This window comes from Rubripirellula amarantea, from assembly GCF_007859865.1.
GTDB classification, from domain to species: Bacteria; Planctomycetota; Planctomycetia; order Pirellulales; family Pirellulaceae; genus Rubripirellula; species Rubripirellula amarantea.
Map to the genome: position 1 here is coordinate 2,479,872 of NZ_SJPI01000001.1, position 57,671 is coordinate 2,537,542.

Consider the following 57,671-nt stretch of genomic DNA (forward strand, 5'->3'; position numbering starts at 1 on the left):
GACTTGAATTTTGAAGAGCTCATCAAGTCCGTCGGGAGTTCACTGAAGGTGTAGTCCTCGTCGGGGTCTTCCGACCATTCGGTATCGACGGATACTTCGCAACTCGACTCCCAAAGGTCATCGGGAACGCCTCTGCCACACGCGATAGCGCGTTTTACATCAATCCAGGTGTCTAGGTTGGCACTACTGCGTACAAAGTGAAGGGATGATTCAGAGTAAATACCCGGACGGTAAACCAATTTAGCGTTTTCGTCCGGCACCTCCGTAGGAACCATGAACCTTTCTTGAATTCCACTTGGAACGACCGGACGTGTTGGGGCTGCGGGTTCACCGCTCAGCGATTCGCTTTCCAGTTTACCGCTGGTTTCCATCTTGGCTTTACGATCTGCCATCAATCGGCTGATTTGGTTTCTTGCTAGTGGTCCAGCAAGAAACGACATCGCCCATCGCGTTTGGAAAATGCTAGGGCCATCATCGTGCACATTGTTGAGTAGAAAGACTCTGCTTCCCAAGCCAGCTAGGATCTGTTCCATCGCATTGCGATCGAAGGCTTGCCCGGATTGGATCGCAGCCCCTTCCAGACCTTCTAGCACTCTCGCTTTATCTCGCTCAGTTTGCAGGCGACCCAAAAACCAAGTCCCGATGTTTGATAGACCTTTGTAATCCAGGTCGACTGGGTTTTGGGTTGCCAAAGTGATGCCCAAGCCAAACGCGCGAGCTTGCTTCAATAGCGTTAGCATTGGTGGTTTGGAGGGAGGATTGGCTACCGGCGGAAAATACCCAGCTACCTCGTCCATGTAGAACATTGCTCGCAGCGAGCTAGTTCCGCTTTGGGTGCGCACCCATGCAAGCAACTCGTTCAGCAAAATAGTGACAAAGAACATCCGTTCGTTGTCGGTCAGGTGAGCGATTGAAAGAATTGTCAGACGGGGTTTTCCTTCGGGGGTGTACAGCATCTTTTGAATGTTGACCGGTTCCCCTTCGAGCCACGTCGAGAATGCTGGCGAAGCAAGCAAATTGTTCAGAGTCATCGCTAGCTTGCTGCGATCGCTGGCAGACATAAACGAATCGAGATCGAGCACGCCGACACGTTCGATCGGTGGCGATTGGATCAATCCAATTAAGTCGCCAATCGTGACGTTCTTCCCCTCGATCCAGCAGTGATTGAAGATTGAGGCGATCAAAATGTGTTCACGCGAAAGCAGAGGATCGGCATCGATCCCCATCAGTGTCAGTAATCCCGAAGCAGCACCGGTGACCCTTTCTCGCATAGCGTCCGAATCATCCAGGATTTCGCGAGGTGGAGCATCAAAACTTTTCAATACCGTCATGGGAAGTCCGGTGTTGCTACCGGGCGTGTAGATAGCGATGTCCACCGATTCCTTGAATTTTGCGACACGCTCGGGCGTTTGCCCCCATGAGGCGAGCCCTTTCTTCCACGTTGCTGCGGTGTCGGCCGCAAGCTCGTCAAGTGTTTTTCCTTTACGGCTTGCCTCGTTCTCTTCAAGCCACGGCTTAAAATCTTCCGGCTGCATATCGGGGAAGGTGAGCAACAGGTTGCCGAGATCGCCTTTAGGATCGACGCAAATCGCGGGAATTCCATCAATCGCAGCTTCCTCAAGAAGTGATAAGCACAGCCCCGTCTTTCCACTGCCCGTCATCCCGACGCACATAGCATGCGTGCAAAGATCCTTGGCGTCATACATCAGTAAGTCATCTTTTAGTTTGCCACCTTTAAGATCGTAGTGACGACCAAGATAGAAGGAGGCAAGCTTTTCGAAGACTTCGGGTGAAGGGGCAGTCATGAGGCAACATCGAATGTTAGGAGTCAGGCAAAGAATCGCCGCGGCATTTACTGAACTAATGTTTTAACGCAAATGGACGATCGGTGGCATCAACAGAAATCTTCCCGAGGCGAAACCTGTATTGCGAGGGCATATTGGAAATGGCGAAACAACTGAGAAGCCGATCGTTTCTTTCGCCTGCTTTCGCGAGAAGGTGTGAAAAGCAACGAGAATTGCGGCCGCGATCAATGGCGTGGCAACGTCACTCGCTACTGATCATTTGCAAACTTCATCGAGCTGACCACTATTGCAACTGGCCACCTGCAAAATCACCGCGAGGGAAAATGGAGTGGCGAGAATTGTTAGTTCTCCTCGACTAAGGAGACTCCATCTAGTTGCCAACGGCCTGGCGGATGAAGCGTCGAATAGCTCAAAGATGAAAGGTTTGGCTTGCCTATTCAGCAAGTCGGCTTAATGACGAGATTGATAGACAAAACTTGCTTTCGAACGCCGGCTGAAAATAATTGGGTGAGTTGTCGCAGCCTTGTTTTGGAAGCGAACAGTCACGACACGTGTGCAGCAAATGGGTGCCAGTATTCGCGATGGTACAAACTGTAAATTTCGTCGACGCCATAGCATCTTCTCATCAACTGACGTTCATCTTTGACAAGCGAATAGGTTTGCTTTGATCGTCATATTGGCGGTGCGCTTAGCGATGAACTGTTGAAGGATCGAGTGCAAAGTGATTGCCTCACAAATGTCCTTAGCTCGACATAAGCAAAGCGGCTTAGTTTGTTGAGATCGCCAACTTCGATGTTGGAACGAGTTCGGTAGTTCGCTGATCAAAACCAGAACGCGGATGCTGCGTTCGGTTGAATGATCGTACGCGGAAGAGCACGCTGGGAAGTTGCCGAGAGGATTTGTGGTGCATCGCGCCGGAACGTGATCGCACGAACGGTGACTCAACGATGAACAGCGGTGACCCGACGATTAGATTGGTGAGTAAAGCTGGCGAGTGAGATAGAAAAGCGGATTCGGACAGAGATTCCGAGCGCGCACGAAAAAACCCACTCAGGCTGGCGACGGGCCTGAGTGGGCTTTCGTTTGATATTTAGTGATGGCATAGGTCCGAAGACCTAAATTCTGTTGAGTGTTTTGAGAGTCATTTTCACAGATCTGTTAAACGTGTCACCACGGATAACATATTCTAAGAATCCTTAGAAAGGAGGTGATCCAGCCGCAGGTTCCCCTACGGCTACCTTGTTACGACTTAGTCCCAATTGTCGAACTGACCTTCGGCGCCTGCCTCTCTTGCGAGTTAGCTTAACGACTTCGGGCCCTTCCAACTTTCGTGGCTTGACGGGCGGTGTGTACAAGGCTCAGGAACACATTCACCGTAGTATGCTGACCTACGATTACTAGCGATTCCGGCTTCATGCAGGCGAGTTGCAGCCTGCAATCCGAACTGAGGTACGGTTTCTAGGATTTGCTCCACCTCGCGGTATTGCGTCCGTTTGTCCGTACCATTGTAGGACGTGTGCAGCCCTAGACATAAAGGCCATGAGGACTTGACGTCATCCCCACCTTCCTCCGGTTTGACACCGGCAGTCTCTTTAGAGTCCCCGGCATTACCCGCTGGCAACTAAAGATAAGGGTTTCGCTCGTTAAGGGACTTAACCCGACATCTCACGACACGAGCTGACGACAGCCATGCAGCACCTGTGCAAAAGCTCCCCGAAGGGCACTCTCCACTTTCATGGAGACTCTTAAGCATGTCAAATCTAGGATAAGGTTCTTCGCGTAGCCTCGAATTAAGCCACATCCTCCACCGCTTGTGTGAGCCCCCGTCAATTCCTTTGAGTTTCAGCCTTGCGACCATACTCCCCAGGCGGAATACTTAACGCTTTCGCTACGGCCGAGAGAATGTGAAAGTTCCCTCAACCCAGTATTCATCGTTTACGGCTAGGACTACCGGGGTATCTAATCCCGTTCGCTACCCTAGCTTTCGTTCCTCAGCGTCAGAAAAGATCCAGTGATGCGCTTTCGCCACCGGTGTTCCCTATGATATCAACGCATTTCACCGCTCCACCATAAGTTCCCATCACCCCTATCTTCCTCGAGCTTGGGGGTTTGCGACGCAATTCCACGGTTGAGCCGTGGGCTTTCACATCACACCTACCAAGCCGCCTACGAACGCTTTAAGCCCAGTGATACCGAATAACGTTTGGACGGTTCGTCTTACCGCGGCTGCTGGCACGAACTTAGCCCGTCCTTCCTCTGAAGGTCGGTCAAGTTAAAGGGATAACCCTCTAACATTTCCTAGCTTCTGACAGCGGTTTACAACCCGAGGGCCTTCATCCCGCACGCGGCGTCGCTTGTTCAGGCTTTCGCCCATTGACAAAGATTCTCGACTGCAGCCACCCGTAGGTGTCTGGGCAGTGTCTCAGTCCCAGTGAGCCGGGCCATGCTCTCACACCCGGTAACCATCGCAGCCTTGGTGAGCCATTACCTCACCAACAAGCTAATAGTACGCGGTCCGATCTCAGGGCGGAATCACACCATTTGATCCAAAGATGTTATCCGGTATTACTAGCAGTTTCCCGCTACTATCCCGGTCCCCAAGGTACATAACCACGCGTTACTCTCCCTTTCGCCACTGTCCGTCTCTCATAGCAAGCTAATTGAGACTTCTCGTGCGACTTGCATGCCTAATCCACGCCGCCAACGTTCATTCTGAGCCAGGATCAAACCCTTCAATTTTGTATTGATTCACCAGTGCAACCGAAGTCACACCGGGAGAAAGCAAAGTTAAAACCGAGTGTTGATCTGCTCTGTTTGGGATGTCGGTAAACATCCCACAGCGATTCGCCATTTTTATCGACACCGTCTTGCATCAACAGCAAGCAGTGCCGAGGAATGACCTCGCAACTGAACTCAACAGAAGTTCCATCACCAAATTGTCAATGATCAATTAGTCAACGGGTCGGCTGGTTCACCTCGCTTTGCCGAAGCAAAGTTGTGGTGGCCGGTTGGCCGTTGACTGGTCCCGTAGTATCCGGGAATCAGTTTTTAAGTCAACCAGTCTGACACCTTTTATTTCGAAAAATTTCATGGTGCCAGGTGGCTCGTCAGTTGTCACTTTCGGTCGCTGACCGTGGTTCCCGCTGACGCGAGGCGGAAAGATATCGGGACTTGGTTGGCATGGCAAGAGCCATCACATCGAAATCACCAAAAAAGTTCTTAAAGCCTTCACATGAAGGTTTCGGCTGCGTTTGACGCATTGCTTGCGGCGAATCGAGTCCTGCCCCAACGTTGTCTTGATTGTCGCTGCGGTCGTAACGACTGGGTTGCAGGCTCGGTCGGCCAACGCTTTTCTACAGTTTGCCAATCGATTGTTTCACTCAGCACCACCGAAACGCACCTCGTTAGATAGAGGTTGGATCGAGATTGAATGCGATTGATTGCGATTGAGCAATTCAGGTCGCCAAGCAGAGGTGCCGTGTTTGTTTATCTCTTTGCTGAGCTTCAAAGCCAAAGACTGATACCTGCAGGCTTGTTAATGAAACGCTGCATTGGTTTTGGATCACGGTGCTGGTTTCTAGTCTTTCACCGCTCCGCGGGCCTATTACTGCTTTGGTTTCCTGGAAGACGGCCAGGTTTTCTAAGAATGCTCGGCTTCGCGGTGCTCGCCCGAGCTCAGGGCATCAGCGGAATACCCGAGCCCAGGGCATCAGCGGAATACTCGGTCGGATCGCTTGATTACCGGTGCTGGTCACGAGAAAAGTCACGCCAAGCTCGCCCCATCAATCGCCAAATCGTCGCTATTAGCGGATCACGGCGACCGATTCGATTGTTGGATAGAGTTGTTGCCAAAGAATCGTCAGTAACCCGGAATCGATGCCAAGGTGCTGGAATACTCGGTCTTTCGGGGCGGCAATCGAATTGGCGGACAAGCTTCCCCATCCTGCTCGTGAACACAGGTAGTTTGCAATCGCGACGCAGCAAACCATGTCGGCGTGCTGCGAATCGATGGCATTCAAGTTTGATCCGGCGGTTTGCAGGATCTTATGGGGTGAATGATGGTGCAGGGCTGCTAGTGAGATGCTCTCGGGCATCCCCCACTGTTCCAGGATCGCAGATCCGAGCTGACCATGGTTCCAACCTTGCTGTTCCATCTCGACGTCGTGAACTGGCGAGAGTTCATCAACTAGCGAAAGGGTTTCGGCAAACGATTCCGCATCGAGTCGTTCGCTAGCGATCATGCCTATGTCATGCAGAGCCCCAGCGATGAACGCCATGCTGGCGTCGATCTCGGTGCAGGTCCGCGCGATCAGCGATGAAACAGCGGCAACGGAAATACTGTGAGCCCACAACCGGCCACGGGTGTAGATGTCAATTTGTCGTTCGGGAGCAAATAGGCCGCGAATCCACGCTAGTACCGCGAGTTGCGACAGGTCGCGTCCATCCATCACCGTGGCCGCCGCTTTGAGCGACTGGTAGGGTTGGGAAAGGTTGTACAACGGCGCGTTGCACCATCGCAGCAGCCGATCACTCAGGATCGGGTCGCTGTTGAGCCAGACGACCAGCGATTCGTTGTCTCGGCCGTCGAAGTCGCCCGATGCAATCAATCGCCTCGCTCCATCAGGCAACGGTAGCTCCCAACGAGCCTGTTCGACGCGTAGTCCAAGTCGATTCGAAGGTTTGGAAACAGATGGCATGAACGGGTCAGCAGCAGGGAGACGACGATTGCTTTTTTAGCGAAGTAGCACTTGGACTCCAATTCATAGCTTGCAGATAGGACTGTGCGATAAAGCACGCTGGAATAGATGGGGCAATTGGGCCTATGTGAAACTGGGCAAACGCATGGTGACAATTTTGTGGCCTGTAGTGACGGTGCCGACCGATACCTCTGATAACGGTGCATCCTGAGGGTGCTTTTGTTTCTTGCCACCCTGGTTCAATCTCGGATGAGTAGCGACGTCGATAACAAGCTGGATTCCCTTATATCGCGAATTCAATCGTTAAGCTCGGGGAAAGAAGTTCCGCCGCTGGTCCCGCCAGAGCCTAAGGCTGCGCCTCAGCCTGAACCGATAGCAAAACAGCCACCCGCCGAGGTACCCGTTTCGGCGACTCCGCAGCCGTCCGAAACGCCTCGCGTCAAAGCGACGCCCAAAACTTCCGGCGACCCAACGATGGCATTCGGCTTTCAACCGTCTCGCGATGAGCCGTGGCGGCCGGCCGAGCCTGAGGACTCGTATAGCGCCGGTATCAATGAAACGCTACTCGAAGCCATCATCTACCGTTTCCTTCAAAACATCGGTGAAGCGGAAGGACGTCGAGTCGCCGAGCAGGTCAAATTGCCGTTCCGTATGATCGAGCCAATCTTGGCCCGTTTGAAGATGGAGCAGAATGTCGCCTACAAGAGTTCCACATCGACCAACGACTACATTTATGTCCTGACTGAATCGGGACGCAACATTGCCCGCAGTCATTTGGCGGACTGTAGTTACTACGGCGCTTGTCCGGTGCCACTTCGTGAGTACATCTCCAGCGTCAAAAAACAAACCATCGAGGGGCAGTACCCTAAGAAGAAGGATCTCCTTAAAGCTTTCAGCGACTTGTTGATCAATCCGGGCATGCTTCGCAAGCTGGGGCCAGCGGTGGCCAGCGGACGAGGGATGTTCTTGTTTGGCTATCCCGGCAACGGAAAGACTTCGATCGCAGAACGGGTCACCGGCGCCTTTGGGAAATACACCTGGATACCTCGTGCGGTCGACATTGATGGCGATGTGTTACGTGTTTTCGACCCCATGTGTCATGAGCTGGCGATGCCCGAAGCGTCCAGCGGTCTGCTGGATGTTGGTGGATTTGATAAACGTTGGGTGCGAATCATGCGACCAACCATCATCGCCGGTGGTGAATTGACGATGGAAATGCTCGAGGTCCAACACAATTCGCAAAACGGCATCAGCGAATCACCTCTGCAGCTCAAAAGCAATAACGGCACATTGGTGATCGATGACTTTGGTCGCCAAAAGATGAGAGTGGATGAATTGCTTAATCGTTGGATCGTGCCGCTAGAAAAGCGTTTCGATTACCTCAACATGGCATCAGGGAAGAAGATCCAAGTTCCCTTTGATCAACTTGTTGTCTTTAGCACCAACTTAGAACCCAAGGATCTGGTCGACGATGCGTTCTTGCGTCGGATTCCCTACAAGATCGAGGCCGAGAATCCTCCGGAAGAGGACTTCAAGAAGTTGTTCCAAATCATGTGTAAGGTGACCAAGGTTCCCTATCGCGAGGGATCGGTGGAATACCTTTTAGGGAAACACTACAAGCCAGTTGATCGTCCAATGCGGATGTGCCAGCCGCGTGACTTGTTGCTTCAGGTCAAGAACTACTGTCTTTACAACGATTTGCCCATCGAGCTCAAAGAAGAGTATCTCGACTTCGCATGCGAAAACTACTTCTCTGTCATGTAAGGGCATGTAAGAGGTGGAATCGTTCCATTCGCCGCTACGCTGTAAGTCGTTGCGGAGTTAACGGGGCTAGCGGCTGTTACAAAACGATACGGTCGCGAAACGCACTTTTGGTAACCAGCAGTCGAGCCAAGCTGACGTGGCACCGGAGCAAATTCGTCTTGAGGTCTGGGGCGTTCAAGGGATCTTTCTTTGCGACTTGGGCATCTCTAGTCGCAAGGCCGGGCGTGAGTGATACCGCACGACATGCCCCATCTATTGCAATCCATCTATTGCAATCGCAAGCGTCCGCTAGGTCTTGCCTGTACTGAGCGAACCTTCCTTTTCTTGGAGGGCGTGCGAACCCAATTGCCGGCCTCGAAATTGTGTTTTGTTAACAATTTTGCCCGCTTTTTACGGTGGATGGTGAACGCCGCGTGCTCCAGCAACAGCCCTGCAGGATAGCAATTCTGCACCACCTTGCTGCCCTTTAAATCTAGCTTTGGTGGGGGGGTCAAGGTCTTCCTCGTTGAGGGGGATTCGCACGTCAGGGCCTTTGCGGAGTTCCGCACCGTAGACGTTAGGGATACGCGGTTGCTTTGCCCCTTGGGTGGTGGGTTTGGACTCAAGGTTTGTGGTCAGTTATGCCACGGCATCGTGTTTCCAACGGGGCGTTGAGCTGCATAGCTGCGCGAAAGCGAAAAATTATGCGGGTTTAGAATAGCCATGTTTAAAGAAGTTCAGCTATGGAGTGCGGTGTGATTCCTTCCAATAATCGCTATCGGTGAAGTTCATTGTTCCATCGCGCCCGAGGGTTGAGAGTTGTTGACCGTTAGGCAGGCTTGCTTCCGCCGGTGAGGAGGTGTGGTGTTCATCACTCTTTCATGTCTTTTCCTTTTTCGTTGTTGAGGTTTTCGAAATGTCTTCTATTAAACGAGCTCGCAAGGGCTTTACCCTCGTGGAGCTCTTGGTGGTTATCGCCATCATCGGAGTTCTTGTGGGGCTGTTGCTTCCTGCCGTTCAAGCGGCTCGCGAAGCTGCTCGTCGCATGAGCTGTAGTAACAATTTCAAGCAGCTTGGTATCGCCATGCACAACTACCATGCTGCATTCAAGCAAATGCCGGTTCATGGTGGTGGTACCACTGACACGGTCACGCAGCACATTTGGCGTCCATCGGAAATTTCGAACAATGGTTTGCTCAGTGCAATCGTTGGCCTGACTCCATTCATGGAACAACAAGGGCTTTGGGAAACCATTGCTAATCCTCTTAACAAGGATTCAACCGGCGCCCAACCGCCAGCAGCCAGTGGTAACGGTGGTGCCCAAGGTTTACGTAACGGCGGACCATTCCCGCCAATGGGACCAAGTCCGAACGAAATTCTTTACACACCATGGGCTACCGAAATTCCAATGCTTCGTTGTCCTAGTGATCCAGGCACCGGCTTGCCTGCTCTCGGACGTACCAACTACGCCGCGTGTTTGGGTGACTCTCCCGAGCGTGCTCAACAGGGCAAATGGACTGGCAACTTCGCCGACGGTCCTATGGGAACGATCAACGAAGTTCTTTCACGAGAAATTCGAAGTGCGGGTCGTGGTATGTTCACCGTTCACGAAGAGCGTAAGTTCCGTGACTGCATCGACGGTTTGTCCAACACCATCGCCATGGGTGAAATCGCAACGGACTTGGGTGACCGTGACTCACGTACGATCGCACCATCGCGTGCTTGGTCGTTCGTTCGAAACTCGTCACCTAACGAGTGCCGTGGTGAAGGTACCGGTGGTGCAAACCTTTTAGACCCTGAACGACCAAAGTTCTGGGAGCCAAACCAAGCGGTTGTTGGTGCCGTCGACGGACGTGGTTATCGTTGGGCTGAGCAAAAGCCTAACTTCAGTGCCTTCTTCACTTGTGCACCACCCAACAGCGAGCTTTGCACAGAGCAAAATGCTGGAAACTCAGGTCACTACTCGGCCAGCAGCCGCCACCAAGGTGGAGCTCACATCCTGATGGGTGACGGAGCGGTTGTCTTCATGACGGACTCGATCGACGCTGGCAACCAAAGTGCCCTGGGCATCAATGCCTATCGCTCGCCAGGTGCCAAGAGTCCTTATGGAATCTGGGGTGCATTGGGATCTCGTCACGCTGGCGAGGTCATCGAAGAGCAGTTGAACCAGTAAGCTGTTTAAGATTGTCTATTGAACCGTTCACCCGCGAAGGGTGAACGGTTTTTTCTGTTTTGATCACGTTCTATTAAAAATCGAGAGAATCATGAAGTTGTTTTGTGGAGTGGTTTTGAGTGTTTGTTGCCTAGCGTTCGTTGGTTGCGATAGCAAAGAAGCGACGAGCGTCGTCGACGGAGCCTCCACGGATGCAGTGGCTGAGTACAACCGTATGCTGGAAGAGTCACAAGCTGGTTACGCTGAAGCAGAAGCTGCTCAAGAAGCAGCCGGAATCGCCGAGGGTGGCCAAGTCGAAACGGAAGACGAATAGTCTTCGTACTTCCCCCCCCCCCTCCTCGCCCAACCGGTCTGACTGGCGGGGCTGACCAACCGGTCTGACTGAACGGCCTGACTGATGGGTCTGGCCGACAGCTTTCGTTCTATCTAAATCCGTTACCATAAAGGTGACGGATTTAGATGAACAAGCTGAGGCAAATTAGTATCGCATTGGCTGATAGGCATCAGCGTGATCTTTGGACTTCTTGCCAATGATCCAGCGTCGCATGGCGAGCGTTTGTTCTTGGGCTTTGGCTTCTGTTTGTCAACTTCCTACGGTTCCAGGAAACCCTTATCGACTGTTCCAAATCGGAAATTGCTAAGAATGATTCCCCGTGAGCTTGCCACCAGTAGTTTTCCAAATGGTGGGCGCAAACTGGTTCATTTCAGCAGACGGGTTCATTTCAAAGGGGCGGTTTGGATTGCTCCGTGCCTATTGTTTTTTGTCCTGATAGCTGGCTGCAAGCCATCGGTTGATACTCCGGCGACATCTCTGTCTTCTGACGCGGTTGATCTTTCGCCCCGTGAAATAGATCCGATTGCCAATGCGAAATTGGCGCTTTCGCAAGGCAACGCGTTGGCTGCCAAGCAATCCATTCGCACTGCACTGTTGCAGAACCCCGATGACGTCTCGGTGTTGCGTTTGGCTGGCGAAATCGCCTTCGCTAATAAAGAGCCTGACCAAGGTTGCGATTTCTTGGTCTCAGCCACAAGACTAGAAAAGTTTGCCGATTCTGATTGGCTTAATCGTGCCGTTGTTGCGTTGGTATCGGTCGGAAAGCTTTACGAAGCGATTGATTTACTCGATCACGCTGTTGCAAAGCACCCTGAACGTCACGAACTTCGTCGGCTTCTGTTCGATTTTCTAATCAATGCCGAAGAGCACTTCCGAGCAGTGCCGCATGGACAACAATTGGTGCGAGAACGTCACTTCGATCGCGTGCTGTTGTTCTCGTTGTCGACGACGGAACAACGCAATCTAGAAGAGACCTCGATGGACACTTTGGTCCAACGCAATCCATCCGATCCAAGGCTTAAGCTTGCCTCGGTTCGTGGTAGCTTTGATCGGGGGAATTGGGAGGAATCTATTGAATCGGATTTGCTTAGCATTCTCGATTACAGTCCCACCAACATCCCAGCTCAGTATTTACTAGGTCGCTACTACGTCGAATCCAATCAATTCGAGAAGCTAAAAGGATGGGCTGACCGCGTGACGTCCCAATCCGAGCAAACGTGGCAGCATTGGTCCATCCTAGGCGATTGGGCTTTCCATCGAGGTGATTTTCGCGGAGCAGTACGGGCGTACTGGGAATCCACACGTCGGAACATTGATATTGGCGAAGTCTTGGCCAAGTTGGCCCGTGTATTAAGTTACCTGCAGTCGCATCCGAATGAACTTGATGGGCTTTCGATTGACCCAGCAACGATTACCGCAGTCAACAATCGTGCGGTGCTGTTAAGCCGTTTCATGCAGGACAAGGAACGCTACTACAAGCTGGGCAATCGTTCCAATGCGATTGCTGCGGATGTGGCTCGTTCGCTCGCCGCTCTTGGACGCTATTGGGAAGCCGAAGCATGGGCAGCGATGGCGATGACGAAGCCTGATCAGGATATTGCGAAGCTCAAGCAAGTGCGTTCAGAGATCATTAAGAAGCTTCGGCCTGATTTGCCTTGGCAAACAACAGAGGAGCATCCTGTGACACAATTGGATCTAAGCCGCTTTGCCAAGCCCGATGTTGAAATGCTCGCAGGCTCAGTAACGCCTTCGAGTTCCGTTCAACTGAAGCCATCCATTCGCCCGACGCTTCACAACGAAGCAAAAATACGGGGTGTAAACATTCCACAGGCCTTCCGACGCGATAGGAAAGGTGGGATTCCCATTTATGCGCAAATGGAATCCGGTGGATGTGCGATCGATTACGACCTCGATGGGTGGCCAGATCTATATGTCGGATCTTCCGGGGGAACACCGGGCGAACGTGACTCAAACGCCAATTATTTGTTCCGCAACTTGCAAGGCAATTTTGAAAACGTCAGCAATGTCACCGGTGCGGACGATGTGGGGTTTGCTCAAGGCGTGACGTTTGGTGACGTGAATGAAGATGGCTTTCATGATTTGTTAGTCATGAACTACGGTTTGGACCGACTGTTTATCAACAATGGTGATGGGACATTTTCAAATGGCGATCACTGGCTGGAAACGGCTAATCCAGTTCGTTGGTCAACCTGCGCCGCGGTTGCCGATCTCGATGGCGATGGAATTTCAGATCTAGTTCGAACTCACTATTGCGTTGGACTTGATGCAGTGGAAACGCCTTGCCATGACATGGCAACTGGGTTGGAAAGTCCCTGCCTGCCGACCAAGTTTTCAGCTGATATCGACACATTCTGCACGGGGACTGCTACCGGTGAATTCATTGACGCAACCGAACAATGGCAGGCTATTCCCCTGCATCCAGGACGCGGGTTGGGGTTGGTGGTTGGCTCGCTTGATCAAACCATCGGAAACGACGTGTTCGTAGCCAACGACATGACCAATAATCACTATTGGACAGGAGCCATTGATGACCAAGGGCAGTTCTCGATGACTGAATCTGCGACGCTTCGAGGTTTAGCACTTGATGGTCGCTTCCGCCCGCAAGCATGCATGGGAATTGCGGTGGCGGATCTGAATCAAGATGGAAGCGTCGACTTGTTCGTTACAAACTTTGAACAAGAACACAACACTTTCTATGAGCAAACTAGGCCCGGGATTTGGGCAGACCAAACTGACATTGTTGGTTTGAAAGATACCAGTTTCGACAAGTTGGGATTTGGTACTCAGGCCGTTGATTTCGATAACGATTCATTGCATGAGATAGCGATCGCGAATGGGCACGTGTACATCGACGCCGATCCACCAGCCACTTACGCTCAAAAAATGCAAATACTTCGCCGCGAGTCATCTTCGTTGTTCGGCGAATTTCAATTCGGTGCGTCCGATGGATACCTAGATGAAGTCCATGTTGGTCGAGGGTTGTGGAGTATGGACGTCAATCGCGATGGCAAAGTTGACATGGCGATCACGCATCAAACGGAACCCTTAGCATTGTTGGTCAATCATACGGCAGCAGATGGTCATTTCTTGCGTGTCAAACTAGTCGGGGTGCGTGCCACGCGTGATCCTATCGGTGCGGTTGTTCGCGTCACTTGGGGCAATGTTTCGCGGATGGCTCCTTTAGTAACAGGTGATGGATTCTATTGCGCTAACGAACGAACCTTGCATTTCGGACTCGGAAGCGATGGCGATGTCAATTCAAACGCCATCATTAAAATCACTTGGCCGGATAGTTCCATGCAATCGTTTTCGGCCAAAGTGGATCGAGAATATCTGATTGTCGAAGGCGATCGCGAACCTTTTGGGCTTTAGGGAGTTTCGGCTTGTCGGTCAGTCTCAACCTAAAAGCTGCCTAACGCACAAATCGCCATCATCATCGGAAACCGGCTGGACTCTGGTGCGATTCGGTGGTGTCTTACCACTTTAGCTTTCTTCGTTTCCTCGCTTTCGTGACAGGTATTAACCGAGCACTGAAATGCTAGGCGGAAGTTTCTACGTCAACGAGTGCACATTGGCGTTGGAATCGTGTGTTGGCTGGCGAAAACAATTCGTCGACTGCTAAACCCGCCCTATTGGTGAGGATTCAGCTGTGACGTTTCACTGGAACAGGTTTTAGTGGTCTGGGCCGCTAGTTGGCGGCATGTCTGGCCAGTCGAAATGTCGCTGCGGGCAACCGCAGAAACGCACTCACTCCAAAGACTTCGAGCAGTCCGTTACGCAAAGCATGGTGGGAGTGCAGAAAACGGCAAGACAGTCAGTCACTCGAGAGTTCCATGGGACATGAGTCTCAAAGGGATCGGACAAATACCGTTTCGAGGTCTTTTCCCAAGGAATTGCTAGTTTCGAGAGGTTGCCTAAGCGTCTTTGGGGGCGCTCGCATTCAATTCCGGTTTTCCGGACTGAAACGTTTGCAATGGAAGACGACGGGTAATATGATCGACCCCCCCATCCCCCTGTTCAGATAGTGGGGGTATTGGTTTGCCTCTGCAGAGGTCGAGGGGCGTTCGTTGCTCCCCCCCTTTGTGCTCAGCCCCTCTCTTGACCCAAAGAGAAAAGGATTCGCTATGTCCCTCCGTCGTCTATCCCACCTTTTGTCACGCACCTCCTCCTCAAATGGTCGCCGTGATCGTTCTGGCAGATTGATTCGAAGGCAAACCGCTCGCCGTCGGTTGAAAAGTGAATTGCTCGAATCGCGGCAACTCCTCACCGCAAACCCGGTGGCTGACAATGATGTGTTCGGTGTTCCTCCAAGTCCGGAAATCTTTGAAGATGACGTCTCGGTGACTTTGAATGTCCTAGCCAATGACGTAGATGCAGACGGCGATATCGTGCCCTCGCTCACGGTGCAGCTTCCATCGCCATCCGTCAATCGTGGTTCGTTAACGAACAACAACGACGGAACGTTCACTTTCTTTCTGAACGACGACTTTGAGGATTTAGCCGAGGGTGAAGTCGCTACTGAGACGTTTGAGTATCGAGTAGAAGATGCGACTGGTGGGACGGCAACAGCGACAGTCGCCATCACCGTCACCGGAGTCAACGATGCAGCGGAGATTGTTGAGGCCAGTAACGTTCCGGCAATTGAATCAGGGGTCGGTGTCGTGGGAGCCAATGCGACTGGCAATCTGAACCACACTGATGTCGACAACGATGATGATGTTTGGGTCGCCGCTACCCTGACCAACGAGAGCGGCTACGGGGAATTCAATCTGCTTGCCGATGGAAGTTGGACGTACACCGTCGACAACGAACATCCAGCGGTCGACGCCCTGAACGTCGGCGATGGTCTGACGGAGGACTTTACGGTGATGACCGAAGATGGCACGTCAGTCGTCGTGACAGTCACCATCAACGGAAGCAACGATGCAGCGGAGATTGTTGAAGCCAGCAACGTTCCAGCAATTGAATCAGGCGTCGGCGTCGTGGGAGCCAATGCAACTGGCAATCTGAACCACACTGATGTCGACAACGATGATGATGTTTGGGTCGCCGCTACCCTGACCAACGAGAGCGGCTACGGGGAATTCAATCTGCTTGCCGATGGAAGTTGGACGTACACCGTCGACAACGAACANCCNGCNGTCGACGCCCTGAACGTCGGCGATGGTCTGACGGAGGACTTTACGGTGATGACCGAAGATGGCACGGCATTTGTCGTGACAGTCACCATCGACGGAAGCAACGATGCAGCAATCATAAGTGAAGCCAGCAACGTTCCTGCAATCGAATCAGGGGTTGCCGCGGGGGCTAATGCCACTGGGGTGTTGTCGTCGGAAGACGTTGACGACAACGATAATGCTTTCCAACCCAGCAGCTCGACGGGAGCTTTCGGGGGCTTCGAAATAGGGGCTGATGGAGGGTGGACCTACGTCGTTAACGAAAGTGCGGTTGACGAACTCGATCTTGGCGACGCAGTGACCGAGTCGTTTATGGTTAGTTCCGTCGATGGCACGATGCACGAGGTCACAGTCACCATCGAAGGGGCTAACGATGCACCGGTCACCATGTTTGATATTGGGGTCACCGATGAGAACTTGCCGGTGACTTTGGACCTGGTTGCAAACGATACGGATATCGATGCCGATGACGAACCAGCTAACTTCACTCTCGTTAGCGCAGTCATCCGATTGGCAACGGAACTTGTTGGGACTGATCTCGGATCGGTTTCCATTCTGGCTAATAAGCTCGTCTTTAACCCTGGCACAGCGTACGATCAGCTCAACGCGGGAGTAGCATCGAATGTTGTCATTGACTACGTGATGCAGGATCGGGCTGGCGCCCAGGCAGCAGGGTTGGTCCTGATTACGGTAGCGGGTGCAAACGATACAGCCACCATCAGTGGTGATATTGCTGCAGGGATTGGCGAAGATTCAGAAGTGCCAAGCGGTGGCTTATTAACCGTCGCTGATTTGGACAACGCTCAAGATGGTTTCCAGGTTGTTAGTGGAGGTGCTGGGGCGTTTGGGGCGTTCGCGATCACTGAAAATGGTGACTGGACTTACACGCTCAATAACGCTGCGGTTGAAAACTTGAACGTTGGCGATATGGAAACCGACACGTTCACGTTCACGTCGATCGACGGAACGGCTAGCCAAGTGGTCACGGTTACGATTGAAGGAGCCAACGACGATGCAACGATCACCGGTGACGCCGCAGGCAGCATCGACGAGGATGCCACGACGCCTTTGATGGGTTCGCTTTCGGTCAGCGACGTCGATCAAGGTCAAGCTGGCTTTAACGTTCCCGCGGATGGCTCGGCCACCTTTGGAACGTTTGCGATCACCGAAAATGGTGACTGGACTTACACGCTCNATAANGCTGCGGTTGAAAGCTTGAACGTTGGTGAATCTGAAACCGACACGTTCACGTTCACGTCNATNGACGGGACGGCNAGCCAAGTGGTCACGGTTACGATTGAAGGAGCCANCGACGATGCAACGATCACCGGCAACGCCGCAGGCAGCATCGACGAGGATGCTACGGCGCCTTTGATGGGTTCGCTTTCGGTCAGCGACGTCGATCAAGGTCAAGCTGGCTTTAACGTTCCCGCGGATGGCTCGGCCACCTTCGGGACGTTTGCGATCACCGAAAATGGTGACTGGACTTACACGCTCAATAACGCTGCGGTTGAAAGCTTGAACGTTGGTGAATCTGAAACCGACACGTTCACGTTCACGTCGATCGACGGGACGGCCAGCCAAGTGGTCACGGTTACGATTGAAGGAGCCAACGACGACGCAACGATCACCGGTGACGCCGAAGGCAGCACCGACGAGGATTCCGCAACGCCTGTGACGGGAACCTTAAACGTTAGCGATGTCGACGAAGGCGAGGCACTGTTCACAATTGTCGAAGAAGGTGCCGGAGCGTTTGGCACCTTCACGATTACCGCCAATGGCGCTTGGACCTACACTCTTGATAACGCTGCCGTCCAGGTGTTGAACGTCGACGAAACCGAAGTCGACGCGTTCTCGTTTCATTCGGTCGATGGCTCAGCCGATTTTGAGGTTGTCGTAACTATCTCCGGCAGCAATGACACGCCGGTCGCCCACAGCCCGGACTTCTCGTCCACCCCCACTGACGAAGACACGCCAGTGAGCGGTGCCATCGGTACGACGTTCCCAATTGATGCATTTGCGACTGATCCCGACGACGAGTTGGGAACTGCCGCCTTTGGTTTTACGGATGTGTACATTGACGGAGTTTTAGCGACTGAAGACAACATCATCACCTACGATGCCAACACTGGGGCCTTCACATTTGATCCTAATAACTCTGACGCTCTCCAGGCACTCGCGGTCAATGAAGTTGCTGAGGTACTAGTCGAGTACACGGCCACCGATGGCGAATTCACGGTGACCGGTACTGCTACATTCATGGTCGAAGGCGTCAACGATGTTCCTGCGATCAGTCAAGTTGTCGATGATTCCGGAACGGTTTTGGAACCGAATTTGTTTAGCGATCCGCTTGATGGGGTGTCTGACGGCGAAGAGTCGGGCGTGATCGATTTCACGGATGTTGATTTGTCGGATTCGCATGCCGCAAGCGTAAGTCCGACCGTTGTTCTGGCAGGCAACAGGCCTGACTTGGCTGCGCTTGGCAGCTTTGTCGCCACGTTGGCTCCTGGCGGTGAATCAACGCCCGCCCGCGTCGAGTGGACATTCACTGTTTCTGACGAAGAGATACGTGTGCTGGATTTTGGCGACACGGTGACGCAGACTTACACGGTCACGATCGACGACGGAAATGGTGGCACCGCCGACCAAGACGTGACGATCACGCTCAGCGGAACGGTGAATGATTTCTTGGTCAATACGATCGCTGATTCAACGGACTCGAACCCTGGAGATGGCTTAGCCGAAGATGCAAGCGGAAACACGTCTCTGCGTGCGGCTATCACCGAGGCAAACCTGGCGGGCGATGCAAATGAACTCAACACTATTCGCTTCAACGTGCCCGGCGCTACCTTAGACCCAATCTCTGGAAACATCGTACTCGCCTTGGGAACTCGATTGCCCAAGATCACCACTCAGCTAGGCATATTGGGAGTTGATGATGGCACCGGCAGCTCGATCGAAGTCTTTGGTGGCAACTTGACGGGAACTGCTGATGATGGATTGCTGATCGAATCTGACGATGCATACATCAGCGATTTGCACTTAACGAGTTTCCCTCGCAATGGAATTCAGCTTCGCGGGGACAATGCCGTTTTCGCGGGCGTCAACATTAACCAGAACGGTCGGGATGGAATTGACCTGCGAGGTTCAGCCTCAACCCGAGTCGAATCGTCTGTTGTTTCCAGCAATGGTCGATTCGGGATTGTTGCAACCGAGGCATCGGACGGATCCGGTGGTTCGAATGTCATCGAATCAAACGTTATCGAAGGCAACGTCGCCATTGGCGTGAGCGTTTCGTCCGCTGGCAACAATGTGACTGGCAATACGATCAGCGGAAATGCTCAAGCCGGTATTTCGTTGACGACGAAGGGATCAAGTACGATCGTCGCAGGCAACTTGATTGGTGGTGAAGCTGTTGCACCAGAGGATGTGACAACTCAGCGTTTTGGTGTTCTGGTGCGGTCTACTGGGAACCTGATTGGCGTAGCAGAATCTGGAAATACCATTCGTGGCAACTCACGAGGGATCTTCTTGCTCGGCGGATCGGCGTCGGACAACGAAATTGCGGGCAACCTTGTGTCCGGTAACGCTGAATACGGCATTACGATTTCTGGGAGTGACAATGTTCAAGTCGTGGACAACGTCATCTCGGGCAACGGGGGAAGCGGTGTCATCGTGACTCGATCGGCGCAAGGAACCGTTATTGAACAGAACCTGATCGGCGTCGAAGCGGACGGGGCGACCGCAATGGGTAACGGCGGCAACGGCGTCGCTGTGATAGGTAGCAGTGATGATACAATCGTGCGTGATAACGTCATCGCGGCCAACCAAGCGAGCCAAGTATCGGTTGCCACGGCATCGACTCGCGGCACGCAAGTGATCGAGAACTTAATCGGTTTTGACGCCAGCGGCGTTAATTCGATTGCCGGTGGTGCAAACGCAATATCGGTCTCGGCGACTTTGTCTAAGATCATAGGGAACCAAATCGCAGGATCGTCCACGGGGATCAAAGTAAGTGGATCCGACGCGGTCGCAAATGAGATCATTGGTAACACGATCGGAACGAACGCTAGTGGTGATGACCATGGCGGCTCGTTTGGCATCAGCATCGAAGATGGCGCTTTCCGAACTCTTGTGGAGGCCAACACCCTTGCCAACAGCTCGCAGGCTGCAGTTCGTGTGACGGGTGATTCAATCCGCAATAAGATCTCTAAGAATGTGATGCTTGGAAACGGTGCAGGTATCAATCTTGTTTCGCCTGGTTCGCCCAACGATGTCGGTGACGCTGACGAAGGTCCGAACCGACTGCAGAATGCGCCCCAGATCTTGGCGCCGTTCACATTGACCGAGGTCACTAATGATGCCGGTGTGTTGGTTGCTCAGCTTGAAGTCGACTATTTCGTCAACACTGACCCAGCCAATGCGAGCTATCCATTGACGATTGAATTCTTCGTCGCTGATTCAAGCGGTCAGGGAGTTCAGTACATTGGAAGTGATACGTTCACGGCTCAGGACTTCAACAACGGCACCAAGACCTTCACTTATGGTTTAGCGTTACCGAGCGACGAAATTGTCAACGGCGTCCCCGTGGATCCCGGTCAGACAATTGAGTTCATCAGCGCAACCGCAACAGATCGGTTGGGAAACACGTCCGAGCTAGCATTCACCAATCCTCTGGACGTCAACAATGACTTAGCCGTAACAGCGTTGGATGCATTGATTATCGTCAACCAGTTGGCAACCACTCCCGCCGAAGGGGAATCAAGTGGTGCAGGTCTGGCTGCGAAGAATGCCATGCAGAGTTCCTTGGACGTCAACCGCGACGGGCGAGTTTCGGCACTCGACGCCTTGATGGTGATCAATCGCCTTGCGAAGTTGGAATCAGGTGGCTCGGGCGGCTTGGCACCAAGTGATGTCGATGATGTTTTCGGGGCCGATGACGACGAGGCTTTGGTCCTATTGGACGAAGATTTCGTTAATCAGCTTTTCTAAGTCTGGGTTGATCCCTCTTTTGTCGCATTCAAATCACTCTCCTGGGTTTCTCGAGATCCAGGGGGGTGATCGCAGGTGCTTGGCGAGGATGCCTTGTCTTGCCGCGACATCAATCTTCCTGCACACGCAACCGACTTTTCCGATTGTTCGGGTCATGACGGAATAGGCGTTGTGCCGATCTAAAGAATTGTCTGTGTCCTTGCACGCAGACTCTGCAGCTTTCACGCAACCGGGCTGTGATGTGAAACTGAGTGCATGAACGCGCACTGAGCAGAATCAAGGAAGATTCCGGGGGGAACTTTTATGTCGATGAAGACTGCGCGTGGTCGATGGATTGCGACGCTAACCGCACTGGCTTTTGCCGTAGCAGCGATGCCGGCAGGTTTGCTCGCTCAAACTCCATCGGCCAAAGATATTCGTCCCGAGTCGCTCTTTCCACGCTCTTCAAGCGTTCAAAAGGCTGTTCCACGTTCATCTCTAGCGATCAGGCAAGGTGACGATGCGAAGAAAGATGTCCCCTCCAGGACTGTGAAATTCCGCAGCGAAGCTGGTGAACCGGTCACGGTTACGGCGATAGCGGTTGATCCTATGAGTGATGCCGTGGCGGTTGCCGGTGACGACCATGTTATTCGTATTATCGATAGCACATCGCTTCAAACCATCGAGGAATTGACCGGTCACCGCGATCGGATTCGAACTCTTTCGTTCCATCCTGAGAACGGCCGATTGGTTTCGGCTGGCAACGATGGGCAGTTGATCATTTGGGATAGCAAGCAAGACTACGCGATCCGTCAGCGGATGGAAGGCACACCGGCAATCGCGCGGGTGCGCTATTCAACTGACGGAAACGAAATTGCGGCCGTTGGATTCGATAGCGAAGTCTTTCTGATCGGTAAACGCGTCAGTGATCGACCAAGACTGACTTGTGATTGCCGAGACCTTCGAGCCATCGCTTACCGAGATGACCAAGCGATGTTCGTGGTCGCAGGTCGCAGCGGCGATCTGCATCTGTTTGACACAAAAACAACGACCTTGATCGGCGAATTTCCCATCCATAAAGGTCGTGTTGACGACGTCGTATTTGCGCCCCAAAGCAACATAGCGATCAGCGTTGGTGAAGATGGTCGGTTGGTGACCTTTGATACTCGCACCAAGGAAGTGATCAAGCGAGTATCAATTACCAGCGGGAAATTGTTCGCCGCAACGATGCTCAATAGCCATTGGGTAGCCGTGGCGGGAAGCGACAACGTAATTCGAGTGGTGAATATTGACACTGGTAATGTGGTCGCAATCCTTGAGGGGCATCGAGGAAGCGTGCCAACGCTTGCGGCCAGTGGAGGATATTTGTTCTCGGGTGGTTTTGATGCGACGCTTCGGCGTTGGGCGGTCGTTGATATGGAACCTACCGATGAAAGAATCGCAGAAGGCGATTCACCCGAACAGCGGCAATAAGAGTGCGGCGGCACAAGTAGTCAGCGAACCATGAATTTGAGTCGCTGACGGAAAACAAACAGACCATGGCTCATCGAGACGAGCCGACCACTGAGGCACAGGGAGGTGCCCAGCGTGATGTGGAAACCTAAGAAGAATCAGCGTCATTCGAAACGACGCAGTGAAAATCGTTCCGCCTCTGAAATGGTGCGTCGTCGCGTCCGCGCGCCCGAAGCGCTCGAAGCACGTCGGTTGATGGCTGCCGATCCGATTCACGTCGGTGTTGTCTATCTAGAAACCGACTATTTGGAAACGGACCAGGACGTCGGTGGTGACTCGCGTGGCGACCGATTCATTTTGTCGTTTACCGGCGGAGCGCCCGACACCGAGTTGTCAGAAATTCGCATACGTACCGACAAAGACGGTGACGGAATCTCGGTTGGCGACCCCATCTTTGACACGGAGCCGGGTGGACGAGGCAAAGACGGTAGCCACGATTTTCAAATCGTTCGCGTGATCACCGCGGATGGTCGCAGCGTAGATGCGACGGCTCAGGTCGAAGATGGCGGACAAGAATTGGTGTTGAGGCTGTCCAACTTCAAAGCGGGTGACCGATTGGAGTTCACCCTTGATGTTGATGAAGTACTTCGCAATGCAATCGACCTCGATGTCTTTAATGATCGGCTTGACGTTATCACGTCGGGACAGGAGTTTCAGGACTCGATCCTTGAAGCCACGTTCAACGCGCCGCATTACGAGACCGCTAACGCAGACGCGATATTTCTAAACGAGTATGGCAACCCGGGGGCTACCACGGGTTTGAATTTGCCGCCCGACGAAAGTCCCGATGTTGACTCGCGGCCCAACCGATCGGCCGGTGCGATTGCTTCGACGAGTCAAACTCCCAAGCCTATTGATATCTCGGGCCAAGTATGGGTCGACAACAACCTTGATAAGATTCGTCAGGCAAACGAGAAGCCACTCTCGAGCATCGAAATTGCGCTCTACAAACAAGACGCAAATGGTCAGTTTGTCGATACGGGCCATCGCGCAACGACGGATGCCCAAGGTCGTTATGTGTTTGCCAAATCACTTGGCTTGCTGCCCGGCAGCTACCAAGTCGTCGAGACGCAGCCCAGCGGATATTACAGCGTGGCTGCAGTGCCCGGAACGGTGGCGGGGCAGCCAACTGGTAATGCAGCAAGCGCTGATGTACTGACCAACATCAACATCGAGTTGGGCGATACATCAGCAATCAACTACGACTTTGCCGAAGCGCAACCTGCTTCAGTTTCCGGGTTTGTTTACGTTGACGCTGACAACGATGGTGTCCGCGACGCTGGCGAACAAGGGATCGCCGGTGTCCGTGTGCAGTTGGTTCCGATCAACACGATCGCGCCGGGGTCTTCGTTAACGGTCACCACGGCCGCCGATGGTTCGTACACGTTTACTGGCTTGGCACCAGGAAGTTACGAAGTTATCGAGGTTGATCAACCGTCGTACCTTAACGATGGTCTAGATTCCGCGGGAACAGTGGGCGGGCGAAGCGTTGGTACAGCCCACAATCCCGGCGACCGTATCTCTGGAATCGTTCTGGCGGGCGCCGATGCAGGAGTTGAATACAACTTTGGTGAGACTCCGTTTGGTTCAATCGCCGGTTTCGTTTATCTGGCCGCACCAGGGCAAGACTGCGATGGCGAACATAGTGCTCCCGGCACCAAGCCACTTCCCGGAGTTCAAGTTGCTTTGCAAGACGAGTTTGGCAATACAATTGTCCGAACGACAACGGGAGCCGATGGCGGATACTTATTCGATAACGTTCCCGTAGGCAACTACCGCATCGTTGAGTTCACACCCGACGGTTTGCTCGACGGAGGCTCACATGCGGGAACCATCGGTGGATTGCAAGTTGGCCAGAGTGTCGACGGTGGTTTGATCAGCGGGATCTCGATGACACCGAATGGTGTTGGGGTGGAATACAATTTCTGCGAAGCTGCCCCAGCAGTGATCAGCGGTTATGTGTATCACGACAAGTCCGATGACGGAGTTCGCGGTAGCAGTGAAGAAGGTATTCCCGGAACCCAGATTGCTTTGGTCGATGCCAGTGGCAAAACCGTTGCCACGACGGTCACCGATAGTACCGGCCGATACGAGTTTAAAAACGTTTTGCCAGGCGAGTATCGACTTGTTGAAACTCAGCCAACGGGTTTCTATGACGGTATTGATACGCCCGGAACCATCGATAGTCGTGTTGTCGGTCAAGCGATTGACGAAGACACCATCACTGCGATCGTGCTCGCTCAAGGTGTGACAGGGATCAACTACAACTTCGGTGAACTGCGACCTGCGTCACTTTCAGGTCGCGTCCATGTGGATGTTGATGGAGACTGCATACTCGACGACGATGAAGAAGTTTTAGCCGGAGTAACGATTCGGTTGCTAGATTCGACGGGCAAAGTAGTCGCGACGAAAGTTACCGATACGAACGGTCGTTACACGTTTGAGAATATTAAACCGGGCGTCTACACCGTCGTCGAAGAACAACCGGAAGGGTTGTTCGAAGGCGATGCCATGCCTGGTTCGGCAGGCGGTACGGTTGAAAACGGCAGTCGCATCGGCACAATCACCTTAAGCTCCGGTGAAACTGCTGTGGAATACGACTTCTGCGAGCGCCCGCCAGCTCAACTTAGCGGAAACGTATTCGCTGATCGCGACCAGGATTGTGTCTTTGATGCGGATGAGCCTGGACTCGCCGGTGTCCTTGTGGAATTGTTCGATGATTCCGGCAATCTGGTTGGTTCCACTCGAACGGACGCCAGCGGCAACTACAACTTCACGGGGCTTCGTGCTGGGAACTATACCGTTCGCGAAACTCAGCCATCTGGATATCTGCAAGGCAGCCAAATGGCCGGCAGCCATGGCGGTGACGATTCCGTCGACGACGTGATCTCACGGATACGAGTTGGCTGGGGTGAGCGTTTGACTCAGTACAATTTCTGCGAACTCGAGCCATCTTCGATCTCAGGTTTTGTGTACGTCGATGGAAACGGGGACTGTGTTAAGGACCCTGACGAAATGCCGCTCGCGGGTGTCGTCATTCAATTGCGGGATTCGAGTGGGAAGGTCATCGACACAACGACCACTGATGCCGAAGGACGCTACACATTCGGTAGTTTGACACCGGGCGAGTACCAAGTTTTTGAGCTACAACCCGATGGCTACTTCCAAGGCGGGCAGACTCCCGGTACCGGCGAGGGACGAGTCTTAGGGGAAGACTTGCTGGGGGTAAAGCTTGCTGCCAACCAAGATGTTGTCGACTATAGCTTCTGTGAACTTGGCCCTTCCAGCATCAGCGGTTTCGTCTACGTCGATAGTGATGGTGATTGCGAACGCGATGAGAACGAAATGCCACTTGCGGGTGTTGTGATCCAACTTCGCGACAATGACGGAATCGTTATTGAAACAACGACAACCGATGCATTGGGCAACTATCAGTTCGACAATCTGCCACCGGGCACGTACCAGATCTTTGAGCTGCAACCCGATGGGTATTTTCAGGGTGGGCAAAAGCCAGGCACGGGCGACGGACGTGTTTTGGGGCGGGACTTGCTTGGCGTCAATTTGTCTGCCAATCAAGATCTGATCAACTACAGCTTCTGTGAACTCGCACCATCGAGCATTGGCGGATTGGTTTACGTAGACAGCGATGGCGATTGCGAACGAGACGAAGATGAGCCGCCGCTTGCGGGCGTTGTTATCCAGCTTCGCGATGTCGATGGCAAAGTGATTGACACAACCACCACCGACGCGACTGGTAACTATCGTTTTGATCATCTGGCTCCAGGAACCTACCAGATTTTCGAACAGCAACCCGATGGATTCTTCCAGGGTGGTCAACAAGTCGGAACTGGTGATGGTTTCATGCTCGGCCAAGACTTACTTGGCGTGAATCTGACTGCCGGGCAAGACTTAATTAACTACGACTTCTGCGAGTTGCCACCTGCGTCAATTAGCGGACGAGTTTGGCATGAATCCAGTCCTAATCGTGTCTTCAATGCCGGCGATGTGCCTATCTCGGGCGTGTTGATCGAGTTGATTGGCGAGGACGGCACCACTATCAAGCAGACTCGCACCGATAACGCCGGCAACTACTATTTCGACTCACTTGCGCCAGGCGTGTACAGCGTCCGCGAATATCAACCGCAAGGTTTGTTCCACGGTGGTGAAGTTGTGGGGGATGCAGGGGGACAGATTGGTGGCGATGACTTGTTGGTCGGTATCACATTGCTAGGTGGTGTTCACGCAACGGAGTACAACTTCCCCGAAGTTCCACCTGCGATGATTTCAGGATATGTCTTCCAAGACGGCAGTGAGATCATCAGCGAGGGAGCTATCGCTCCCGAGGATCTGCGTGATTATCGAGATGGCCAGTTGACCAGCGACGATACACGGCTGAGTGGAGTGACATTGGAACTGCGAAATATCCTGGGACAACCCTTGGATTCTTCGCGGGCGTTGACCGGCACCTACGGTGACGGACCTATTCGCGTCGTGACGGACGAAAACGGGTACTACGAATTTGCCGGTCTGCGTCCAGGTACCTATCACGTCTACCAAGTACAACCTGATGACTATGCCGACGGATTGGATACCGCCGGATCGACGGGCGGCGTAGCCGTGAACCCCGCGGATCAACTGGGCGAGTCGGATCAACTCGTGATTCAAACACTTGCAGCCTCTGAAGCGACGGACCCCAAGGATGACGCGATTCTGAATATCACGTTGGCCGGTGGCGGAATTAGCCAGTCGAACAACTTCAGTGAGATCATCATTCGCCAGCCACCTCCATTTCAACCTCCTCTTCCTCAAGTCGAGAAGATTGAGATCCCTAAGGTGCTAGCACCAATCGAGCAGTTCGATCCTCGTATTCGGTTAGTCGCCTTCGGCGAACCGCTACCCGGACGCGTATCCATCTACGGCGACGATGAATGGGCTGTGTCTTGGCACCTGAGTGTGATCAACGGTGGAGAGAACGGCGAATCGCAAGAGCAGCGAGGCACCCTTGGTACGGACGGTGTGATTCGCAGTGCAAGCTTCCGCGAGATGAACGAGGCGGGAAATTCAACCGATCACAAGCGGGGACGATGGACCGTAGCCGATCGTACGGGAAAGATTTCGAAGGTTGGCGAAGGTTTCGACCTCGGTGAAGAGGATGCGATCGCATTGACCGGCGATTTTGACGGTGACGGTTTCGACGAAGCAGCAATCTTTGTCGGTGGGCAATGGTTTGTTGACCTCAATGGTAACGGCCAATGGGATGCGGGAGACCTTTGGATCGGACTTGGCACCGCGCTTGATCGTCCAGTGGTGGGTGACTGGGACGGCGACGGCAAAGACGACGTCGGTATCTTTGGTCGGCGTTGGCAACGCGATGCTCAACGCATCAAACGTGACCCTGGACTTCCTGACCCTGAGAACAAACGGCGTCGCCAAGTCGATTCGCGGAAAGCCGCGCACCGAGGCGAGGACCGCGGCGAGGATCGCAAACGATTGATGGTTCGAGGCGATGACGGAACGCTGCAGGCCGATGCTGTGGATCACGTGTTCCAGTACGGCGAACAGGTCGATACACCTATGGCTGGCGATTGGAACGGCGATGGTATTGACCAGATCGCAGTCTTCCGTGATGGCAACTGGATGCTTGACGTCGACGGCGACGGACGTTGGACCGATGCGGACGAAAAGATCAAGTTCGGACGTCCGGGTGATGAACCGATTGTTGGGGACTTTAACAACGACCTCGTCGATGAAATTGGCGTCGTCCGTGGAGACATTTGGATCATTGATACCGATGGCGATCGCAAGCTTACCGGCAATGACCTGCAAATCCGTGTGCCGCGCAATAGCCCTGATAGCCAACCCATCGTCGGCGACTTCGATGGCGACGGCTATGACGAACCGGGCTACTACGACGAAGCGAGTTAACACGAATTTGCATGTCTCATTTGCGTGATGATTGACACAACCGTTATGTCCGGCAGGGTTGCATGCCGGATGGTTGTGATCGGACACGATTGAGAACTTTGATGTCCAGTGGGTGCGATCGTGTCCCAGCTTTGAGGGTGGCCATGGAGATCGCTCCGCACGTATGGCCAGAGATCTTCCCCTGGTCCTCTCAAAGTCCCGATCGCGATGTCGCAGACGGTTCAATCAACGGTCAACTACCAGCACGATTCCGGCATGGACACGGAAGCCTTGTCTAGGTTTCTCGTGCAGATTCATCCCCTAGATATCGATCGCGGTCCTCTCCGATTAGACGACTTGGTAACTCTTGGACGCTCGAGTGGATGCACAATTCATATTGAAGACGACTCGGTATCTCGTCAGCACGCCCAAATAGAACGTGGCGTCGACGGGTTTCAAATCACCGATCTGGACAGCACCAACGGAGTGCAGGTCAACAACGAGTTTTGCAACGAAAAGGTTCTGCAGTCCGGCGATCGGATCCAACTCGGTAGCCGCGTCTTTCGATTCTTGTCCGACAACGATTTTGAATCGCAGTACCATGAAACCGTTTACGCGATGATGACGCGAGACGGTTTGACGGGAACTTACAACAAACGCTACTTGGTGGAATGTCTCGGTCGAGAAGTTAGTCGTTGCAAACGCTTCGATCGTCCGATCGCTATTGCCATCCTGGATATCGATCACTTCAAAGCGGTGAACGATACTTATGGTCACCTTGTTGGCGACGAAGTGTTAAAGGAACTCGCCATCCGCTTATCGGGTGTCCTTCGCAACGACGAGGTATTGGCTCGATTCGGTGGCGAGGAGTTCTGCGTGGTCATGCCGGAAGCGGATGCTGCCCAAGGATTCAAAATCGCTGAACGCTGTCGACTCGCCATCTGCAACACGCCATTCTCGACGCGAGCAGGAAAGTTGGACATCACCGCTAGCTTTGGCGTGGCATCCCCGGATCCCACAACGTTGACGAACCCCGAAATGTTGATGTCGGAGGCGGATCAGCGACTTTATGAAGCTAAACGAGTCGGACGAAATTGCGTGGTGGCAACACCCGTGGGAGTGCGGTCATGAGCGATCATCCGACGCTTGCGAGTCATCGCAGCGGCCAAGCGATAGCAGGTGCCAAATTCCACGATCCAATGTCTGGCGTCGTGCAAGACGCTAACGCAACGTTGGACGATTCGTGGACTGGCCGAACTCTAGGTGAGTACGAGTTGGGTAAGAAGCTTGGTGAAGGGGGCAACGGAGAAGTGTTTGCCGCACGACACCGTTGGCTAGACCGTCTTGTCGCCATCAAGTTTTTAAAGCCCACGTCACTAGAGAACGACGACCTCAACGAACGGTTTCGGCGCGAGTCGCAAATGGCGGCTAAGCTGATTCACCCGCACGTCGTCCGTGCCACCGACGGTGGGATGGTGGGGAAGTTGCTGTTCCTAGTGACTGACTATGTGAACGGTCCGGATCTCGGCCAGCTCGTTCAACGCAACGGACCGCTGCGCGTCAACGATGCGTGTGAAATCGTGTTACAAGCCAGTGATGCGTTAGCTTTTGTTGCCAGTAAAAACACGGTTCACCGCGATGTCAAACCGTCCAACCTAATGTTGGATGACGATGGATGCGTCAAACTTCTTGATCTCGGTCTAGCACGTTCGCTCGATCACGGTCACACCATGACGGCGACGGGGCAAGTGATGGGGACGATCGATTACATGGCTCCCGAACAAGCGGTCGATCCGCGTCGTGTTGATTGCCGTGCGGACATCTATAGTCTCGGATGCACTTTGTATTTCTTGCTGGCAGGGAAGTCGCCCTATTATACCGATGATCTGGGGACTTTAGCAGCGAAGTTACTCGCAACCATCGAGTCCGACCCGGTTCCGCTGCATCGTTTGCGTCGCACCGTACCACGCTCACTCGCGAACTTCGTTATGCAAATGATGGACAAGGATCCTGGACGACGACCGCAAGACTATTCTCATATTCGAGAAACGTTAGCAAATTTTTCAATCGGATCCGACCTGCGGGCCTTACTCGGCCAGCAACAACAATCGTCCACGACGCAGACGTTCAAAGGCGCATCACCGCTGACGAGGTTGAGCGATGCGTTCGACGATGGAGTACGTGTGTTTGCCTATTGGTTAGCTGAAAATTGTGGATTCATTGCCGCGGATCCTGTCAGCCGTGCAGGTCAGCGCAAGACCTATCGAATCAGCTTCCAATGGTTAAAGTTCGTGTTGGTGTTCGCGGCGTTGGCTGGTCTGTTTTGGTACAGCGGTTTCCATTTCGAGTACATCCCAGCGGATCAATCGCAATTTCCTTGACCATGTCTTGGGGCAAGTGGGACGTGCGGTGATGCAATGCGTTACTCCACATCCTCGTATTCTTCTTCGTCTTCGTACTCATCCTCGTACTCTTCGCCATCCTCTTCCTCTTCTTCCTCGTATTCGGTTTCGTCGTCTGAGTCGTCGTCCGCATCATCTTCATCTGACGCATCGTCGTCTTCGATACCTTGCAACGCGTTCCATTGGGCCATCGTCATGATCACGTCGCGTGCCTTACTGCCGTTGTATTGACCAACGATTCCGTCTTCGGCCATGAAGTCGATCAATTTGGCAGCGCGTCCGTATCCGATGCCTAGGCATCGCTGAAGCAAGCTGCAAGAACCACGTCCTTCTCGGATCACAACTTCGATGGCGCTGTCGTAGAGTTCGTCGCGATTTTTGATTTTCTCCATCGACGCATCGCCACCGCCTTCTTCTTCGACCTTGAGATTCATCAGTTCGCCGACAAAATTTTGCTCGCCCATGCTGCAGTGCGCCGTGACCGCATCGATCTCTTCGTCAGACAAGTACGTGCCTTGCCCGCGGATGAGTGTGCTTGTTCCCGGCCATAGAAACAGCATGTCACCATTGCCGAGAAGCTTGTCCGCACCGTTTTCATCTAGCACAACGCGAGAGTCCGTTTTGGACGCCACTTGGAAGCTTAAACGCGCTGGAAGGTTACTCTTGATTAGGCCTGTGATAACGTCGACGGTTGGTTTTTGAGTAGCCAGAATCAGGTGAATACCCACCGCTCGAGACTTTTGAGCGATCCGAATGATGTGCGTTTCGACATCTTTGCCAGCCGTCATCATCAGGTCAGCCATTTCGTCGGCGATGATGACAATGAACGGTAGCTTGTCAGGAACATCCTTCGGATCATCGGCTTCATCCACTTCGAGCCGTCGCAGTATTTCTTCGCGACCCAGCGCGTTAAAGCTATTGATGTGACGGACGCCGACCTTTGCTAACAGTGAATAGCGTTCTTCCATCTTCTCGACCGCCCAGGCCAGGATTGCCTCGGCCTTTTTCATGTCGACGATGACCGGGTGCATTAAGTGCGGTAGTTGTCCGTATCCACTTAATTCCACCATTTTGGGGTCGATCATTAACATGCGAACCTCATCCGGCCGGCAGCACATCAAGATGGACGAGATGATCGTATTCAAACACACACTTTTACCCGTACCCGTTCGACCAGCGATCAACAGGTGAGGCATTTTGGCAAGGTCGACGACCATAGGATTCCCCGAAACGTCCTTGCCTAAGAAAACAGGGATGTTCATTTTGGCGCTGCGCGTATCGGATTCTTCAATGACGTCGCGCAGCATCACCACCTGGCGATGTTCGTTGGGGATTTCGATACCAACGGTATTCTTGCCGGGGATGGGCGCCACGATCCGGACGCTTGGTACCCGAAGAGCAATTGCCAAGTCATCCGCGAGTCCCGTGATCTTACTAAGCCGAAGCCCGGCTTCCAATTCAATTTCATACTGGGCAATGACCGGACCCGTTTCGATCTCAACGACACGGATGTTGAACCCAAAGTCTTTGAATGTTTCTTCAAGAATGAGTGCTTTGCGGCGAACTTCAACGAGCTGGTCTTCATAGCTAATGTCGTCGCTTTGTTGCAGCAGTTCCAAACTTGGGAGTTGGTAGTCTTCACTGCCTTTCGGAGCTGAGTCTTTGATGCTGTCGTAGAACTCTTGACGCGGATCTTTCTTGTCCTTGCGTTTGGGGGCACGCACACGAGGTTGCGAAACGATGGGCTGAGGTGTTTCGTGGGCTTCGTCCTGTCGTAAGGTGACTTGTTCGTCGTCGACTTCGAGTTGCCGAGTGGGAGCTTCCTCCTCCTCGTCCTCTTCTTCTTCCCAGTAATCTTCCTCTTCCTCGTCTTCTGCGACTTCGTCGACGATTTCTTCCGTCGGTTTTCCGGTCAACGCAGCGGCGGCCATCCCGGCAGCGGCAGCGGCAGCAGCACCCAATCCCGTTGGTTTGCGTTTAGCACGATTGAACTTGATGGTCGGTTCACGTCGTTCTGAAGCTTCGGAACTTGTCGATTCTTCTGCTTCGTCGTCAGTCGCTTCGACGTTGTCGATTTCATCCCCGGCAATCGTGATCGGCTGTTCAAGATCCGTGAATGGGTGACGCCGACGGTTTGCCAAAGGCACGAATCTCGCCGCGCCACGCATCTTGCCTGATACCTTGGCTCCGCGAGTGACGATTGCTCGGCCCGCATAAAGAAGCGCGTAATCAGTCGTTAGTAACAGCCCGACCGCAAGGGTGGTGATTGTGATGATCCACGATCCTGCGGGCGCAAAATGTTCGTGCAGCCACGTTGATGTCATCGCGCCGAGGTAGCCACCGTTTCCAACGACGGGCATGCCATCGAGTGGAGTTGTTGTCAATCCAGCGGCGGTCGCAACGCCCAGAATGACGATCGTTCCGCCAAGCGATCGTAGGACGGGGGCATTCATATGTCCCCTGGTGATCAATGCAGTTGCTACTCCGCCGAGTCCCGCAATCACAAACGCACTCGCCACCCCCATGGCGTCGAGCAACATTGATGAAAGCAGACCACCCCAGTATCCACACGCATTGGTGATCGAATGGTTGGGTGGGTACACCACGTTGTCAGGCTGGTAGAGACTGCTGACCGGCCAAATGGGAGCTTCGATCGGATCGGCGGCACTGTGTGTGACCACGGAGACCGTCAAAATCAATGTCGTCGCGACGAGCGCAATGGCAGTGATGTCACGAGCAAAGTTTGGCTCGCGGATTGCGTCGTCACCCGGTTCGAGAGAAGCAGCCGACATGGGGCAGGTGAAACTCCGTTTCCACAAGATATTCGAATGCTCATGCGTCCTTGCATAGCGTATCCTCAACATCGGCTAGCCGTGGAAGGCGCGACGACTACGATTTCGCCAGTCCTTACAATCCGCATGGCTGGCACACCGGTGCAGCTGGTGAAACACAATCCTGCGTGAAACGCGTCTAGAAGCTCGCTGGCAGTAACGGCAACGTGCTAGCCGTTGGATCTGGATCCGCGGTGACGGTCCAGGCATCAACGTTGCGAACGTAATCGATGCGATACAACGTTGTATTGGCACCAACCGTGTGGCTGTATTGATAGGATCCCGAAGTTGGCGGGTCGCCGGTGTACACGCGGTTGATGGCAATCGAAAGCACCGTCAACGGACCACTCGAATAGCTCTCGGTGTTGAGCCTTGCACGTTCGATACGGGCTGCCGCTTCCAGGTACCGCATCTGGGTCGCCGCTAGTGCCGAGGTGCTCAGGACAACGATGAGCACAATCAACATTGCGTATCCGCCGCGTCTTCGCGACGGGCGATAGGCTGCACTTGATGATGCGATGCGATTGGTTGGGTTACTCATGGCAAATCCGATGTGGCAAAGCGAAACTCTCGTTGCCAATCACCAACGGAGAACTCAAACCAAAGGGAAATCACTCCGCTGTCGATTAGGATCTCCATATCGCTAACGTTCTCGGCCATCACAAAATCGTTTCCTGACACGCTGTCGTTGCGAATGAATCGTTTGGTATCGGTATCGAGGAGGTAGGTAATGATTCGGTCCGAGCCAGACCAATTGGCGGTTCCATCAAGTTGCGAATCGAAGCACAACTGCAATTCAGTATCCGAGACAAGTTGTTTCCCCACCAATCGCCAGCGTTTGGGGTGACCGGATCGGGACTCTGGCAGCGAACCAGCGAAATCGCGTCGCAGTGATTGGCTAAGTACTCGGAACTCGGTAGCCATGCGAGCTTCAGCAATGCCCTCGACAAAACCGCGGCTTATGTCGACCGCAGCGGTCGACGCCATGATGGCGACAAGCGATGCCATCATCGTTGCAAGTGTTGCCTCAAGCAAACTGAAACCCCTTCGACAATTCTGCTGTCGATGCATCATGGGATCTCCAGAGCAGCGGTGGCACCGCCAGTGTTACTTGGGGTGACACTCACAAGTTCGAATCGACGACTTCGAACCGCGATCGCATCACTGATCACGAAACTGCGTCCGGCAGGACCGTCATTGATTCGTATGCGCAGTGTGCCACTAGTGATCGGCATCACTTCGATGCGTTTCCACGAGTGGCCTCCGAAGTGGGTATCGTTACAAGAGACTCGTTGGTCCACGCTCACCACGGAAACAGGTGTGGCAGCGCTCCCATCGAATATCTGATAGATCGTTTCAGCCGCTAACACACTAAGAGTGGGATGAGTGATTAGGATCTCGTAAGTCCCCGCGGGTATGCCCGTGATTCTTTGTTCGGTATAGCTGCCTTCACCTATGTCAGTGGGCTGGTAGTGGTACTTTGCATTGCCACCATAACCGAGACTGGTTGTCCAGTCGTACCATTGGTAATAGTCGGATGAAGCGCGGAAGAAGATGTTATCGGCTGCGCTCGTATTGTCCGTGATCTTCGAAAAGAACGTATCAGGGACGACCGTTCCTGCTGGCGAGACGACTTCGTCAAGTTCAGCAATCACACCCAGTTTGCGAGCCCATTCATCGGGATGCGCATTGATGGCGGCATCTTCATCGGCGAAGGAGTTGAAGGTGCGATTGACCAGTGCTGAGGTTTGCTTGGTGTTGGCAATCGAAACCGAGTAAAGTCCTGCCGTCGAAATCGCTAGCAACACCATTGCAACTTGAACTTCCAAATAGGAAGAACCCTTTCGCAATGAAGAGCGGAATCGGTCGGCTGAAGAACAATACATGACGAGGCGTCGGACGAGATGGACTTAAAAGGACGGTGAGATCTGGGGTGTCGCATTACTAATTGGGCTTTCGGGACCCTGGACCACGCCGCCAATCACTCCGGTTTGATCGACCGTGAATGTTCCCTGCCACGCACCGGTGTAAACCGAATTGCCTTCGTCATCGAAGGAACGGCGGCGGGCTTGGGCTTGAAACGTGGTGTCGTCGGCGGCTGCGATCGAGAACTCATAGCGCGCGGCCGTGACCGTAATATTGCCATCGAGCAAATCAGCGTCGATTAGCGTTTGCAGGTTGGGGGCATAGGTTCGATTGTCGAGCCAATAGAAACGCTGAGCAACCGAAATCGAACGCAGTCCCGCGCCAACCAAGTCAGCGTGAGATTGTTCCATCGCTCGCGACATGCTTGGCGTCGCGAACGAAACCAATACCGCGATGATCGTCATCGTCACGACGACTTCGATAAGCGAAAAACCGTTGCGTTTTGCCGAACGATTGGATTTTATCATTTGACCGTTCCAGACATTTCGAACATTGGGATGTAGATCGCCAACATCACCACGCTGATCACGGCACCCATCACCATGATGATGGCGGGTTCAGCCAATTTGGTTGTTCGCGTCATGAACGCTTGAGTCTTTTCGCGGTAATAGGGAGCCATCTCTTCCATGACAGCACCTAATTGAGCTGACTCTTCGCCCACTCGAACTGCATTGACCATCATTGATGTGAACAAGCCTGATTCTTCGAGTCCGTCCGCTAATGCTCGGCCAGCAGCCATTCGATTCTTGGCCTGCAGTATTGAATCACGATACGGTGGTTGAGCTCGGAAAACATCGGCGACTGTGTCCATTGTTTCGAGCATTGGGACACCACTACGAAGCAATAGTGCGAGGTTTGACGCGAAGCGATACATCGCGGACTGGATCACTAAGTCACCCACAACGGGAATAGCGACGACGACCGAAATGATCGTCCGTCTTCCAGGCTCGGTTTTAGTCCAGCGATGCAGCAGAAATCCGCCAATGCCGATGCCGCCGACGACGTACACCCCGTAAGCGGTGACGAAGTCACTGGCACCAAGAACAAAAAGCGTGATGTCAGGTAGCTTCGCACCCATGTCGTTGAACATGCCACCAAATGTTGGAACCACAAACCACAGCATGACAAGGACTACCAAGAAAGCGACCCCGATTAGCACGCATGGATAGATCATCGCACCGATGAACTTACTTCGTGTATCGGCCGCTTCGCGAATTTGTCGATTCAGATCACCCAAAACGGTATCGAGTTTGCCGGTCGCTTCACCGGTCGCGATCATCGCGACCCAATGGTCCGGAAACATCGCGCCGGCTGACTCGTTCATCGAGGTGTGCAGCGGACTACCCGATGCGACACGCTCTGAAACCTCTTCCATCTTCTCTCGTAGATCTTTGCTCTGGTTTTGTTCAGCCGACAACTTCAAGGCACGCAACATCGGTGTACCCGATGCGAGCAGCGAACCGAACTGCTGGAAAAATGTCATCTTGTCATCGAGCGAGGCTCGACGATGTGATTTCGCCGATACTCGAGCACGCGATAGGAACCAAGATTCAAGAGACATGGGATGAAATTCGAGAGGGGAAGGTTAAGGAGTAAGAAAATAGAGTTAGTGCGACACGCAAATACTGAGGGCCTCGTCGAGACCAGTTTCGCCAGAGCGAACTTTCTCGATTGCACTGTCCTGAAGCAGCTTCATTCCGTCGGCGACAGCGGCTTTCTTCATCATTTCAACGGTGGCGCCGGATTGAATCATTTCGGATAATTGAGTGTTGAGACGAATGATTTCAAAGACAGCCAAGCGTCCTCGATATCCCGTGTCTCGGCACCGGCTGCATCCACCTGGCTTGAATATCACTGCTTTCGAGTCGATGCCGTATTGCTTTGACGAATCAGCGTCCACCTGGGTTGGAACCTTGCATTCATCGCACAACCGACGAAGCAATCGTTGGGCTACCAGCAAGCGCAATGTACTTGAGAGCAGAAACGGTTCGATGCCCATGTCCTTGAGCCGTGTCACGCTCGACAATGCATCGTTGGTGTGAAGAGTTGAGAAAACAAAGTGACCCGTCAAAGCGGCTCGCATGCATATGTCGGCGGTCTCGTTGTCTCGAACTTCGCCGACCATAATCACGTCCGGGTCTTGCCGTAAAAAGGCTCGCAGTGCGCTAGCGAACGTTAGGCCGACCTTGGTTCGCGTTTGTACCTGATTGATGCCACCGAACTTAAATTCGACGGGGTCTTCTACGGTGCAGATATTGGTTTCGCTGTCGTTGAGGTAGTTCAGGCACGAGTACAGCGTGGTGCTCTTACCGCTACCGGTTGGTCCGGTTACCAACATCAATCCGTGAGGGCTGCGAATAGATTCAGAAAGATCACGGTACTGACGCTCGTCGAGACCCAGCGACATCAAGTCATGAGGCAACGAGTTTTTATCAAGCACACGCATCACGACCTTTTCGCCGTAAACCGTGGGGCAAGTATTGACCCGCATGTCCACACGATGATCGCCACTACGAAGGCCAATCGCACCATCCTGTGGCAGGCGTCGCTCGGCGATGTCCATCTTGCTAAGTACTTTCAATCGGCTAATCACCGAGTTGAGAAGTTGCATGGGTGGCGGAGCGATCTCCGTTAGCGATCCGTCGATGCGCAAACGCACTCGACAATTGTCTTCGTAGGGTTCAATGTGGATATCGCTCGCTCGTGTTTGTAGAGCTTGTTCGAAGATGCTGTTCACGTACCTGATGATCCGCCCGTCGCGGCCTGGCGGGGGAGCTTGGTCAAGGTGAACAATCTCACAAGCTTCTGCGGTTTCTTCGTCGTCAAGTTCTTCGTGTTCTTCGACCTCTTCAAAGCTCGCAGTTTGCGTGCTCGTGACGGTATCAGTCCACGAACCTTCTTCGTAGAGGACGCAAAGCAACCGCTCAATCACGCTAAGCGTTGTGAACAACGGTCGCATCTGCCGTCCAGTGATCAGCTTGACTTCGTCAGCGAGAAGCAATGAATCCGGCGAGAAGACAGCGACTTCGATGGTTTGCCCGTCATCGCTCAATGGAGCAATCAGGTGGTCGCGGCACAGGCGACTTGGCAAGACCGATGCTACTTCGGGATCGACCGGTGGCGGTGTGTCGGTTGGTGGATCAAACAGAGGCATCAAGTAGTGACGCGCGTAGGCTTCGGCAATTTGCCGTTCGTTTGCCAAACCGCTTCGGATCACCATTTCTTCAAACGAAACTTCGCCCTTGGTCGGCGAGTTGTATAGATCGTTGAGGCGTTCAGGATCCAATTGAGTCACCGACTGCAGCAGCCGAACGATCAATGGATCGTTGGAACGTGTCTTCGATGAGTGAGCAATGGCGTTGGACATATTGGTCGCCTCGGGCGATGTTTAGGACGGCAATTCGCCGTGAAGGTGTTGGTTGGGATCTGATATTTAGCGATGAAGTGGGTTGTGGGAGCCCATGTTTGTCGGTGGTGGGGGAATGACGTTTGGGAATTGGTTTACGCTTGATGACGAGTCCGTGGGCGGATCAAGATCAAGTGGTTTCGGATCGTTTGTCGTGGTGATGCTTTGTTGGTTGCCGACGTGAATCTTGGCAATGGTTTCTTCGCATCGGACAAGCACGTGATCGCGTTCGACCGACACGATTTCGCATTCATGGCGATTGTTGTCGTTCGTCTTAAGAACATCGCCGGGTAGACGAGGTCGGTTGTTGAGGATTGCCCATTGCTGGCCTGCAATATTGGCGATGCCGGTAAGCGACAAGCCGGCACGCAGTTCGCGTTCGGGAGGTCCAGCGGGACGCGTGGCAGGAATCAACTTACCGGTTTCTTCCTCGACTTCCTTCTCTGCGGTCACTACCAACACAGACGCAAACGGATCGACGGTGATACTCGGAATAGCTGGAGGTTCGAGGTCATCCGCTCGCCAGCGAACGGATGTCGCTCGGGCGATTCCTTCGTTAACGACGGTGGGGCCTGACGGAGGCCAACCAAAATAAATAGCCGCTCCAATCACTAAGGATGGTGGCAACAATTTTTGAACGTTGGGGCTCATGCCTTCTCCTTCATCACTCGTATGGTCACGTTGAGTGACGAGGTTGACCGATTCGGGTTGGGGGGAGCGATGGAAAGCTCCTCGACACGAATCAGGTACTCGTCGCTATCGAAACGATGCAAGATTTTGAGCAGCGATTCGTACGATCCGAGTAGATCCATGTTCACACGAACTGAAAGAAGTGCTCCCATCTTCTGAGGCTCGCTGGCATCAATCCGCATAAGGTCGACTGATTCGGCGCGAACCAAGTCGATCACGTGCGAAACGACAATGTCATTGCCCTTCCCATTCATGATCCTGTCGTCAACTTGGTCGAGGTGATCACGAAGCAACATGACTTGTTCGGCGGTTTGCACTTTCGACTTCAGTCGTGACAACTCGCTTTTGCCTTGCTGCATTTTTCCTTGCAGCGGATCGTTGATGGCGAAGCACATGATTGCCAGCGTGATACCGGCAACGGCCATGCGCATCTTGAACGGATCGCGAAGGAACTCGGCGACATTGTGAAGTTCATCACGCCAATTTTTCTGAGCGGCCATGATTCATCCGACGTCTTTCGACGCTATCGGCCCTTCCTAGTTTTGGCAGTAAAAATGACCGAGAACTCGGCGCCTGCTACACCGGTTTCTGAGTCACGTGTACGGTGCAGATCGCTCAATTCAACAGTTTCGAAGTGGTCAGCGACGCTTTCGATTCCCGCGAAGTTTTCCGCCAGGTTGTTCAGTGATGTTGGCATCGACCCATCTTCAGATAAGGCACACTTGGCCCGCAACGTCATCTTCGCGGGAGTGTCCTTAGACTTGCCTCGAATTGAACGAGCCATTGGCGCGGAGGCGGATATGTTGGTGAGTTGCATGCCCTCGGGTAACTTCGAGGTCACGTCGGCAAGTACGCCGCTCCACATCACTCGCTTGTCCAGAAATTGGCTGACCGCTCCAGCTCGCGCGGAAAGGTTTTCCTGTTCAGGTTTTGGATTGGAACCATCGCCAATGATCGGTGGGGCAGTGGCGACCAACGACATCCGTTGACCTTCGATTCCGTCCAGGCGAGTCCATTGAACAAAAGCCAACACGCACGCGGCGACGACATAGGCGACGATCTCGCGATAAGGAACCACTCGACGAAGCTTTAGCGGATCGCGGTGTTGCCGCACCAAGTCAAAGCCTTCGTCATTGCCTTCAAGAAGTCGCATTGCCAATGACTTGGCAACGTCTTGTCCTTCAAGCGTGGGTTCATCAATCCAACGGAAGTTGCCCGGTAGGCTGCTTTCGAGCCATTGCGAATCCATCAAGGATCGTAATTGACTTCGACCGTGAATCACGACGTTGTCTGGTGTGCGATCAAGTCCGCACGCGGTCGCGGCGGTTTCGAGCGCTCGGATGGCGGAAACGATTCCCGTGCCTTCATCGCCCGCCGGCAACGGAAGTCGCTGCCAATGAATAGGTTTGGCACCTCGGCTCATCACCGCAAGCAAGCTTGTGTTGCCGAGTAATACGCGGGTGGTTAGCGAGTTGCGACGTTCGCGTCCTTCGTAAGTTGGTGCGACGCCGATCAAGCAAGCCGCGGCTGGCTCGACCCTTTGAAGTGAGTGTTTGGTTGCTGCAACGGCGGTGCGAATTCGATCGACGGTTTCGTTGGGAGCAGCGCAGATGCCAGCGACGTTGCGACGATCGGGTTGCCAGTGAATGACGTCGATCGCCATCTGGTCGAGCCGCGCGGAATTGCTTCGCAAGGATTCGCGAAGAAGAACACGAGGTGACGCCGTCGAACCGCCCGTGGTGATCGGGCGTGTGGCAAAGTAGCAATTTTCGGTAGGAATGGCTGCGGCAATGGGCAGCGATTGCTTGCCAGCACCGAGCATTTGCATCAAGTCTTGAAGTGCGGTTGCAAGATCGCCGTTGTCGATTGACACGGTTGCGTGCTGGTAGCGGATGCTGCCAAAGAACGTCTGAATAGCTCGACAACCGTCGAGTCGATCGTTCATGAACAGAATTCCGACGACGTCCGAGCTGGACTGATTGTCGGCATTGGTAGTCATCGTGCTATATCCACACCCGTAGCGAATGAACTTGCCAAAGACGTGCGAAGTCGGGGGCAAGCGGCCTCTTGTCGGAAACATGGGTTTCGACGTGAAAAATGGGGCGGTCCGCTTAGTTCACGGACCACCCCACGACAGATACTCAGTACTGCAGTGAAGTGTGAGCCTTCATCAGCAATAACACTGATTGGATGGCTGAGCCTTGATCGGCTCAGCTTGCGAAGTCAAACCAGGACTAGGTTTGCGACGGATTAATTGCTGCTGGAATATCGCTATTCGCTGAGTCGAAACCGTCTTGATTGAACGTTACCGTGTAAGCACCGTAACCTGAGCTTGCACCGGCGCGAGTCAGGGTCAGTTGCCATGACGTTTCGAGATCTCCGCCGCCCGAAGCGGTGAAGGTTGTCGGGTTATCGAAGTACGTTGGTGCGGATTGGGTCATATCCAAGTCAGCAAAGTCAGCTGCGTAGGTGCCCTGCCGCGCGTAGTAACGTTCTTGAGCGGTTCGCACGGCAGCTAAGTAGTTGTAGGCTTCTGAAGCTTTGCTCCGCTCAACGTTCTGTAGCAAGCGGGGTACTCCGAATGCTGCGAGAACGCCGATGATGATCACGACGACGGAAAGTTCTACGAGCGAAAAACCCTTACGGGTGCGAGCGGCTCGTGGCTCGCTAGGACTATTGAGGGCGATTGATGCCATGGCTATGAAGCCTCCAGCGAAGTTCGGACTGAGGATTGGTTCTGTCATTAACATGGCAAAACGTGCGAAGAACTTCTGCGCAAAACATGCCATGCAGTCCAACCTTCGTTGGTCGGACCTGAAAGAGTTACCTCATCCGAAGGCGCGTGCCGAGAAATGCTTTACAAAAAACCACCAGTCACCTGGAGGGGCAGTAAAAGCTTGACACTTATGCCGATCGTGTGGATTGCGGTATCGATCCGGCTTCGGATCTACATCAAGAATGCATCCGCATCGGCTTTGGGAGCCGGTTGATAGCCCAGCGGTTCCATGCTGCTGCCGGCTCGACCCTGGGACAAACTTCGCACCGCTCCGCTGTAGCCAAACATTTCTTTCAGCGGCGCATGCGCCGTGATCACTGTCATTTCACCACGGCTTTCCGTCCCCGCAATGATGGCTCGGCGTTGCTGCAGGTCACCCACCAGTTCGCCCATGTAGTTGTCCGGTGTTGTCACTTCAACCTTCATAACCGGTTCAAGCAGTACGGGGCCTGCTTCCTCGAGTCCGCGGTCAAACGCATCACCCGCAGCAATACGGAATGCAATTTCATCGGATCCCTCTTCGGCAACTTCCGCAGCGTACGCTTCGAGCTTTACCCCCGAAAGCGGAAACCCGGCAAGCAGTCCACCGCCCGCGGCACGCTCGCGAAGTTCATTCATCGCGGCATCGCGAACGGTGTTGCTGATCGGCGCGTCGGGCGGAAGTCGGTCGAAGACCAAGACCGGAGCTGACGGATTATCCAGTGGAGAAATCTTCACGCTAAGTCGCGCGAACATCTGAGTGGCACCCATTTGTCGATTGCAAACACCCACCACATCCGCAGAGCCCCCGATCGTTTCGCGGTAATTCACTCGTGGCTTGTAGAACTTAACGTTCAGACCAAAATCACGGGTCAAGCGATGCTGGATCACTTCCAAGTGCAATTCGCCCATGCCGCTAATGAGTGTTTGTCCGCTCTCTTCGTTTTCTTGAGCGTGAAAGGTCGGGTCCTGGCGTCGAAGCATGTCGAGTGCTTCTTCGAGCTTCTTTTTGTCAGCGGTGCTTTCAGGCTCGATTGCCATCGATAGCACCGATTCAGCAAAATTGATGCTCGGCAGTTCAATGAGGGCAGACGAGTCGCATACCGTATCGCCGGTGATGGCGAATCTTGGACCGATCACGCAAGCGATATCGCCAGCGGTTACCGAATCCGTTTGGCCGTCTCGATCTTTCTTGGTGGCATGAATTTGCCAAATCTGAGCAATGTTTTCTTTCTTGTTTCGGTTAGGGCATTGGACGCGTGAGTTTTGCTTGAGCACGCCGCTGTAGACACGAATCCAATAATTGTCGCCCGTCTTGGCAGGCAAAATTTTAAACACCAGGCCGCAGAACGGTTCGCTTGGGTCAGGTTTTCTTATGAGTGTCGTCTCTGGTTTCTTAGGATCGATACCTTCTACGGGTGGGCGATCGAGGGGGCTAGGTAGAAAGTTACCAACCGCTGTCATCAAAGGTTGCACGCCGATTCCATGCAAAGCAGAACCGCAGAGCAGCACCTGAATTTTCCGTTCAATCACACCACTGCGCAATGCCGCGATGATCATTTCTCGCGGCACCTCCTTTTCCTCCATCGCCATCAATGCCGCTTCTTCGCTGAGGTCATAAACCGCCTCGAGCATCTGCTCTCGCCACAGTTTGGCGTCGTCGAGCAATTCGGCTGGAATTTCCTTTTCACGAACTTCTTTGCCCTCGGTGCTCGGATCGAATTCAAGCATTTTCAGGTCGATCAGATCAATCACGCCTCGGAATGGATCTTTGACGTGCGAAGGGCCTTCGCCGACGGGGATTTCGATCGGGACCGGTTTGCCACCCAGGCGAGGTCCAATGTCGTTCAAGACGCTTTCAAAACTTGCACCTTCGCGGTCCATCTTGTTGATGAAAACGATTCGCGGAACGCTGTAGCGGTCAGCTTGTCGCCATACCGTTTCGCTTTGTGCTTCAACACCTTCGCGGGCCGAGAACACAACAACCGCGCCGTCGAGAACACGTAGGCAGCGTTCCACTTCGGCGGTGAAGTCAACGTGCCCCGGTGTATCGAGCAGGTTGATGTTGAAGGCGTTCCAAGAGTACTTCACACAGGCACTAAAGATCGTGATGCCACGCTCTTGTTCCTCGGGGTCGTCATCGGTATCGGTGGTACCGTGGTCAACACGTCCGACGCGATGCTTGGCTCCGGACAGGTACAACATTCGCTCGGTCACGGTGGTTTTCCCCGCGTCGATGTGCGCGATGATGCCGATGTTGCGAATTTTGGATATGTCGGAGGCCATAGTTGTGAAAGCAGGTCGTCGGGGATTGGTAGGTAGGGTGAGGGAATCTTACCGAAGAGGCGATCAAACGCCCAGCGTCGTAGTTGCCCGTTGCGAGCTTCTACGTGGAATGTAGTTTCGCCAGCGAGTGTTTGACGACGCGGTGGGAAATGGACAACCCGAAGCGCAATAAAAAACCGCGTTGGGAACAAGTCCGAACGCGGTTCGTGGGTTGAGATAAGGGTTTGCTTACCAAGCGAAGTGAGCGAACGCCTTGTTAGCATCGGCCATACGGTGCGTGTTTTCGCGTTTGGTGTAGGCAACACCTTCCTTCTTGTAGGCAGCCAACAATTCGTCGGCAAGCTTCAAGTGCATCGGACGGCCCTTCTTGTCACGAACGGCACCAAGCAACCAACGGAACGCAAGGCTTTGTTGGCGTGAGCGGTTCACTTGCATCGGCACTTGGTAGCTTGCACCACCGACTCGCTTGCTGCGAACTTCGATGTAGGGCTTAATGTTCTCGATCGCAGCCTCGAAGACCTCGATAGGTTCCTGATCGGGCACTTCCTTACGCTTGGCAATCTCATCGAGCGCATCGTAGAAAACACGTTGAGCAGTGGTCTTCTTGCCATCGAGCATCAAGCAGTTGATGAACTTGCTAGCCAGCATCGAGTTGAACCGAGGGTCACCCTTCATTTGGCTTTTGCTGGAAGTGATACGTCCCATGGATTGATTTTCAGTCTAAGAAAGTGGGTGTGTGTTTTTAATGGAGCAAAGTGCATTAGCAGCGTGGGATGCTGCAAAAACTACTTCTTCTTGACGCCGTAACGGCTTCGGGACTGCTTACGGCCATCAACGCCCAATGCGTCACGTGAACCGCGAACGACCTGGTAGCGAACACCCGGCAAGTCACGAACACGACCACCACGGATCAAAACGATCGAGTGTTCTTGCAGGTTGTGACCTTCACCAGGGATGTAAACGGTGACTTCTTTGCCGTTGCTCAAGCGAACACGCGAGATCTTCCGAAGAGCCGAGTTAGGCTTCTTAGGGGTCATCGTCCGAACCTGGAGACAAACGCCTTGCTTGTGGGGGCATTTTTCGAGAACAGGCGACTTGCTTTGGCTCTTTTTGAGCTTACGGCGTTTGCGGACGAGTTGATTGATCGTTGGCATGAATCAGCAGCGAACAGGTTAGAGAAAAACGCCGCGAATTACGGAGTTTTGGGTGTTTGTTAGGGTTCCTGGGGCACATCGGTAGCTACCAGGGAACGCGAAAGTATCCTCGTCGACGAATTTCTGTCAATAGCTTCCAGCTTTTTCCGGAATCTTTCGGGGCAAGTGCGGTCTGAGCTGAGAGTCTTCGCGTACTTAGTGGTAGGGCCAATGAGCGGAACATTTCTCCGCCACCGGACCCCACGCATTCATTTCTTATTTGTCTTTCGACCGACACTGTTTCCCTATTGCTAGGAACTGCATTTATGTTCAATTCCACCACTTATGCCGCTGAGCGGGATTCCGAATCGGCTGATTGCGTCGCTGTTTCACACGTTGAAACGCAGCCAAACGCACCGCAAGCACCCATGCTTGAGAACGTCATCGCGGCGATTTGCCTGGACGCTCGTGAGGATTCGCTTCGCTACGCCTTGCGAAGCAACGTCGGTCATGACGGCGAGTAATTCGCCGAATCTCATTTCAAACCGGTTATTCCCCGATTTGATTTAGCACCACCGATGGCCCAGCCGTTCGGATTGGACTTCTTCTTTTATCTCTCCAATGTTCTAGAAGAGGCTAAATCAAATCGGGTTTTTCGTGCGCTGATTCCAGCGTAGTAATTCTTCATACGTGACCCCGGTTCCACCGAACAGGTCTAGGGCACTGCCGACGGTCACATCAAGCTTCGAGCCGCTGACGCGGTCAATGAACTCGATGTCTTCTAGTGAGGCCACGCCGCCGGCATAAGTCATGGGAAGGCCAGCCCATCCGCCGAGCAGTTCGACTAGCTTCTCGTCCACGCCTCCACACAGGCCTTCGACGTCGGCTGCGTGAATCAAAAATTCGTCGGCGAAATCAGATAATTGGTTGAGGTTTTCGTAAGTGATGGCAAGCTCCGTGATCGTTTGCCAGCGGTTCATTGCCACGTGCCAACTCGGGTGATCATCGTCGTCGCTCGTTCGGCGGCAACTCAAATCAATCACAACACGTTGTTTTCCGACTGCGGCGACTAGGCTAGCCAAGCGGTCGTATTCCAGTTTTCCCGTATCGCTAAATAACCACGATGTCACGATGACATGGCTCGCCCCCGCGTCGATCCAAGACGCTGCGTTTTCGCAGGTGATGCCTCCACCGATTTGCAGGCCATCCGGATATGCAGACAGAGCAGCTTTGGCGGCTTCTTCATTTCCCGGGCCAAGTTTGATGACGTGACCACCGGTGAGCTGATCTAGGCAGTATTTTCGCGCAAACCACTCGGGCGGCTGCTTGGCAACGTGATTCTCGACCAAATGCTGGTTGTCGTCTCGAAGAGTTCCGCCGACGATTTGCTTAACTTGGCCATCGTGCAAGTCGATGCAAGGACGAAAGAATGTCACGGGCAGGTGGCCTCGGGCGTTAAGATGAAGGAACCAGGGCAAGCGAGGGCATCCATTCTAGGACGAGCCGGGAGCCCGAAGTCTAGCGTCGCCACTTTTGCGGTATAACGGTGCGACATTGGAAACGACATTCGTCCGCAACCAGATCTGTTGAACTCACTTCATGCCGACTTCGCCCGCATCCTCAGGTTATCTCGATCCGCGATTGACGCAATTGCTGGAAGGATTGCGTCATCGAGTCCGCCGATATGTCGTGTGGGATTCGGTGCTCGCTCTCGCTGCGGTTGTATTGACTGCGTTTTGGCTGGGCCTAGCACTGGATTACTTGCCGGTTGTGATGGGCGGAACCGAGATGCCTTGGTTGGCTCGGCTCTTGTTGCTAGTCGTTGTGGCAGTTGTTCTTGTCTTTATCGCGACCAAGATGTTGTTTGGACGACTGAATCGACCGTTGCCCGATGATTCGCTTGCTTTACTAGTGGAACGGCACCACCCCGACCTGGGCGGTCGTCTGGTGACTGCGGTGCAATTGAATCGGCCCGGTCGTGACGGGGATTCCCATTCCGCGAAATTGCTTAGGCACGTTCACGACGAGGCGGCGGATGCCATTGACCGAGTCGATCCCGCGAAAGTGTTTCGTTTAGAGCCGCTCATTCGAAAGGCAATGATTGTGGCACCGCTATTGTTGATGGCGGTCCTGATGCTGGTGATTAGCCCCCAAGCGTTTGGTCGGGCTGCATCTCGGCTGACGTTGTTGTCCGACGAACCTTGGCCGCGTCGGGCTCATTTGGAAATGGTCGGCGTGGAATTGCCTGTTGTGACAGCCGCCGACAATCAAAACGCCGAGCCGCAACTCGTGGCCTTTGAAAACAAAGTCGTCAGGCTACCTCGCGGCAGTAGTGGTTCGCTTCGCATTCGCGCCAAAGCCGACGGCGATGCTGAGTTGCCCGTTGTGTGCACGGTCTACTACCAAACCATTCCAAGCGACAATGCCTCGAACGCCAATTCAGCAGCGGGCGTTGTTTCGAGCGGTCAAACCAACATGCGCAGAGTCGGTCGGGTGATTGATGGTTATCAGTCGTTTTTGCTTGACGGTCCACCGCTGGCCAGCCTTAGCGATTCGGTTGAGTTTTACGTGCGTGGATTGGACGATCGCTTAGACGGCTTTCGAATCGAAGCGGTGACGCCGCCAGCGGTAGCCGACATGAAGGTTCGCGTTCGGTATCCCCAGTACTTGCAAAGCGATCCTGTGGCTGCATCAACCGGCGATCGACCCGATTGGGATTTGGAGTCGTCGTATCAATCTGGTTTGCGTGTCGCCGAGGGAAGTGATGTGACTTTGGTAGCGACAAGCAGCATGCCACTTGGTGACGCCGACGTGATGGTTAAGTCCATCAATGAACAGCCGGTGCCGTTCACGACGGAGTATTCCGACGACCGAACTGAGTTGCGTCTTCGAATCAACAATTTCACCAACGCGACGACTGTGTCGATCGTGCCACGTGATGTCAGCGGGATTTCTGCTCAAGCGCCTTATCGGTACTTCCTGGGGGTAGTTCTTGATGAGCCGCCTGAACTCAAAATGAAGTTAATCGGGATCGGCTCTGCTGTTACCCCGATCGCTAAGATTCCTGTCGAAGCCAGCGTGATCGACGACTACGGCGTGCAGCGACTGGTGGTGTCGGTGACTCCCACAAAGGCAGGTGAGGAACAACCCGAAACTGGTGCCGACGATGAAGTTTCGCTTCAAGTGGCTTCACGAACACCTGGAATCGACCGTGATGGAGATGCAAAGACCGAACTCGATCTGCGTGATTTGATCGCCAACGGCGAGCTGCCCGAGCTGGTTCCCGATGATGCGATCAACGTGATTGGCGAAGCATCCGATCGCTACAATCTAAGTGGCAACCACCTCACTCGCAGTGAAATTTTTAGGCTGCAGGTTGTGACTCCTGAAAAGTTGCTCGCGCTTTTGGAGCGGCGGGAGTTGGCGCTGCGTGCGCGACTTGAGCAGACCATCGACGAGACCCGCAACTTGCGAGATGCACTGAGTCTGCTGCAGCGAGGTTTCGATAGCGAGAAACCTACTTCAACGCCCGATGCAGAGGAATCAACGGCCAGCGACAATCAAGCCGACACCGATGAGGTTCGCAAGAACCAAGTTCGCCGATTGCGAGTCCAGCAATCCGGCCTGCAGGCTAGCAAGACTTCGGAGGAGTTGTCTGGTATCGCAGCGTCTTTGGAAGACTTGTTGTTGGAAATGGTCAACAACCGAGTCGATAGTGTCGACCGTCGCGAACGTATTGGCGTCGGCGTTCGCGATCCTCTCCGCCGAATCGTCGAAGTGCCCCTGGCCAAGCTCAGCGAACAGATCGTGGATGTCGAGCGATTGATTGGTGACGATGAAGCGGCAAAGTCGAAAACGCGTGATGCCGTTACCACGGCCGAAGACGTGTTGCTGCAGCTTACCGCTGTGCTCGACAAAATGCTTGATCTGGAAAGTTACAACGAAATCTTGGACATGGTTCGTGGTTTGATCGACGATCAAGATGAACTGCTTGAAGACACCAAGTCCGAACGAAAGAAACGCGTGCTGGATTTATTCCAATGATGAAGCGATCACTGTTCTTAGTTTTCTGTGTGTTCCTAGCATGGCAGCACGTCGCGATGGGGCCGAGTTTCGGTGTCCCTTTCGCTTCAGGTCAAGACGATTCGGCGCAAGAAGGTGGTGACGAAGCCGCGCTGGCGCAGCGTCAATTGGGCGTGGCAAATCGCTATCAGCGGTTAGAAGAGCTTCTGTTGCGTTTGGCTGATGTTGAAGCGGCGGAGAACCCCGAGCGGGCTGCCCTGCTTCGTCGAGCAGCACGCCAATCTCGCGATAAGTTTGTGCTCGAAAAATTGCAAACTGCGTCCGAATCGCTCCGAAATCAAGAGTTCCAGAAGGCGGTTGAAAGTCAGGGCGACGCTCAGGAGCAACTGGCATCGCTGCTGAAATTATTGATGAGTGAAGATCGCAGCAAGCGAATCCGTGATGAGAAGGAGCGATATGCCAAGTTGATCAAAGATCTGAAACGGAATTTGAACAACCAGCGTAGTGCTCGCGCTCGCACTGAAAATGGTGCTGATCTCAAGCAAGTCGAGAAGGAGCAGAAAGACGTCACCCAACGAAGTCAGGAACTCAACGACCGCATGAAGGATGAGGGCGACGAGAACGCGAGCGATTTTGAATCGGACGATCAAGCGAAGCCAGAGGATCAGGCCGCCGACTCGGAATCAAAGTCAGGCGATGATGAGTCAAACGATGGCCAAACCAAAGAGCCTGGAGAGATGCAACAGGGCGAATCTGAGCAGAGTGAGTCTGAGCAGAGTGAGTCGAAGCAGGGTAAGTCGAAGGAAGGTGAATCCAAAGAAGCTGAGTCCAAGGAGTCACCGTCCGCTGAGTCTGAATCCCAGCAAGGCGAATCCCAGCAAGGCGAATCCCAGCAAGGCGAATCTCAGCAGGGCGAACAGCAACAGGGCCAGTCACAGCAGTCTGACCAATCGCAGCCCCAGACCCCTGAGCAGCCTAAGACCCCCGAGCAAGAAGTTCAGCAGCAGCTTGAGCAAGCGATTAAGAAAATGCAGCAGGCCGAGGAGGAACTGAAAAAAGCTCAGCGTGAACCCGCTACCGAGAAACAGCGTGAAGCCGAAGAAAATCTGCGAGCCGCCATCGATCGACTTGAGCAAATCCTGCGTCAGCTTCGCGAAGAGGAGATGCAGAGGGAACTTGCCAAGTTGGAATCGAGGCTTCGGAAAATGGCTCAAATGCAAGTCGACGTGCTCGAGAAGACCAAGTTGCTCGCTTCGGTTCCCAAGTCTCAGCGTGACCGGACTACGGATTTGAAGGCGGGGGATCTGGCATTCGACGAAAAAAAAATCACCCTCGAAGCGGACCGAGCCATGCTTTTGTTGCGGGAAGAAGGCTCAAGTGTCGCGTTTCCAGAAGTTGTTTCCCAAATTCGTGCCGATACTGCTCGAGTGGCTGAACGACTGGCGAGAGCTCAAATTGACACTGTGACTCAGGGGATCCAGCAGGACATCCTGGCGGCTTTGGAAGAGATGATTGCCGCCCTACAGAAGGCCCAGCGGGATTTAGAGAAGCAACGTCAGGAGCAACAACAGGGCCAGCCCGGCCAACCCGGACAAGGCGAACAGCCGTTGGTGGAGGCAATTGCGGAGCTGAAACTGCTGCGGACCATGGAAACTCGGATTAAATCCACCACGGATCGCTATTCGGGGCTGCTAGAATCAGGTGAGTCGTCTGGAGACGAAGTTTTGCCGTTATTGCAAGATCTCTCCGAACGGCAAAACCGTCTGTACCAGATCACTCGAGATTTGGTATTGAAGAGGAACCAATGAACGAGAGGTGAACGTGGATCGATTTGAGCCTACCGACGCAGCACGCCGTCTGGATCTGAACCCATCTCAAGCTCCTTCGAAGAGCTTCGCCCACGGACCACTCGCATTTTCTCGGTTGCCCATCGCTTTGGCGGGGTTTTGCCTCCTGTGCTTGCCGTTCTTTACGTCCACCGGCTCGACTGCTCGGGCCGATGAGTCGCTGAAAAATGAATCGAGTTGGCGTGCGGTAAGCACCGAGCAAATGGCCACTCTGCTTCGATCGGCACTCGACCAACTCGGCATTACGCCCGACGCGATGGACAAAGCGGCAGAGGACTTTTTGGTCGCAATCGAAAGTCGCGATGAAGATCCCCTCGATGCGTATGTCCATGTCACGCTCAGCCGTGTCTCGGTGATCGACGAAGTGGTCTCGCACACGAGAAACTCGATTTCGACCGCTGGTAAAACGGTTGATCCCAACTCAGAGACTTATTCCGAGATCGAATCACTGCCCAAATCGATGCGGATGACGCTGCGAACTTGGCTAGGTCGCGAATTGGTTCGTGCTCGTTTGTACGACGAAGCTCTACCGGTTATCGCCGAAGTGGATCCCACCGAATCCCTTGATCCTGCTGCGACGCTTTTTTACCGAGGTGCTTGTTACCACGCATTGCTTATGAAAAAGGAAGCACTTGCAGACTTGCGGCGACTGCTTGAGAACGAGGACGAAAGCCCGGTGCGTTTCACCCGGACGGCTCGCATGATGGTCGCCGATATCAAGCCGCTCAAAGAGGACACGCTCGACGAAATCTCGCGATTGATGACGGATGTGACTCGTCGCTTAGACCTTGGTCGCAGTGATGATCAAACCAAGGAACAGGAGCAAAAGATTATCGACAAGCTGACAAAGCTCATCGAAGACCTCGAAAAACAGCAGCAACAACAACAGCAGCAGCAACAGCAACAACAGGCGGGCGGACAGCCTAGCGGGGGCAATGGCGGTCAAGGCTCGCCAATGCAAGACAGTCAGATCGCTGGCGGTAGCGGCAAGGGTGATGTCGACAAGAAGAAAATCGACGATCGTGACGGTTGGGGTAACCTTCCGCCTGCCGAACGCCAACAAGCATTGCAGCAAATCAGTCGCGATCTTCCCACGCATTATCGCGAGGCAATCGAGGCGTACTTCCGAAAGCTGGCCACCGAAGGTTCGTGAGTTCGTGATCGGGACTCGATGAGCGACATCGTTCGGCTAGTGGTACGATAGTGTCGTCAAATCCACGTCGCTAAAAATCTTTTTTTGGTCGTCTTGCTCTGAGACGATGGGAAAAATAGTCGCAATGTGCCGCAGAAATTGCGTGCCAAAAACACGGTTTTTCCCAACTTGGCGCTAACCACCCAGTCGGCCCCCTTTACCGTTTGATAGGTATCTCGATGTTGGTCGCGTCGTGGACGCCTCGCCAACAAGATTGTTTCAAACAAGATTGTTTCAATCGGGGAGGCGTCGCTTTGGTTTCTTTCTCTTTCGGAGAGATTACATGCAACGGATTGTTTCGTTGGTTGTTTTGAGTTTGGGTTCGCTTTCGGCACTTAGCATTTCATCGCTTTCAGCCGAAGGCATCGTTTATTCCACCGGACCGCATACCGTCGGTCCTTCCTCTATCACCATGCACTCGCCGGTTCCGGCGATGTCCACCGTCGTGCAAAGTTCTGGTGCGGTGTGTCCCAAGTGCGGTAAGGTTCATGGGTCTAGTAGTCAGTCGGCCAACCAGCAGGTGACCTATACGGCACCCACTTCGGCGAATCCGACCTTTAATTCAGGCAATGGTTCGCGTGGTGCTGGGGCCCTCCAAGGTGGAGGTTCCATTCAAAATGTACTTTCGACCTTGAACGCGCAACGGGCTCGACAAGGAATCGGCAGCCTGCGATATGATCCTTCTCTGCAAGCGGTAGCCGAGCGACGCGCTCAAATGATGGCATCAATGAGCTTGAAGAGTCATCCACCAGGATCTTATGCTCCCGGAACCTACGAAGGTGTCGGATGGTCCAGTTCGTACTCGCCGTCAGGAGTGTCGGCATGTTTCACCAGCGATCCTCGCATGCAAGTCGCCGGAGCAGCGATGGCTACGGGGCGAGACGGCGTTTACTTTGCCGTCGTTTATCGCTAGTTGAGCGTTTTCTAAATCGGCACGGAAGCAATGGCGCCGTGATCAGTAAACTCTGCAGCGACTTTCTGATCGCGGTTGCCTCTCTCTTGTTCATCGGCACGGTCGCGAACGGGCAAACTACGTTTAGCTTGTCTGGGCCGTCCAATCAAAGTGGCAATCTGCAATCGGCGAATTCCGCTTCGGCCGATTCGCTTGCTCAAGCAAAGGCCTCGATCCAGTGGTTGTCGGAGGTGGCGATTAGAAAGTCACCTCGGACTTTCGACGGTGACAAGCATTGGGGTGAAACCAAAAGCATTTGGGCTGGAGTCAAAGTTCGCTTCGACGGTGGCAAGCTCAAAACGAAACGGCGTAAGAAGGATGTCAATCACGGGCGTTGGATCAAGTACGAAGTTTCGCTGCCACCCCAGCATCTGACGGACCAGATCTCCTTAACCGTCGACGAAGTAACGGGCCTGCAGGACGCGGTCGGAAGTGCGATGCGGATTCGGTCAACGTTAATAACGCCAATGACATTTACTGCTCGGATCCAACGTTGGAATTTGGGCGTTCGAATTTTTAGTGTCACGGTTAGTGGGCGAATGAAGATTCGCATGCGTTCAACCATGGCACTACGGACGCAGGCCGACTACAGCGAAATTCCACCGGCCTTAGTGATGCGGCCTCACGTTGAGACCGCTGATCTATCACTTGAATCTTTCGAGGTCGATCGAGTCAGCCACGTTGGCGGTGATGCCGCCGAAGCGTGGGGCGAGATCATGCAGGAAGTCTTGGTCGAGCGATTTGTGGATCGCGCCAACGACACGCTCGCCGAAAAACTCAACAAGGCAATCCGTAAGAATGAGGACGACTTGCGTTTGTCCCTGACCGATTGGCTCAGCTCTCTAGGGGCACGCCAACAACTTACCGACCAGACGGACCGGTAATCTTCTTCATCACAGACTTGATCGACGCGTGTTTCTCGGCGCCCGTCACCGCAGCCTCCGACCATGTCCGTCGGTGAGATGGTTGCTGGGCTGGTCACGTGGTTCGGAGTGCTCGACGGTTCGACTCCTAAACTGGTCCTGCCAAACGCATGTGAATTTTGGATCCGTTCTCGACCGGGCCGCTGCCTACCCATTGCCCGTCACGCTTATCAATCACGTAAAATTAGAAAATCGAGATTTTGATAAATCCGTGGGGACTGCTGGATCGTCGTAAGATGTGAATCATGAAAGCCACGTCGCCAGCACGAGATTTGCCCCCGATCTGTGAGGGCGATGCGCCTTGGCAGCATCCGCTTCAGGCGTGCTTTGAAGAATTTCGAGGCGAGTTGCTTGGGACGATCTATTACACCGTTGGTAATAGGGATGACGCCCGCGACGTGATGCAGGAAGCTTTCTTGAAGTGTTGGAATCATCGCGACCAATTGGATGGAGTCGAAAACTTACGGGCGTGGGTTTTCCGCATTGCAATCAACACGGCTCGCGACGCTCGTAAGACCGCTTGGAACCGACGTCGCCGATCCATCGACCAAGCTACTTCGTTCACGCAAACGGGCGACATCGCGGAACGGACGGCGATCGAACAGGAACAATTAGAGTTGCTTCGACACGCTATCGCTGGGCTTTCGTCGGAACAACGAGACGTCTTTCTACTTCGCCAGAACGGACAAATGACGTATGAACAAATTGCCAATGCGATATCCGTTCCCGTCGGCACCGTTAAGACTCGTATGAGAGCTGCCCTTGCCAATCTTCGCGCTTCAGTGGAGAGTGAATCATGACCGATGCCGAACGTCAACGATTGCTTGATCAGCTCCTTGAACTGCATTTCGATCTGCTGGATGAACCGGATGCATCCGCTTTGCGAAGCCGCATCGAAAGGGAGCCTGAAGTAGCTTTGCTTTGGCAGCAAACGCAACGAATCAGCGACGGTCTAGCTCAAGCTTCCAGACTGGATGATCCAGTGGCGATGGTGAACGTCGCGGGACAACGTTTGGCCAAACCGTATCAGAAGCGTCCTCTTGTCGCCGCTGCCTTAGCCGCCTGCTTGGGATGGCTGATATTGGCCGCAGGTCACCTGGCGAGCCGTCCTGCGGGACCGCCAATGCCAATTGCAATCAAGGCTCGCGTGGACACCCAACCGGATTCCAGCTTTGCCGTAAACGTCCAGGCGTCGCCGGTCTCTGGAACAACTACCGACTTTCTTGTCACTCCGGCGACGCTTTCGTTCTCGGTTCTTAACCATCGTTCGGTGCTGTTTAGCGGGGTCGTTAAAACTGACGTTGAAGGCAGCGTTCGCATTGAGTTGCCTGACCAAATGGTAATCCCCGCAGAGACTCGTTTACGGATCCAAGCGAAACAAGACAGTGAGCGATCACCGAGCGGTACGATTGAAATTCCATTGCCGCCGACGCGATGCGTAACCTATCTCACCACCGATCGGCCGTTATACGCACCCGGCGAAACCGTCTATGTTCGATCCGTCACCATGACCCGAGTTCGTCAAACCGCCGTCGTTGAAGTGCCTATTCGGTATTCGCTGCTGCGTCCCGATGGACCTCAAGTGCATAGCGAAGTTCACGAGGGAGTCACGCAGCAGGGTGTCGGCAATACTGCGTTTGTATTGCCAGCGGATCTAGATCCAGGAAGTTACCGTGTGGTTGCGGAAAGCTTAGATGGTTTGTTTCCCAGCGAGCAGATACCGATCGAGGTAAAAGCATTCAAGCGAGTCACCATGGCAAAGTCGGTCCTGTTTGACCGACGCAGTTATCGGCCCGGCGAGATGGTTTCAGCGACGATTCGGATCAAGGATCTCGCCGGGGCACCACAGATGGGAGCCCGCGTAACGGTTCAAGCGATCGCAGGGAAAAGCGTTTTGCATCGGGCGTCTGGTCGTTCCGGTGACGATGGTGAATTTGAATGTTTGTTTCGGCTTCCACGGTCTTTGATGTCCGATAAGGCCCGATTGTCGTTGGAGGTTGCGGTGGGGAAAGTCCGTGAGTCACGGTCATTCCCGATTCCCTTGGTCCAAGGAAATCCTCGGGTTCAGTTCTTCCCTGAGGGCGGAGAGTTGGTCGCCGGCCTAACTAACCGCGTGTATGTCCAAACACTCGACAACTCGGGGGCACCGGTGGAAATCAGCGGCGAAATTGTGGATGAAGCGGAGAGCGTTGTTGCTGCATTCACCACCAACCGAGATGGAAGGGCGAGATTTGAAATCACTCCAGCGTTGGGCAAGACTTATCAGTGGCGTTCACCGACAAATGACGACGCCGTGTCCTTGCCAACGGCAGTTGCCGATTTGCCGGTGATCGTTACAGGGAAAGGCGTGTTTGGCGCTCACAAGCCCATTGAAATGGTTCTGCGCAGTCTGCGAAGTCGTGCCGTTGTTGTGCATGCCGTTTGTCGAGGTCGGCTTCTCACCCGACAAAATGTTTTGCTCCACGAAGGAGACAATCCGATCTCATTGGAGATTCCCACTGATGCTGCGGGAGTTGTCCGGCTAACGGTCTTTGACGACACGGACAGGCCAGTGATGGAGCGATTGGTGTATCGCAAGTCTCAGGACACGCTCAAAGTAAGTATGAATCCAATACTCGGTGAAGGATCGAGACGATTCCGAGTCCAGGTTTCCGATCCTTCCGGCGCTTTGTCACGCGCAGTGTTGGGCGTCAGCGTCGTGAACGAAGAAGTTGCGGTTCAAGCCAATCAGCCACGAATGACCATGCCCACATTCTTTCGTTTGGGCAGTGAGATTGCTAACCCAGAGGCGCTCGAAAATGGGGACTTCTATTTAAGCGATCAGCCGGAATCCGAAGTGGCGCTTGATCTATTACTTGCCACCCAGGGCTGGCGAAGGTTCGCGTGGCGTGGTGAAGGGGCAATGACTTCCGTCAACCAGAAAGACTTGCGAGAACGGATCGTGCGTTTGCTTTCCATCAATGGCGAG

Annotated in this window: 34 protein-coding genes and 1 rRNA gene (2 of these 35 cut by a window edge); 17 read left to right on the forward strand and 18 right to left on the reverse strand. The window is 53.6% G+C overall.

The window, feature by feature from the left end:
• The 3 genes from Pla22_RS09050 to Pla22_RS09060 form a co-directional block, all read right to left on the reverse strand.
• Positions 1-1,805, reverse strand: partial view of an ATP-binding protein gene (locus Pla22_RS09050; protein WP_146514323.1) — the 5' portion only. It extends 649 nt beyond the left edge of the window; the window shows 1,805 of its 2,454 coding nt (coding positions 1-1,805); the start codon lies at positions 1,803-1,805; its stop codon lies off the left edge, out of view.
• 1,200 nt (positions 1,806-3,005) lie between these two features.
• A 16S ribosomal RNA gene (locus tag Pla22_RS09055) occupies positions 3,006-4,544 on the reverse strand.
• A gap of 1,064 nt (positions 4,545-5,608) precedes the next feature.
• The gene (locus Pla22_RS09060; RefSeq protein WP_146514324.1) at positions 5,609-6,502 is read right to left on the reverse strand and encodes an HDOD domain-containing protein; all 894 of its coding nucleotides are present in this window, start codon (positions 6,500-6,502) and stop codon (positions 5,609-5,611) included.
• Positions 6,503-6,751: 249 nt separating this feature from the next.
• On the opposite strand from Pla22_RS09060, the gene Pla22_RS09065 reads away from it, so the two are divergent.
• From Pla22_RS09065 to Pla22_RS09105, 9 genes are all read left to right on the forward strand, one after another.
• Positions 6,752-8,266: an ATP-binding protein gene (locus Pla22_RS09065; RefSeq protein ID WP_242631894.1), complete on the forward strand. Its 1,515-nt coding sequence runs from the start codon at positions 6,752-6,754 to the stop codon at positions 8,264-8,266.
• Positions 8,267-9,161: 895 nt separating this feature from the next.
• Positions 9,162-10,418 carry a DUF1559 domain-containing protein gene (locus tag Pla22_RS09070; RefSeq protein WP_146514325.1) on the forward strand — a complete coding sequence of 419 codons (1,257 nt, stop codon included), beginning with the start codon at positions 9,162-9,164 and terminating at the stop codon, positions 10,416-10,418.
• 91 nt (positions 10,419-10,509) lie between these two features.
• Entirely contained in the window at positions 10,510-10,731 is a 222-nt protein-coding gene (locus Pla22_RS09075; protein WP_146514326.1) for a hypothetical protein, read from the forward strand.
• Positions 10,732-11,172: 441 nt separating this feature from the next.
• On the forward strand, positions 11,173-14,145 hold the full coding sequence (locus Pla22_RS09080) for an FG-GAP-like repeat-containing protein (protein ID WP_165440573.1): 2,973 nt from the start codon (positions 11,173-11,175) through the stop codon (positions 14,143-14,145).
• A gap of 752 nt (positions 14,146-14,897) precedes the next feature.
• Positions 14,898-20,942 carry a VCBS domain-containing protein gene (locus Pla22_RS09085; RefSeq protein WP_146514328.1) on the forward strand — a complete coding sequence of 2,015 codons (6,045 nt, stop codon included), beginning with the start codon at positions 14,898-14,900 and terminating at the stop codon, positions 20,940-20,942.
• Between the two features lie 309 nt (positions 20,943-21,251).
• Positions 21,252-22,394: a WD40 repeat domain-containing protein gene (locus Pla22_RS09090; protein ID WP_165440575.1), complete on the forward strand. Its 1,143-nt coding sequence runs from the start codon at positions 21,252-21,254 to the stop codon at positions 22,392-22,394.
• A 183-nt stretch (positions 22,395-22,577) separates the two neighbouring features.
• The gene (locus Pla22_RS09095; RefSeq protein WP_390620259.1) at positions 22,578-28,358 is read left to right on the forward strand and encodes an SdrD B-like domain-containing protein; all 5,781 of its coding nucleotides are present in this window, start codon (positions 22,578-22,580) and stop codon (positions 28,356-28,358) included.
• A gap of 207 nt (positions 28,359-28,565) precedes the next feature.
• On the forward strand, positions 28,566-29,468 hold the full coding sequence (locus Pla22_RS09100) for a diguanylate cyclase (RefSeq protein ID WP_146514331.1): 903 nt from the start codon (positions 28,566-28,568) through the stop codon (positions 29,466-29,468).
• A complete protein-coding gene (locus Pla22_RS09105; protein WP_146514332.1) occupies positions 29,465-30,718 on the forward strand; it encodes a serine/threonine protein kinase in 1,254 nt (417 codons plus the stop codon). Before Pla22_RS09100 ends, Pla22_RS09105 begins: the two co-directional genes overlap by 4 nt.
• 41 nt (positions 30,719-30,759) lie before the next feature.
• Here Pla22_RS09105 and Pla22_RS09110 read toward each other — a convergent pair whose 3' ends face one another.
• The 14 genes from Pla22_RS09110 to rpsL all read right to left on the reverse strand — a co-directional run bounded on the left by Pla22_RS09110 (position 30,760) and on the right by rpsL (position 45,787).
• Positions 30,760-33,531 carry a DNA translocase FtsK gene (locus Pla22_RS09110; RefSeq protein WP_146514333.1) on the reverse strand — a complete coding sequence of 924 codons (2,772 nt, stop codon included), beginning with the start codon at positions 33,529-33,531 and terminating at the stop codon, positions 30,760-30,762.
• A gap of 178 nt (positions 33,532-33,709) precedes the next feature.
• Positions 33,710-34,111, reverse strand: coding sequence for a hypothetical protein (locus Pla22_RS09115; protein ID WP_146514334.1), 402 nt, complete (start codon positions 34,109-34,111; stop codon positions 33,710-33,712).
• Positions 34,108-34,581: a hypothetical protein gene (locus tag Pla22_RS09120; RefSeq protein WP_146514335.1), complete on the reverse strand. Its 474-nt coding sequence runs from the start codon at positions 34,579-34,581 to the stop codon at positions 34,108-34,110. The genes Pla22_RS09115 and Pla22_RS09120 overlap by 4 nt, the downstream gene beginning before the upstream one ends.
• A 59-nt stretch (positions 34,582-34,640) precedes the next feature.
• On the reverse strand, positions 34,641-35,399 hold the full coding sequence (locus tag Pla22_RS09125; RefSeq protein ID WP_146514336.1) for a hypothetical protein: 759 nt from the start codon (positions 35,397-35,399) through the stop codon (positions 34,641-34,643).
• A gap of 81 nt (positions 35,400-35,480) precedes the next feature.
• On the reverse strand, positions 35,481-35,963 hold the full coding sequence (locus tag Pla22_RS09130) for a type IV pilin protein (RefSeq protein ID WP_146514337.1): 483 nt from the start codon (positions 35,961-35,963) through the stop codon (positions 35,481-35,483).
• Positions 35,960-37,057, reverse strand: a complete 1,098-nt coding sequence (locus Pla22_RS09135) for a type II secretion system F family protein (protein WP_146514338.1) — start codon at positions 37,055-37,057, stop codon at positions 35,960-35,962. The genes Pla22_RS09130 and Pla22_RS09135 overlap by 4 nt, the downstream gene beginning before the upstream one ends.
• Positions 37,058-37,102: 45 nt before the next feature.
• Positions 37,103-38,863, reverse strand: coding sequence for a GspE/PulE family protein (locus tag Pla22_RS09140; RefSeq protein ID WP_146514339.1), 1,761 nt, complete (start codon positions 38,861-38,863; stop codon positions 37,103-37,105).
• A 66-nt stretch (positions 38,864-38,929) separates the two neighbouring features.
• A complete protein-coding gene (locus Pla22_RS09145) occupies positions 38,930-39,553 on the reverse strand; it encodes a hypothetical protein (RefSeq protein WP_146514340.1) in 624 nt (207 codons plus the stop codon).
• Positions 39,550-40,092 carry a hypothetical protein gene (locus Pla22_RS09150; RefSeq protein ID WP_146514341.1) on the reverse strand — a complete coding sequence of 181 codons (543 nt, stop codon included), beginning with the start codon at positions 40,090-40,092 and terminating at the stop codon, positions 39,550-39,552. Before Pla22_RS09150 ends, Pla22_RS09145 begins: the two co-directional genes overlap by 4 nt.
• Positions 40,093-40,115: 23 nt before the next feature.
• Positions 40,116-41,672 carry a hypothetical protein gene (locus tag Pla22_RS09155; RefSeq protein WP_146514342.1) on the reverse strand — a complete coding sequence of 519 codons (1,557 nt, stop codon included), beginning with the start codon at positions 41,670-41,672 and terminating at the stop codon, positions 40,116-40,118.
• A gap of 154 nt (positions 41,673-41,826) precedes the next feature.
• A complete protein-coding gene (locus tag Pla22_RS09160) occupies positions 41,827-42,288 on the reverse strand; it encodes a type IV pilin protein (RefSeq protein WP_146514343.1) in 462 nt (153 codons plus the stop codon).
• Between the two features lie 251 nt (positions 42,289-42,539).
• Complete coding sequence (gene fusA / locus Pla22_RS09165; RefSeq protein ID WP_146514344.1) at positions 42,540-44,633, reverse strand: elongation factor G; 2,094 nt, start codon at positions 44,631-44,633, stop codon at positions 42,540-42,542.
• A gap of 228 nt (positions 44,634-44,861) precedes the next feature.
• On the reverse strand, positions 44,862-45,338 hold the full coding sequence (rpsG, locus tag Pla22_RS09170) for a 30S ribosomal protein S7 (RefSeq protein WP_146514345.1): 477 nt from the start codon (positions 45,336-45,338) through the stop codon (positions 44,862-44,864).
• Positions 45,339-45,418: 80 nt separating this feature from the next.
• On the reverse strand, positions 45,419-45,787 hold the full coding sequence (gene rpsL, locus Pla22_RS09175) for a 30S ribosomal protein S12 (RefSeq protein WP_146514346.1): 369 nt from the start codon (positions 45,785-45,787) through the stop codon (positions 45,419-45,421).
• Positions 45,788-46,092: 305 nt separating this feature from the next.
• On the opposite strand from rpsL, the gene Pla22_RS09180 reads away from it, so the two are divergent.
• A complete protein-coding gene (locus tag Pla22_RS09180) occupies positions 46,093-46,290 on the forward strand; it encodes a hypothetical protein (protein WP_146514347.1) in 198 nt (65 codons plus the stop codon).
• Positions 46,291-46,407: 117 nt separating this feature from the next.
• Here the strand turns inward: Pla22_RS09180 and hisA are convergent, their stop codons facing one another.
• Positions 46,408-47,244, reverse strand: a complete 837-nt coding sequence (hisA, locus tag Pla22_RS09185; protein ID WP_207310319.1) for a phosphoribosylformimino-5-aminoimidazole carboxamide ribotide isomerase — start codon at positions 47,242-47,244, stop codon at positions 46,408-46,410.
• 121 nt (positions 47,245-47,365) lie between these two features.
• On the opposite strand from hisA, the gene Pla22_RS09190 reads away from it, so the two are divergent.
• The 7 genes from Pla22_RS09190 to Pla22_RS09220 all read left to right on the forward strand — a co-directional run.
• On the forward strand, positions 47,366-49,810 hold the full coding sequence (locus Pla22_RS09190) for a polyketide synthase (RefSeq protein ID WP_146514348.1): 2,445 nt from the start codon (positions 47,366-47,368) through the stop codon (positions 49,808-49,810).
• Positions 49,807-51,597 (forward strand): coiled-coil domain-containing protein, encoded by a 1,791-nt coding sequence (locus Pla22_RS09195; protein WP_242631895.1) that lies wholly within the window; start codon positions 49,807-49,809, stop codon positions 51,595-51,597. The genes Pla22_RS09190 and Pla22_RS09195 overlap by 4 nt, the downstream gene beginning before the upstream one ends.
• 13 nt (positions 51,598-51,610) lie before the next feature.
• Positions 51,611-52,789: a hypothetical protein gene (locus tag Pla22_RS09200; RefSeq protein WP_207310320.1), complete on the forward strand. Its 1,179-nt coding sequence runs from the start codon at positions 51,611-51,613 to the stop codon at positions 52,787-52,789.
• A 322-nt stretch (positions 52,790-53,111) separates the two neighbouring features.
• Positions 53,112-53,741 carry a CAP domain-containing protein gene (locus Pla22_RS25655; protein WP_242631896.1) on the forward strand — a complete coding sequence of 210 codons (630 nt, stop codon included), beginning with the start codon at positions 53,112-53,114 and terminating at the stop codon, positions 53,739-53,741.
• A 38-nt stretch (positions 53,742-53,779) separates the two neighbouring features.
• A complete protein-coding gene (locus Pla22_RS09210) occupies positions 53,780-54,664 on the forward strand; it encodes a hypothetical protein (protein ID WP_146514349.1) in 885 nt (294 codons plus the stop codon).
• A gap of 284 nt (positions 54,665-54,948) precedes the next feature.
• Entirely contained in the window at positions 54,949-55,503 is a 555-nt protein-coding gene (locus tag Pla22_RS09215) for an RNA polymerase sigma factor (protein WP_146514350.1), read from the forward strand.
• Positions 55,500-57,671: the 5' portion of an MG2 domain-containing protein gene (locus Pla22_RS09220; RefSeq protein WP_146514351.1), read on the forward strand. 771 nt of this gene lie beyond the right edge of the window; only the first 2,172 of its 2,943 coding nucleotides appear in the window; it begins with the start codon at positions 55,500-55,502; its stop codon lies off the right edge, out of view. The genes Pla22_RS09215 and Pla22_RS09220 overlap by 4 nt, the downstream gene beginning before the upstream one ends.

Bases quoted from the DNA above. Each gene is read 5' to 3' on its own strand.
- Pla22_RS09115 (WP_146514334.1), bottom strand. From the start codon at position 34,111: ATGAGTAACCCAACCAATCGCATCGCATCATCAAGTGCAGCCTATCGC.
- Pla22_RS09120 (WP_146514335.1), bottom strand. From the start codon at position 34,581: ATGATGGCATCGCTTGTCGCCATCATGGCGTCGACCGCTGCGGTCGAC.
- Pla22_RS09190 (WP_146514348.1), top strand. From the start codon at position 47,366: ATGCCGACTTCGCCCGCATCCTCAGGTTATCTCGATCCGCGATTGACG.
- Pla22_RS09145 (WP_146514340.1), bottom strand. From the start codon at position 39,553: ATGAGCCCCAACGTTCAAAAATTGTTGCCACCATCCTTAGTGATTGGA.
- fusA (WP_146514344.1), bottom strand. From the start codon at position 44,633: ATGGCCTCCGACATATCCAAAATTCGCAACATCGGCATCATCGCGCAC.
- Pla22_RS09060 (WP_146514324.1), bottom strand. From the start codon at position 6,502: ATGCCATCTGTTTCCAAACCTTCGAATCGACTTGGACTACGCGTCGAA.
- Pla22_RS09180 (WP_146514347.1), top strand. From the start codon at position 46,093: ATGTTCAATTCCACCACTTATGCCGCTGAGCGGGATTCCGAATCGGCT.
- rpsG (WP_146514345.1), bottom strand. From the start codon at position 45,338: ATGGGACGTATCACTTCCAGCAAAAGCCAAATGAAGGGTGACCCTCGG.
- Pla22_RS09215 (WP_146514350.1), top strand. From the start codon at position 54,949: ATGAAAGCCACGTCGCCAGCACGAGATTTGCCCCCGATCTGTGAGGGC.
- Pla22_RS09160 (WP_146514343.1), bottom strand. From the start codon at position 42,288: ATGGCATCAATCGCCCTCAATAGTCCTAGCGAGCCACGAGCCGCTCGC.
- Pla22_RS09155 (WP_146514342.1), bottom strand. From the start codon at position 41,672: ATGTTTCCGACAAGAGGCCGCTTGCCCCCGACTTCGCACGTCTTTGGC.
- Pla22_RS09140 (WP_146514339.1), bottom strand. From the start codon at position 38,863: ATGTCCAACGCCATTGCTCACTCATCGAAGACACGTTCCAACGATCCA.
- Pla22_RS09075 (WP_146514326.1), top strand. From the start codon at position 10,510: ATGAAGTTGTTTTGTGGAGTGGTTTTGAGTGTTTGTTGCCTAGCGTTC.
- Pla22_RS09095 (WP_390620259.1), top strand. From the start codon at position 22,578: ATGGTGCGTCGTCGCGTCCGCGCGCCCGAAGCGCTCGAAGCACGTCGG.
- Pla22_RS09150 (WP_146514341.1), bottom strand. From the start codon at position 40,092: ATGGCCGCTCAGAAAAATTGGCGTGATGAACTTCACAATGTCGCCGAG.
- Pla22_RS09110 (WP_146514333.1), bottom strand. From the start codon at position 33,531: ATGTCGGCTGCTTCTCTCGAACCGGGTGACGACGCAATCCGCGAGCCA.
- Pla22_RS09065 (WP_242631894.1), top strand. From the start codon at position 6,752: ATGAGTAGCGACGTCGATAACAAGCTGGATTCCCTTATATCGCGAATT.
- rpsL (WP_146514346.1), bottom strand. From the start codon at position 45,787: ATGCCAACGATCAATCAACTCGTCCGCAAACGCCGTAAGCTCAAAAAG.
- Pla22_RS25655 (WP_242631896.1), top strand. From the start codon at position 53,112: ATGCAACGGATTGTTTCGTTGGTTGTTTTGAGTTTGGGTTCGCTTTCG.
- Pla22_RS09105 (WP_146514332.1), top strand. From the start codon at position 29,465: ATGAGCGATCATCCGACGCTTGCGAGTCATCGCAGCGGCCAAGCGATA.
- Pla22_RS09135 (WP_146514338.1), bottom strand. From the start codon at position 37,057: ATGTCTCTTGAATCTTGGTTCCTATCGCGTGCTCGAGTATCGGCGAAA.
- Pla22_RS09195 (WP_242631895.1), top strand. From the start codon at position 49,807: ATGATGAAGCGATCACTGTTCTTAGTTTTCTGTGTGTTCCTAGCATGG.
- Pla22_RS09130 (WP_146514337.1), bottom strand. From the start codon at position 35,963: ATGATAAAATCCAATCGTTCGGCAAAACGCAACGGTTTTTCGCTTATC.
- Pla22_RS09100 (WP_146514331.1), top strand. From the start codon at position 28,566: ATGTCGCAGACGGTTCAATCAACGGTCAACTACCAGCACGATTCCGGC.
- Pla22_RS09070 (WP_146514325.1), top strand. From the start codon at position 9,162: ATGTCTTCTATTAAACGAGCTCGCAAGGGCTTTACCCTCGTGGAGCTC.
- Pla22_RS09090 (WP_165440575.1), top strand. From the start codon at position 21,252: ATGAAGACTGCGCGTGGTCGATGGATTGCGACGCTAACCGCACTGGCT.